The organism is Sphingopyxis sp. (genome assembly GCF_050725615.1).
Taxonomy (GTDB): domain Bacteria; phylum Pseudomonadota; class Alphaproteobacteria; order Sphingomonadales; family Sphingomonadaceae; genus Sphingopyxis.
The window spans coordinates 1-57,671 of the sequence record NZ_JBOHHU010000008.1 but is presented as its reverse complement, the minus strand read 5'-3'; the positions used below and the strand labels follow the sequence as shown (position 1 = coordinate 57,671).

Below are 57,671 nucleotides of genomic sequence, written 5' to 3'. Positions count from 1 at the left end.
CTCGCGGCTGCAATCGAACAGGCGGAACGGTTCGGCGATCCAGCGCGAGCCGCGCATCGCGTCGAGATCGAGATCCTCGCCATAAGCCACGGCTTCGGGATTGCGCGACCCGTGATAATAGGAGGCGCGGACCAGCTCCTCGGCAACCGAGCGCGGCACGCCATGATGTTCGTACATGCGGTTCGCGCGGATCGCGCACACTTGCGCCGGCGCAACGATGCCGGCCGCGAGCATATGATCGTTGAGATGATGCGCCATCACCGCCGCCGACAGCCGCCCGCTCGATCCTTCGACAAGCGCGCGGAAGACGATCACCGCGCTCGCCTGCCCCGACAGGATCGCCGCCGCCGCGAGGCCGAACGCGCCGGCGACACCGCCGCCGCCGCCGCCCCAGATGACGCTCGACCATTTAAGCTCGCGCGTCCCGAGCGCAGGCATCAGCCGCACCGGCTCATTCTTGTCGTCGCCATAGGAGACGAAGCCATCGACCTCGGCGGGGTCGAAACCCGCATCGGCGCAGGCGGCGCGGATCGCCTCGACGAGCACCCCCTGCTCGGGCAGCGGCGAGGCGCCGCGCCGGTATTGCCGCATGCCGATGCCCGCGACGGCGGTGGTTCCGTACAGCGGGTGCATCAGTTGCGGCTCCAGATGATCGTGGGAATGTCGCGGCCTTCGACGCGCGTGGCACCGATCCGGCCGGTGATCGCCTCGCCAATGACGGGATCGACCTGGCCCGGATCGTCGAGACGTCCGAGCAGGCGGATGCCGCAATCGTCGACCGTCGCGACGATCGACACGAAGGGCAGGTCGAGGCTTTCGGTGAAGCCGAAGCGGTGCCAGGTGCGCGTCCAGGAAAAGACCGTCGCCGCCATCGGCCGCTCGACCCATTGCATGTCTTCGCTGCCGCAACCGCCGCAACGGCTGACCGCCGGCCAGGTCCATGCGCCGCAGCCGCCGCAGCGCGGAAGCAGCAGCCGGCCTTCGGCGAGGCCATTCCAATAGGGCGCGTCGGCGCCGTCGTTCGCATCCATGATCAGGGCGCCACCGTCCAGGTGAGCGGCAGCGTTTCGAGCGCCATCACCGTGCCGATGCGGAACGCGTGCTTCTCACCCGGCGTCGCGCGGAAGGCCGGCACGCGCTTCACCCATTCCTCGGTCAGGATGCGCAATTCGGCGCGGCCGAGGACATGGCCGACGCACAGATGCGGCCCCGACGAGAAGGTCAGGTGCGCGCTCTTCTTGCGGTCGAGATCGAAGGCGTTGGGCGCGTCGAACTTCGCGGGATCGCGGCTGCCGAGGCAGAGGATGTTGAGCACCATCTCGCCCGCCCGGAACTGCGCCTCGCCGATCGCCTGGTCCTGCACCACCAGCCGCGGCGTGTTGACGACGCCGTAGAGCCGCACCGCCTCGTCGGTGAAGGCGGGGATCAGCGACGGGTCGGCGGCGAGCCGCGCCTGCACGTCGGGCATCTGCGCGAGCTGCTGAAAGGCGAAGCCGGTGACGTTGGTCACCGTGTCCATGCCGCCGAGGAAGAGGACAAAGCTCATCGCCAGAATCTCGTCGTCGCTCATCGTGCGCCCGCCGATGTCGACGGTGATGAAATGCGACATCAGCTTGTCGTCGGGGGCGGACTTTTTCGCTTCGATCAGCGCCTTCATCTCGCCGAGGATTGCGGCGCTGAGCCGTCCCAGCTCGGCCTCGTCATTCTGCGCCGAGAAAAAAGCCTCGGCGAGCGCGCGGAAATCGTGGAGCCGCGACAGGTCCATGCCCATCAGCTCCATGAACACGCTGACCGGGAACAGTTTGGCGAGGTCGGCCTGGAAATCGCACGCGCCCTTGGCGGCGACGGCATCGACCAGTTCGACCGCCCATTCGCGGATGCGCGGTTCGAGCGCCTTGATCGCGGTCGGCCCGAACATCGGCATCATCGCCTTGCGATAGGGCAGATTCTCGGGCGGATCGAGGCTGAGCGGGATGAAGAAGGGCGGGTTTTCGACGCGCGGGATCTGCATCTCGCGGACCGAGAAATGGTCGGGATCGAGCACGACCTGGCTGATCGCGTCGAAGCTTTTGACGATCCAGTGGCCGCCGTTGCGCCGCGTCCAGAAGATGGCGGGGGCATCGGCGAGCGCGGCGGCATAGCTGCCCTGCACATCCTCGCCGATGCGCGGGTCGGCATAGATGTCGAAATCGAAGACGAGGTGCGCCGGGATATGCGGCGGCACCGGCGCGGCGGCCATTTGGGGGGCGGTCATGTCTTGCTCCTCATCGCACGCGCTCCATCGTCTCATGCGCGCCGGCGTAGAGCGCGCGCACGGCGGGTTTCGATAATTTTCCGGTGGCGAGGCGCGGCAGCGGGTCGGCCGAAAAAGCGACGTAGCGCGGCACCTTGTAGTTCGAGAGATTGTGATTGCAGTGGGCGATCAGCGCCGCGACATCGACCTCGGCGGCGCCGTGATAGACGACGAACGGGGTTTCGCCGAACTTCGCATCGGGCGCGGCGATCGCCAGCGCCTCGACGACGCCGGGAAATTCGCAGACGACACGCTCGACCTCGGCGGCGGAGATGTTGAGGCCGCCCGAGATGATCAGATCCTTCATCCGGTCGACGAAGGTCAGCAGGCCGCGGTCGTCGAGCGTGCCGATGTCGCCCGACCAGAGCCAGCCGTCGCGGATCGCCTTCGCGGTCTCTTGCGCGTTGCGCCAATAGCCCTGCATCATGCCCGGCGAGCGCATGACGATTTCGCCCGCTTCGCCGGGGTCGCAATCGCTGCCGTCGGCGCGCACGACGCGCAGGTCCATGAAGATGCCGCCCCAGCCGCATTTTTCGGGCTCGTCGAGCGCGAGGTGCTCGGGCATCATCGTGGCATTGCCGCCGACCTCGGTCTGGCCGTAAATCTGCCGGATCGTGATGCCCTTCGTCTTCCAGACATCGAGCAATTGCCGGCTGACCCGCGCGCCGCCGGCGGTCGCGAGGCGGATCGACGACAGGTCGGCATCGGCGAAGCCCGGACAGCGGGCGATCGCTTCGAAAAAGGTCGGCACCGCGCCGAAGCAGTTGATCCTCTCATCCTGCAGCAGCTGCAGGATCGCGTCGGGGACGAAGGCGGGCTCCATGAAGATGGTGCAACCCTGCACCGTATAATGCATCAGCTGGACGAAACCCGCCGAGGTGTTGAGCGGGGCGAGGCTGATCACGCGCGCGCCGGGCGCCGAGGAGGTCTCTTCGAGCGACCAGCACGCCGCATAGGCGGTCATCGAGCGGTTGGTGAAGACGACGCCCTTGGGCTTAGCGGTCGAGCCGCTCGTCGCGATGATGACGACCGGCGCATCGGGCTGCGGATCGTGGGCGGGCGACGCGGGTGCGGCATGGCGCAGCGATTCGATCTCCGCCATCGGACGCGGGGTCAGGCCTGCGGCGGCGACATTCGCCGCGAATTCGGGCGCGGCGAAGGCGAAGCGCGGTTCGGTCGTTTCGCACAGCTCGCGGATTTCGCGCGGGGTGAAGCGGAAATTGACCGGATTGACGATGCCGCCGGCGCGGATCACCCCCATCAGCAGCGCGCAATAAGCGAGGCTGTTCGTCGAGCAGATCGCGACGCGGTCGCCCGGCAACAGGCCGTCGGCCTCGAGCATCGCAGCGACGCGATCGGACCAGGCCTTGTAGTCGCCATAGCTCAGCCGGTCGCCGCCCAGCACCACGGCGGGCTGGTCGGGACGCATCCGCGCCCACCAATCCATCGCGCTCGGCAAGGTTTGCGCCATCAATCCCTCTCCGTCCGGTCGGTCGCCAGCTCATCCATCACAGAAGCGCTTCGATCGCTTCATAATAGCGGATGATATTGGTCTCGAGCCCGCAATAGACGGTTTCCTCGGGCACCCCCGCATTCAATCCCTGCTGGCTGATCTCGGCGGCGCGGAAATCCTCGCCGCCGAACACGCCGAGGATGAGCTCGTAGGAGCGCGCGAACACCTCCTCGGCCTTCGGCGTCGAGGCCGCCTCGGGGGTGAGCATGAAATATTCGACCGTCGTGCGGTCGGGGCCGCGCGGCATGAGGAGCATGACGCTGGTATAATATTGGCTCGTCACCACGACGCAGTTGGGGAATGCCGTATAGGCGTGGGTGACCAGCTTGTGGACGTTCGCCGCCGGATCCTCGTCGAGCATGTCGGGGACGTAACCGATCCGCCCGGACACCTGCCGGATGTTCGGCCCGAACATGTCGACGATATTCGGCGCGTCCTGAAAGCGGTCGCCGATCGATGCGGCGTGGAGCCGCTGAACATGATAGCCTTCGAGGAAGGGTTCGAGCACGACCTTCCAGTTCGCGTTGAGGTCGAAACTCTTGCGGCCATAGACATGCGCCGACGGGATGCCGATCGCGGTGAAGTCGTCGGCGACCTGCTGCGACAGGTTGGACCAGTCGGCGGGAATATCGCGATTGAGCTGGACATAGACGATGCCGCCCCATTCGCGGGCTTCGAGTTCGACCAGGCCGCGCTGGCCCTTGTCGAAATCCTGAAAGGCTTCGCTGCGCGATACGCCGATCAGCTTGCCGTCGATGCCATAGGTCCAGGCATGATAGGGACAGGTCACGCGGCCCTGCTTGTGCACGGCGCAATCTTCGAGCAGCTTCGACCCCTTGTGCTGGCACGCGTTGACGAACGCCTTGATCGTGCCGTCGCGGGTGCGCGAGACGAGCATCGGAAAGCCATAGCTGTCGTTGGCGACGATGCTGCCGGCCTCAAGCAGCGCCGACACGGTCACCGGCACCGGATAGCGGCGGAAGATCTTGTCCTGCTCAAGGTCGAAACGGTCCTGCCCGGTGAAGATGGCATTGGGACGCGTCGCGCCGAAGGGTATCACGACCGCATCCTTTTCGGCCGGGATCTTGCGGATCGCGTCGATCTGGCTCGGCGTCAGGTCGGCGAGCGTCGTCAGCTTGCGTTGGGGGCGTGCAACTTCTGCAACATCGCGCATATCGCCAATCCTCTCCTTATCGTTGCCCATAGCCTATTCGACCCTTTACCTAATGACAATAGTTTTTTATGGAGAGGATGAGAGTGCCGCAAAAATGGCCGGATTCGAGGGAAGAGGCATGGTTTTCGACTATATCATCTGCGGTGCCGGCGCGGCGGGATGCGTTCTCGCCTATCGCCTGTCCGAGAATCCCGACCTCAGAGTCGCGCTGATCGAAGCGGGGCCGCGCGACCGCCATCCGTTCATCTCCATGCCCAAGGGTCTGGCCAAGGTCATGCAGGACCCCAAGCATCTGTGGGTCCATATGAGCGAACCCGAGGCTTCGACCGCGGGCCAGTCCGAAGCCTGGGTGCGCGGGCGGGTGCTCGGCGGGTCGTCGTCGGTCAACGGCATGATGTATGTGCGCGGCCAGCCCGCCGATTTCGACGCGATCGCCGAACAGTCGAGCGACGATTGGAGCTGGACGCATATCGGCGCGGCCTATCGCGCCTTCGAGAATCACGAGCTTGGCGCGGGCGAGACGCGCGGCGACATGGGGCCGATGAAAATCTCGATGCCGACGCAGCGCCTGCCGATCAGCGACGCGCAGGTCGCGGCGGGCGAGGCGATGGGTTGGAGCAACAAGGCCGACGTCAACGCGCCCGACGACCAGGTCGCGATCGGCTATGCGCCGCGCACCATCTGGAAGGGCAAGCGCCAGAGCGCCGCGCAGGCGTTCCTGCGCCCGGCCGAGAAGCGCGCGAACCTGACCGTGCTGACCGACCGCACCGTCGACCGCATACTCTTCGACGGTACGCGCGCGGTCGGGGTCGAGGTCATCCACAACGGTCAGCGCGAGACGATCGACGCCGCGCACGAGGTGATTATTTGCGGCGGCGCAATGGCGAGCCCCGCGATCCTCGAACGGTCGGGCATCGGCGATTCGAGCCGCCTCGCCGCGCTCGGCATCCCGCTCGTCCATCACAATCCGGAGGTCGGCGAAGGGCTGATCGAGCATCGCGGCATCATCATGCAGTGGAAGCTGACCAAGGATGCGCTGTCGCAGAACCGCGTCTTCGGCGGCTGGCGGCTGCTGCTCGCGACGCTGCAATATTATCTCACCGGCGACGGGCCGATGTCGGCGGCGGCCTATGAAATCGGCGGCTGGTTCAAGTCGCGCCCCGGGCTCAACCGCCCCGACGCGCAGATGCTGATCGCCCCCTTCAGCTTCGATATGGCGACCCAGCGTACCAAGCTGGAAAAGCATCCCGGCATGAACGCGGTCATCTATCCGCTGCGCCCGACCTCGCGCGGCAGCATCCATATCGCGACGCGCGATCCCGATGCCGCAGCGAGCTTCCAGCCCAATTATCGCGCGACCGACGAGGATCGCGCGGCGATGGTCGGTGCGGTGCGCGTGATGCGCGACTATGCGCGGCAAGCGCCGCTCGCAGGCATGATCGCCGAAGAGACGCTGCCGGGCCGGGCGTTCGATACCGACGCCGAAATCATGGATGCTTACGACCGCTTCGGCACCTGCGGCTATCATGCGGTCGGCAGCTGCCGGATGGGCAGGGACGACGCGTCGGTCGTCGATCCGACGCTCCGCGTGCGCGGCGTAGAGGGGCTTCGCGTCATCGACACGTCGATCATGCCGGCGATCCCGTCGGGCAACACCAACGGCCCGACGATGGCGATGGCCTGGCGCGGGGCCGACATCATCCTGCGCGACGCGCCGCAAACAAAGGCCGGCTGAGATGGAATTGCACGATGCCCTCGCCGCGCGGTTCGACCGGCTCAAGCCCGGCGACGACGGCTGGCGGGCGCTCGCCGATGCGGGGGTGCTCGGGCTGCCCTTTGCCGAGGGACATGGCGGGCTCGGCCTGCCGCCGCGTGAGGGTTTTGCGGTCCTCGAAGTGCTCGGGCCGCGCGCTTGTCCCCTGCCCTATCTCGAATGCGTGTTGCTTGCCGGCACGTTGCTCGACCGCGCGGGCGGCGAAGCGGCGGCGTATTGGCTGCCGCGCGTCGCGGCGGGCGACGCGAAGCTCGCCCTGGCCTCGATCGACGACCGCGATCCCGCCCGCGCGGCGACCGACGCCGCGGGATGGCGCCTGTCGGGCGGCAAGCTGTTGTCCATCGGCGCGGCCGAGGCTGATGCGGTGATCGTCACTGCCAGGGCCGACGACGGCCCCGCCGCCTTCCTGATCGAACGCGACGCGCTGGCGATGAAGGCCTATCCGACGATCGACGGCCGCCGCGCCGCCGACCTGTTACTCGACGATGTCGTGGTGCCGCCGGACGCGCGGCTGGAGATCGAAGCCGAGGACATTGCCGACATCCTCGATCTGGGCGCCGCCGCGATTGCCGCCGAAGCGGCGGCGATCATGGCGCAGCTGGTGGCCGATACGCGCGATCATTGCGTCCAGCGCGAGCAGTTCGGAAAAGCCATTTCAGGTTTTCAGGTCGTGCAGCACCGGCTGGTCGACATGCATATCGAGGCGCGGCGCGCGGCTGCGGCGGCAGGCCTCGCGGCCGACGCGCTCGATCTCGATGCGGCCGAACGCGCAAAGGCGATCAGCGCCGCGAAGGTCACGATCTCCGACGCCGGGCGTTTCGTCGGGCAGAATGCGGTGCAGCTCCACGGCGGCATGGGGATGACCGAGGAGTTGCCGGTGTCGGCGCTGTTCAAGCGGCTGACGGTGATCGAGAGCGAATATGGGACGCGCGACGAACATCTGGCGCGCTATATGGCGCTGGCCTGAGGTGTGCGCATGGTCTTTCGAGAGTGATGGCGGGTGGAATATGCAAGTGTCCGCTGGTGACCGATTGCGGACCTCAGGCCATTTGCCTATTCAGTTGAAAATGAGCATTGATCAAAGGCGTAGAAAGCTCGAACGCGCGGTTCTAGCATTGGCGCAGCCTGCCGACATACAGCTTTCGCTATTTCCCGATTTTGTTTGCAAAGCCGACGAATTGGCTCTCGATTTCGAAGAAGCGATCAATGGCTTCGTCGAGCATGACAGTGACTTGGCCGACCATGAACGCCTTGCCATCGACGAATTGGGTCGCCTGATTTTATCGCAAAGCGGAGAAAAGCATCTCGATTTCTGGACAGAAGAGGCTCTTCTGAGTGATCCGATTTGGGAAGACATACGCAATGCTGCGAGATCTGCAGCAGAGACGTGTGGCTGGGAATTGCGGCGGCCGCCCCCTTCAGGAGCGATCTACATCGGCGGAGTATAGGTCCGCTTCCCACCCCATTCCAGTCATTGGCTGCCGATGGGATGCGACGGCCGCCAACGGGCGGTTGGTGCCGTTCCGTTTCTCGTCACCCCGGGCTTGGCCCGGGGCCTGCCTTGTTTTTGATCCGGCGGCGAAGGAAGGAAGGCGGGTCCCGGGCCAAGCCCGGGATGACGACGCAATAGACGTCCGCTTCCCACCCCCTCCTTGAAGTCCGGCGCCAGTTCCTTCGGTCGCCAGCCGAAAGGCCGGGTTCGCGATGACGGGGATCAGAGCCCCAGTTCCGCCTTCGCCAAAATCCCGCGCTGGATCTCGTTCGTTCCGGCGTAGATGCTGCTCGCGCGCTCGTTGAGATAGTGGAGCGGCGCAATCGCCTGCCATACTTCGCCGCTGCAATAATCGTCGAGCCTATGGCCGGGAATCGGCCCGCCGGGCATCGCAACACCGGGCTGGAACGCCCGCGCCAGCGGTCCCGCCGCGTCGAGCGCGAGTTCGGTCACGCGCTGTTGCAATTCGGTGCCGAGGATCTTCATCATCGACGCATCGGTGCCGGTCGACGCCCCCGCCGACAGCCGCGAGAGGATGTCGCTTTCGAGCCGCGCGAGGATGGCGCAGCGGATGCGCGCTTCGGCGATCCGCACCTCGAGCATGGCGCGGGCCGGTCCGGCGGGCTGCGCCGCGACCTGCCGCGCGAGGTCTTCGAGCGCGACCTCGATCTCGGGCGCATAGGCGCTGCCGCCGCGTTCGAATTCGAGCAGATATTTGGCGACGGTCCAGCCGTCGTCGATCGCGCCCAGCACATTGGCGACCGGCACGCGGACCTGATCGAAGAAGATCTGATTCTGGATATGCTCGCCCGACGCCATGACGATCGGGCGCACGACGATCCCCGGCGATGCCATGTCGATGAGCAGGAAGCTGATCCCCTGCTGCTTGCGCTCACTCTTCGTCGTGCGGACGAGGCAGAAGATCCAGTTGGCGACATGCGCATGGGTGGTCCAGATCTTGGTGCCGGTGCAGATAAAATCGTCGCCGTCGCGCACCGCGTGCATCTGGAGCGCGGCGAGGTCCGATCCGGCGCCGGGTTCGGAATAGCCCTGGCACCAGACATGTTCGCCGCTGAGCATCCGGGGGAGGAAATATTCCTTCTGCGCCTCGGTGCCGAAACCGATGATCGCGGGGCCGCACATCCTGATCCCCATCGGCGACACCGGCGGCGCGCCGGCGCGGACGCGCTCGCTCGCGAAGATATGGTGCTGGACGACGCTCCAGTCGCAACCGCCATATCGGGTCGGCCAGGCGGGCGCGGCCCAGCCCTTCGCGTGCAATTTTTCCTGCCAGGCCATTTGCGATGCATGGTCGGCGTAGACCGAGGTCATCAGCGTGCCCGCGCGGCGCAGTTCGGGGGTCAGTTCGGCCGCGAAGAAGGCGCGAACCTCGTCGCGAAACGCCTCATCCTCCGGACCGGGCGGCATGGATTCAGGCCGCCTTGGGGATGAAGATCGCCTTGGGGCGGGTGAATTCGAGCAGGCCGGGCACGCCATTCTCCTGCCCGAAGCCCGACTGTTTCGCGCCGGCAAGCGGGGTGAAGGGGGTCGATTGGAGATTCTGGTTGATCCAGACGGTGCCGGTGTCGAGCCGGTGCGCGATCGCGGTCGCCGCCGCGACATCGGCGGACCAGACCGCACCCGCGAGGCCATAATCGCTGTCGTTGGCGCGCGCGACGACATCGTCGATATCGGTGAATTTGAGCAAGGGCAGCACCGGGCCGAACGCCTCCTCGACGACGACGCGGCTGTCCTCGGGCGGATTGTCGACGAGCGTCAGCGGGACGAAATAACCCTGCTGTGGCACCGCACCGCCTTCAAGCAAGGTCAGGCCATTGGCGCGCGCATCGTCGAGCAGCGCAAGGACGCGGCGATATTGGGGTTCGTTCTGGATCGGGCCGTAGCGATTGCCCTGCTCCGCCCCGTCGCCAACGGGCAGCTCTTTCGCAAGTTGGTGGAGGCGGTCGCGAAGCCGGTCGTAGATATCCGCGTGGATATAGAGCCGCTTGGTCGCGACGCAGACCTGCGCCGTGTTGTGGAAGGCGCCCTCGAACAACTGCGCCGCGACCGCGTCGACATCGACATCAGGCAGCACGATCGCGGCGTCGTTGCCGCCGAGTTCGAGCGTGATGCGCTTCAGATCCTTCGCCGCCGATTCCATCACGCGGCGTCCGGTTGCGGTCGACCCGGTGAAGCTGATCTTCGCGAAGCCCGGATGCGCCGTCATCAGCGGGCCGAGCGCGTCGCCGCCGCTGATGATGTTGATGACGCCCGCCGGGAAAGCGTCGCGGATCAGTTCGCCGATGCGCAGCGTGCAGAGCGGGGTGAAGGGCGAGGGTTTGAGCACCAGCGTGTTACCCGCCATCAGCGCGGGGCCGATCTTCCACGCGGCGAGCAGCACCGGGAAATTCCACGGCACGATCCCGCACACCACGCCCAGCGGGACATGATGCACCTCGATCCGCCGCGTCTCGCTGTCCTCGGTGACGTCGACCGGGAGGTCGAGCATCGTCGTCGCCCGCATCCACATCGCGGCGCCGAGGATTTCCATTTTCGCGCCGGGGAGCGGGCGCCCCTGTTCCTGGACGAACAGCGCGGCGAGTTCGTCGGCGTGCGCCTCGATCGCGTCGGCGGCCTTGCCAAGCGCGGCCTTGCGCGCGGCCAGCGGCGTATCGCGCCAGGCGGGAAAGGCGCGCGTCGCGGCGGTCACCGCCGCGTCGAGATCGGCGGCGGAGGCATCGGGCGCGGCCGCGAAGACCTCCCCCGTCGCCGGGTTGCGGACATCGATCGTCGCCGTCGCATCGACCGCGCGTCCGTCGATCGTCATCGCAAATTGCTCGCTCATTCGCCTCTCCACCGCTAGCGACCCGTTAAAACCGGACCGATTGTCTGTTGCCGACTCCATAAACTAATGTCATTAGATAAAAGCGCAATACAAAAGAAGCGGGAGAGTGTGATGAGCGAGATCGAGGGCGGGTGTAATTGCGGCGCGGTGCGCTACCGGCTGAGCGGCGAGCCGATCACCGTCGCGGTGTGCCACTGCGCCAACTGCCGCCGCCAGTCGGGCAGCGCCTTTTCGGTGAACATCGTCGTCGCGGGCGAGGCGATGCAGTTGTCGGGCGACCTCACCACCTATGAAGACCATGACACCGAAAGCGGCCAACCGGTGCTGCGGCAATTCTGCGCCACCTGCGGCTCGCCGATCCGCTCGATCACCGCCGCCTCGCCGCAGATGGCGATCGTCAAGGCGGGGACGACCGACGATCCGGGGCGGTTCACGCCCGCGATCCATGTCTGGACCGCAACCGCGCTGCCGTGGGTCGAGATTCCCGCGAACCTGCCGCAATTCCCGCGCAATCCGCGATGAGCGTCGACCGTCCGCTCACCGGACTGCGCGTCGTCGACCTGGTCGAGGGTCCGCTCGCGCCGATCACACGCCCGCTCGCCGAGCTGGGTGCGCGCGTCGACCGCTATGTCGCCGCGACGGGCGATGCCGCCGATATCGCCGCCAATGCGGGCAAGATCCTCCACGCCGGACCGGCCGATGACGCCGCGCTCGCGGCGGCCGACATCGTCGTCGCGCCGCCCGCCATGCTCGATTATGACGCGCTGTCGGCCGCCACCCCCGCACTCGTGCTGATGGAGGTCAGCCCGTTCGGCAGCGGCAACAGCCTCAGCGACTGGCGGGCGAGCGACGCGATACTGCACGCGCTGTCGGGCAGTCTGTCGCGCTCGGGCATTCGCGGCCGCGCGCCGCTGCTGCCGCCCGGCGAACTCGCCTGGCAATGCGCCGCCGCGCAGGGCGCCTATGTCGTGCTCGCCGCCTGTTACAAGGCGCTGCGCTCGGGTGTCGGCGACCGGATCGATTTTTCGGCGCTCGACGGCGCGATGCAGGCGCTCGATCCGGGCTATGGCATCAACGGCAGCGCGGCGATGGGGCGCCCGCTCCACCTGCTGTCGCGCGACCGGCCCGCGAAGGGCACCCAATATCCGATCTTTCCCTGCGCCGATGGACAGGTGCGCATCTGCCTGCTCGCGCCGCGCCAGTGGCAGGGCATGTTCCGCTGGATGGGCGAGCCCGATGCCTTCGCCGGGCCCGAGTTCGCCAAGATCAGCACCCGCCAGCAGTCCGAAGATTTGCAGGCGGCGCTCGCGGCCTTCTTTGCGCCACGCCAGCGCGCCGCGCTGGAAGCCGAGGGGCAGGCGCATGGCGTGCCGATCGCGGGCCTGCTGAGCTTCGACGAATTTGCGGCGAGCGAACAGGTCGAGGCGCGGCAGGCGCTGACCCAAGTCGCGCTGGCGGACGGACGACAGGTCACGCTGCCAAACGGCGTGCTGACGATCGACGGCGCGCGCATGGGCCCGGCGGGCGAAACGACCACAACGTCGATGCTCGCGCGCGGCGACGCGAGCCTCGATCGGCCGTTCGAGGGGCTGAAGGTCCTCGACCTCGGCGTCATCGTCGTCGGCGCCGAGGCCGGACGCCTGTTCGCCGACGGCGGCGCCGACGTCGTCAAGGTCGAAAGTGCGGCCTTTCCCGATGGTTCGCGGCAATCCTACCTGCCCTATGGCCTCTCGGCGAGTTTTGCGGCGGGGCACCGGAACAAGCGCAGCCTGGGGCTCGACCTGCGGCACGAGGGCGGCCGCGCGCTGTTCCTCGACCTTGTCCGCAAGGCCGATGTGCTGCTGTCCAACTTCAAGCCGGGCACACTGGATTCGCTCGGCCTCGGCGCCGATGTGCTCACCGCCGCGAATCCGCGCCTCGTCATGGCCGACAGCTCGGCCTTCGGCCCGACGGGGCCGTGGGCGAAGCGGCTCGGTTACGGTCCGCTCGTGCGCGCGGCGACCGGCCTCAGCGGGATGTGGCGCTATGCCGACGATCCCGACAGCTACAGCGATGCGGTCACCGTCTATCCCGATCATGTCGCGGGCCGGATCAGCGCGCTGGGCGCGGTGGCGCTGCTGATCCGCCGCCTGCGCAGCGGACGCGGCGGCAGCGCCAGCGTGTCGCAGGCCGAGGTGATGCTCGCGCAGTTCGCCGATCGGCTGGAACCGGACAGCGGATCGGTCGCGCGGCCGGTGTCGATGGTGCTGCCCGCGCGCGGCGACGACGAATGGTGTGCGCTGACCATCGACGACGACGACGCGACGCTGGAGGCGCTGCTGCAAGGCATGTCGCTCGGCGCATGGGTCGGCGACCGGTCACCGATGGAGGCGGCGACCCGATTGCAGGCCGCCGGGATCGCGGCGGCGCCGATGCTGCGCGTCGCCGACCTGCCCGCTTTCGCCTATTGCACCGAGCGGCGGAGTTTCCGGGTCGACCATCACCCGCACCTCGCCGAGCCGGTGATTTCGGAACGTGCGGCGGCACACCACCGCGTGGCGAGCGAACCGCGCGCGGACGCAGCGCCGCTGATGGGCGAGCAGAGCGAAGAGCTGGTCCGCGACTGGCTGGGTCTTGGCGACGCCGCAATCGCCGAGCTTGAAAGGTCAGGCATTCTTCAGCCCACCGATCAGGCGACATGGGATCAGATCGCGGCGGTCCAGGCCCAGTGACAGGGCGGGCAAAGCGGCGTCAGATCGCCGGCTTGTTCGGATAGGCGATGATGAGGATAAGCGGTGCGTCGCCCGTCTGGCGAATACCCACGCTGGCGCCGCTGGACAGCCAGGCGGCCATGCCCGGTCCCAATGGCCGTTCTTCGCCATCCGAATGGACCGTGCCGGTGCCCGACAGCACATAATAGATTTCATCATGGTCGATCGGGTGAATCCCGATCGCCGCGCCGACGTGCAGCGCGCGCTTGCGAAATTCAAAGCTGCGCGGCGCGGGCACCGCGTCGCTGATCCGCCAGGCGGTCGACTGGCCGATCTTGCCATGCGGCGCCGGCCCTTCCTGAACCGTGTCGGCCTCGTCGATGACGACCATCGGCGCGGCTTGTCCGCCCGCTAGAAGCAACGCCAAGACCATGCTCATACCGCGTCCTTCCGCAAAACAGGGTGAGGCCCGGCCGTCCGGGGTGTCCGCCTAGGCATCGGGCCGCGCCGCGACGGCGGGCGCCCGCCATTCGCCGTCGATGCGCCGCGACAGGCCCCAGGGATTGGCGTCGCGAAGCGCCGGCGGCAGCATCGCCTCCGGAAGATTCTGGAAACACACCGGGCGCAGGAAGCGCGCGATCGCCAGCGACCCGACCGAGGTCGACCGGCTGTCGGACGTTGCCGGATACGGCCCGCCATGGACCATCGCATGGGTGACTTCGACCCCCGTCGGCCAGCCGTTGACCAGCAGCCGCCCCGCCTTGTCGGCAAGCAGCGGCGACAGCGCCCGGGCGGCCTCCAAATCGCCGTCGTCCATGTGGATCGTCGCGGTCAGCTGGCCCTCCATGCCCGCCACGACGGCGGCCAGCTGTGCCAGGTCGCGGCAGCGCACGACCACCGCCGCGCTCCCGAATATCTCGTCGCCGATCGACGCGTCGCGGGCATAGGCCTCCGCCGTCGTGTCGAACAAGGCCGGGGCACAGCGGTTGTGACCGGCGGCACCCGCCGCCGACGCGCGCGCGACCGCCGAATTGCCGTCGAGCGCGGCGACGCCTTCGGCATAGGCTGCCGCGATGCCCGCGCTGAGCATCGTGGCGGGCTCCACGCCGGCCAGCGCATCGGCGGCGGCGGCGACAAAGCGGTCGAGCGCCGGACCGTCGACCGCAAGGATCGTCCCGGGATTGGTACAAAATTGGCCGGCGCCGAGTGTAAGGGAGGAAGAAAAGGCGCCGGCCAGTTCAATACCGCGATCAGCGAGCGCACCCGGCAGGATGATGACGGGATTCACGCTGCTCATCTCGGCATAGACAGGGATGGGATTTTCGCGCTGGCGCGCGATATCGACAAGATGGAGTCCGCCGCCGCGCGAGCCGGTAAAGCCGACCGCCCTGATCCGGGGATCGGCGACGAGCGCCGCGCCCAGTTCGTGCGATTTGCCGGGCAGATAGGAAAAGACACCTTCGGGCAGGCCGCAGGCGGCGACAGCGGCCTGCACCGCCCGCGCGACCAGTTCGCCGGTTCCGGGGTGCGCGCTGTGCCCCTTGACCACCACGGGACAGCCGGCGGCCAGCGCCGACGCGGTGTCGCCGCCCGCCACCGAAAAGGCGAGCGGGAAATTGGAGGCGCCGAACACCGCCACCGGACCGAGCGGCAGGTTCATCCGCCGCAGCGCGGGGCGCGGCGGAACGCGATCGGGCATCGCGCGGTCGAGCGTCGCGTCGAGCCAGTCGCCCCGCCGGACGACCGATGCGAAGAGTTGCAACTGTCCGGTCGTGCGCCCGCGCTCGCCCTCCAGCCGGGCGCGCGGCAGGCCGGTTTCGGCCATCGCGGTTTCGATCAGGATATCGCCAATGGCGACGATCGCCTGGGCCACCGCTTCGAGAAAATCGGCGCGGACGGCGGGCGCCAGCGACCCGAAGGCCCCCGCAGCATCGGCGGCAAGCGCACAGGCGTCGGCGACGTCCTGCGCGCCCGCGATGCTGAACGCGGGACCGACGACGGCGCCGGTCGCCGGGTCATGGGCGCGGAAGCTTGCGTCGCTCCGCCGCGCGCCCTGCCCGATCAGGATGCTGCCGTCGATCACCGAGCGTCTCCGATTACAGGCTGTAACGCAGGCCGAAGTTGAACTGGCGACCGCTGTGGGTGAGCACGTTCAGGCGGTTCGTCTCGTCCACGAACTGGTCATTCTTCTCGTCGGTCAGGTTGATCATCTCGAGGCTGAGCTTCAGCCGGTCGTTGACGTTGTAGGACAGCTGCGCATCGAAATTGAGCGTGCTGTTGGTGCCGTTCCACGCATTGCCCTCGGTCCCCGGCACGGCGGTCAGATATTTCGACCGATAGGAGGCCGAGCCGCGGATCGAGAATTTCTTGTCTTCATAATAGAGCGTCGCGTTCGCCGCCTGTTTCGACAGGCCGACCAGCGGCGCGCGGACCGAGCTGCTGCCGTTCGCCGCCGTCAGATATTCGATGTTCGAGCTGACATAGGTATAGTTGGCGAGCACGCCGAAGTTCGACAGGAAGCCGTCGAAGAAGTTGAACGGCTGCTGGATGTTGATTTCGAAGCCCTTGAGCTTGCCGCCGCTCGAATTGACCGGCTGGTTGACGATGAAGATGTCGGTCGGCGACGCGGTCGTGCCGTTCAGCAGCGATGCGGGCAGGCCGAGGTCGGCAAAGGGCACCGAGGTGCTGAGCGACTGGACGAAGGTCCCGATATCCTTGTGGAAGCCCGAGACGGCATAGATGGCGCCGGGGGTCGGATACCATTCGATGCTTGCGTCGAAATTCGTCGATTCGGTCGGTTTCAGGTCGGGGTTGCCCGAGCTGAAGCTGCGGTTGCCGCCCGACACATTGAGGTTGCCGCCCGGCGTGATCGACGCGATGCCGGCGCGCGCCATCGTTTTGGCGGCGGCGAGGCGGACGAGCAGATTGTCGGCGACGTCGAAGACCAGGTTCGCCGAGGGCAGCCAGCGGCCATAGGAGCGGTTCGCCTCGACGAGGTTGATCGTCGCCCCCTGGCTCGCATAGCCGGTCGAGATCTGCTTGGTATCGACATAGCGGACACCCACATCGCCGCGCAGCGGCAGGCCCGCGCTCTCGAGATTGAATTCGGCCATCCCCCAGGCGCCGAGATCCTTTTCCTCGACGGTGATGAACGAACCGCGCGCGGTGGCATTCTCGATACCGCCGGTCGCGTAGAGGGGATTGTTCGCGGCATCGATCGCCCCGAGGAAGGCCGACAGGTTGGGAACGACCCAGCCGGTGATCGCCCCGTCGGGCAGGTTCAGCCCGCGGCCGAAGCCCGAATAGAGGGTGGTGAGCGGCGCGAGTTGCGCGGCGGTCAGCGTCGTGACGACGGTTTCGCCCAGCAGCCGGCGACGCTCGGTCGAATCATAGGTGAAGCGGCGCCAGTCGAGACCGGCCTTCAGCGTCACAGCGTCATTCGCCTCCCACGCCAGCGATCCCTTCGCGGTCGCAAAGCTGTTGTCGACGGTCTGCGGGCGAATGCGGACCTCCGACGTGCCGCTGGTGAAGGCGAAGCTCGCGGCGTTGGTGACGTCGACGCCCGGGCGGATCGTCGGGAAGCGCGTCGAGAAGTCGTAGAAGAAGCCGTTGGTGTTTGCGGCGTCGATCGTGACCGTGGTCTGCACCGGATTGTTGAAGGCCGATTTGGAATAGCCGACGAGGCCGGTGAATTTCAGCCGCTCGCCAAATTCCTGCTCGAGGTTGCCGGTCAGCTGGTAGAAGTCGGTCTTCAGCACGTCGTAGCGCGACTGGGTGCGCAGATCGACATTGTCGAAGGTGCCGCTGATGATGTTGTTGTTTTCGTCGACCACGCCCGAACGGATGATCGTCTGCGGCTTGCCGGCGCCCGAGCGGCTGAAGCTGATCGCCTGAAACTGGCTTTCGGCGCGGGTGCCGTCGAGGCGCGAATAGAGGCCGTCGATCGAGACCAATGTGCTGTCCGAGGGGCGGAACTGCACCGACACCGCAGCGCCGAGACGCTTCTGGCTGATGTCATAGCTGACGAGGCCGGGGATGCGCGGGTGGAACAGCGCGGTGTCGAGATTGCTGCCATTGTTGATCTGCGCGATCGTATAGCCGTCGAGCGTCGAGGCCGGGTTGAACCCGCCGTTGAAGCCGCCATAGGTCCAGCGCGTGATGTTCGCGCCCTCTTCGCGCAGGCGGCGCTCTTCATAGGCCAGCGAGACGAGCACGCCGAAGGTTTCGTCGGGGTTCGACACCGTGACCAGGCCCGAGACGCGCGGCGTCAGCTTGCGCGCGAGATCGTTATAGCTGCCCTGCACCGAGAGCACGGCGGTCGATTTCTTGAAGTCGAAAGGGCGCGCGACCTGCAGGTCGACCGTTGCGCCGAGCGAGCCTTCCTCGACGTCGGCGCTCGCGGTCTTGCGGACCGCGAGGCTGTTGAACAGGTCGGACGAGAAGATGTTGAAGTCGAACCCGCGACCCCGGTTGACGCCGCCCGAATTGTCGGTGCCGCCGCTGGTCCCGATCGCTTCCATGCCGTTGATGCGGACGCGCGTATATTCGGGGCCGAGGCCGCGAACCGAGATGTTGCGGCCTTCGCCGTTGACGCGGCTGATCGCGACGCCGGGAATGCGCTGCAGCGATTCGGCGAGGTTGAGGTCGGGAAATTCGGCGATGTCTTCGGCCTTGATCGCGTCGATCGAGGCGGTTTCGTTGCGCTTCATGTTCAGCGCACTGGTCAGGCTCTGACGAAAACCCGATACGACGATTTCCTCGTCGGCGGCGGTGTCGGCGGCGGCATCGGAGGCCTCCTGCGCCGCCGCGTCGCCGGCGGGGTCCGCCTGCGCATAAGCCGCGCCGGGCGACAGGATCGCCAACGCCGCCGAGCCTGCAAAAAGGCCGGCCTTGATCGTGCACATTGCGGAAGTCGCCATCGGTAATCCCCTCTCCCTGCTTGCCCGTCATCCGGCAAGTCTGCGGTTAGAATGGCCAAAGGCTAGCGCCAGAGACGGGGACAAGGCCAACCTCAATCCGGCATGGATCAATGCCGATCGCGCACCGATTTCAAAAAATGGCGCTTCCCCGTCGCGATCCAGCCATGGATTGGCTGGATTGTTCCAACTTTCGCCTTGGACCGCACCCGATGCAGTCGCTAGCGTCCCGGCGACCGCAAAAGCCGCGAGCGCTTCGGGTCGACAGGAGAGGTCATGGTCGATAACGCCGAAAAACCGACACGAACGCGCTATGCGATCATCGCGCTAATCTTTGTCATCACGACGATCAACTATGCCGATCGCGCAACATTCTCGATCGCCGGCGAAGAGGCGTCGCGCGAACTGGCGCTGAGCCCGATCGAGACCGGCTATATCCTTTCGGCCTTTGCCTGGGCCTATGCGCTGGCGCAGATTCCGGGCGGCGCGCTGCTCGACCGCTTCGGCACCAAGAAAGTCTATGCGTCGGCGATCCTGATCTGGTCGATCTTCACGGCGGCGCAGGGCTTCGTCGGCTTTGTGCCCGGGCTGACCGCCGTCACCACCTTGTTCCTGCTGCGCTTCCTGGTCGGACTGGCCGAAGCGCCGTCCTTTCCCGGCAATGCGCGGCTGGTCGCCGCCTGGTTCCCCAGCGCCGAGCGCGGGACCGCGTCGGCGATCTTCAACAGTGCGCAATATTTCGCGCTCGTCGCCTTTGCCCCGCTGATGGGCTGGCTGGTTCACGAACATGGCTGGCGTTCGGTGTTCTGGACGATGGGCGCGCTGGGCATCGCCGCGACCTTGCTGTTCGTCAGCCAGATCCACGGGCCCGACCGGCATCCGCGCGTGAACAAGGCCGAACTCGACCATATCCGCGACGGCGGCGGCCAGATCGAAATGGAAGACCGCAGCAAGGCCGCGCCGGCCTTTTCCTGGCCCAATTTCCGGCTGCTGTTGTCGAACCGGATGATGCTCGGCATCTATCTGGGGCAATATTGCATCAATGTGCTGACCTATTTCTTTGTGACCTGGTTCCCGATCTATCTGGTCAAGGAACGCGGCCTCAACATCATGGAGGCCGGCTTCGCGGCAGCCTTGCCCGCCGCCTTCGGCTTTGTCGGCGGCCTCGCCGGCGGCGTCATTTCCGACCATATCCTGAAACGGAGCGGCAGCCTCGACAAGGCGCGCAAGACCCCGCTGGTCATCGGCATGCTGCTGGCGACGACGATCCTCGCCTGCGTGTGGGCCGAGGAGGAATGGCTGGTCATCGCGCTGATGGCGGTCGCCTTTTTCGGCAAGGGCGTCGCCTCGCTCGGCTGGGCGGTGATGGCCGACGTCGCGCCCAAACAGCTCGCGGGCCTGTCGGGCGGCGTGTTCAACATGTTCGGCAATATCGCCGGCATCGTGACCCCGATCGTCGTCGGCTATATCGTCGCGGCGACCGGGTCGTTCGATCTCGCGCTCGCCTTTGTCGCGGTCCACTGCCTGCTGACGATCGTCGCCTATGTCTGGATCGTCGGCCCGATCCGCCGCCTCGAGCTGGTCGCATGACGCTTTCGCGCCGCACGTTCCTGGCGGCGAGCAGCGCCCTTCTGGCCGCGCCGGCCGCCTTTGCCAGGCCGCCGGCGCGGCCGATCCGCATCACCAGCCCGATGGCGACCCCGGCCTGGGCGCGATTGCAGCGCCGCCTGCTCGCGGCGAACATGGCGGCGTGCGAGGCCTTTTACGCCAAATATGTCGATGCGAACGACGCGCTGAAGATCTTTGTCCGCTGGGGCGCCAACGATGGACCCGACGATGCCGCCGAGGCGACCAACGACTGGGTGACGCTCCACGCGCTCGGCGCGCCCGACCGGCTACTGACGCTGGCGCAGCGTTTCTGGGACGGCCATATCCGCCAATATAGCGCCGCGAAGACGGTCGATGTCGCGATCGCCCGCCAGGGCATGTATCATCGCGAGTTCCCGGTCCGCATGGACTGGCAGCATAATGCCGAGGGGCTGACGACGTTCAACGTCCTGGGGATGAGCGCCCCGCGCGACCGCAAGCTGCTCGCGCGCACCCGGCGTTTCGCCGATTTCTATACCGGCCGCGATCCCGACGCCGCCAATTACGACGTGCGCCATCGGGTGATGCGCAGCCTGATGAACGGCAGCCGCGGCCCGGCGCTGCAACCGGTGACCGCGCTCGACTGGGCCGGCGACCCGTTCGACGCCGCGCCCTTCCACCTCGAACATGGCGAAGACGACTACAGCCAGTTCCTCGCCCACTATGCCGAATATGGCGATGTCGTCGGCGACAATCCGCTGAACCTGCAGGCGACGACGCTGGGCCTCAACGCCTATGCGCTCGGCGCCGGGGAGCGGTTCCGGGGCTGGGCGCTCGACTATCTGACCGCATGGGCCGAGCGCGCGCGCGCCAACAACGGCATCCTGCCGAGCCGCGTCGCCGCCGATGGACGGGTCGGCGCCGACTGGTGGCAGGGCGTCTATGGCTGGGGCTTCTCCCCCATCGTGCCGCAGACCGGCGAACGCGAGAATCGCAACCGCGTGCCGCGATCGATCACGACCTTTTACAACGCGCTGGTGCTGTCGGGCGACCGCGACTATCTGCGTCTGTGGCGCGACATGAATGTCCGCATCAACGAGCAGAGCAAGCGGATCGACGGCGTCATGGCGGCGCCGACGATGCATGGCGCCGACGGCTGGTACGGCTGGAAGCCCGGCCCCTATCGCACCAACGGCTTTGAAATCTGGTATGCGACGCAGGAGGCCGCCGATCGCGAAGCGGCGGGCAGCCACCCGTGGATCGACTTCCTCGAAGGGAAGAATCCGGACTATCCCGAACGCGCGCTGCAAGCCGATCTCGACCATGTCGCCAAGCGGGTGGGCATCGCCGAAGCCGACATGACGCGGCCCGACGAGCGGCTCGCCGACTGGACGCTCGGCATCAATCCCGCCGCCGCCCGGGCGCTGATCCAGACGATGACCGGCGGCCTGCACATCGCGCGGCCGCCCTGGTCGCCGACCACCGCGCCGCAGGGCGGGGTGCCGCTCCATTGCCGGCTGCGCTATTTCGACGCCGACCGCCGCCGCGCCGGGGTGCCCGACGACGTCGCGGCGCTCGTCCACAGCCTGGGCGACACCAAGACCGAGGTGACTTTGGTCAACACCGGCACCGAACCGCGCACGCTGATCGTCCAGGGCGGCACCTATGCCGAACACCGGATCGACGCGGTCGCATGGGACCGCGGCAAGGCATTCCTCCGGGGGCGCGACTTGACGGTGCGGCTCGAGCCCGGCTGCGGAACGCGGCTGCGGCTGACGATGGCGCGCTACGCCAATCGGCCAACGCTGGCCTTTCCCTGGGACCGCTGATCAGCCGCCCGGCTTGATATAGGGCGCGACCGACAGCCATTCGCGCTCGGCGCGGCGGGGGTCGTTTTCGATGCGACTGTCGCGGTCGAAGATCATCGTCGGGCGCGTATCAAGGTCATAGTGCGGCCAGGCGGGCAACGACCCGCCATTGGGATCGCCGCTCCGCGCCAGCCGGATGAAGGCGTCGGCCATCTGCCCCGCCAGCGCGCGCGCCTCGGACGTGTTGCCGGTGCGCGCGGCGGGAAGCTGCACATTGTCGAACACCAGCCCGATATCGAGCGTATGAAAGGCCCCCAACACGCCGCCCGCCTCGGGCGAGGGGAAATCGAGCTGGTACATCCAGGTCGGCGCGCCGATCCGCGCGCGTTCCTCGGCCTGAATCAGATGGCCGGGCCAGGAGCGCGCGGCGGTCGAGGCGGCGAGCAAAATCTGTCCCGGCGTGCGGTCGGGGTAGAGCGCGCGATAGCGTTCGATCAGCCACACGGGGTCGACGTCTTTGACGATCTCGCGCTCCAGCCGCGCGGGCAGATTGTCCCAGTCGGTATCGCCGCGCTTCAGCGTCGCGGCGATCCACAGCCCGGTCTCGTCATGCGTGTTGCCGACGATCAAGGGGATCGATGCGGCCTCGCGCGGCGCGCCGGGGTAGAAGGGATGGCGTTTCAGCACCTGATGATCGAGCGTCGAGGTGAAGCTGATTTCGCCCTTTCCTTCGAGCGGGTCGGTCATCGCCATCGCCTCGACGAGTCGTTCGACGGGCAAGCCGCGCAGTTCCTCGAAGGACGCGGCGCCGGCTTTCGCCATCCACGCCCGCGCGCGTTCGGTCGCGTGATTGGGGCCGGCGGCGGTCACATGCTGGCCGCTCATCGTCGCGGCGCTGTGGAACAGCGCGCGCGCCTGCTCCATCGCCATCAGCGTGACGACCTTCGCGCCGCCGCCCGACTGGCCGAAGATCATCACGCGGCCCGGATCGCCGCCGAACGCCGCAATATTGTCGCGGACCCACTGCAGCGCGAGGATGATGTCGAGGTTGCCGGCATTGCCCGACTCCGCCGGACCGCCGAGCCGCGCGAGATAGGCGTAGCCGAGCGCCGCGAGCCGGTGGTTGAGCGTCACCACGACGACATCGCCGCGCCGCACCAGATTGCCGCCGTCGTAGAGCGGGTCCGACCCCGACCCGTGCGCATGGGCGCCGCCGTGCAGATAGACCATCACCGGCCGCCGCGCGCCATCGAGCGCCGGGGTCCAGATGTTGAGAAACAGGCAGTCCTCGCTCGTCGGCTCGGGGGCCTTGGTCTGCGGCGCAGCGGCGCCATAAGCGGTCGCATCGGCGATGCCGCGCCAGAGCGTCGGCGCGAGCGCCGCCTGGAAGCGACGCGGCGCGGTGTCAGCGCCATAGCGGATGCCGCGAAAGACCAGCACGCCTTGCTCGGAAAGCCCCCGAACGCGGCCGTAGCGTGTCGTCGCGATCGGATCGCCCCCGCCGCGCGCCAATCCCTGGACCGGCAGCAGCATCGCCGCGCCCGCCCCTGCCATCAGCTGGCGGCGCAGGATCACGCCGCCATCACCTCCATGCACAGGCGGCGCATCGGTTCGGTCGCCGGATTGGCGTTGTCGCGGCGCCAGGCCATATAGAGTTCGACCGGCTGTTCGGGCGTCGTGGTCAGTTCGCGAAACTGCACATCGTCGGGGTGCAGGCCCATCGCCGACCGCGGCACCACCGCAGCCGCGAGCCCGGCGCGCACCAGCCCCAGCATCGAATGAATCTGGGTCACATGTTGGATATAATGGGGGGACACGCCCGCTTCGTCGAATATCCGCGCGAGCAGGTCGTGAAAATAGCCCGCGCCTTGCCGCGAATACATGATGAGCGGCAGGTCATCGAGATCGGCGGGTTCGAGCACCGACTTCGCCTGACGCGGGTCGCCGAGCGGCAGCGCGACGACGAGCGGTTCGCTGAGCGCCAGCGCGCTGTTGAATTCACCGCGCTCGACGGGCGGCCGGACGAAGCCGATGTCGATCAGCCCGGTCAGCAAGGCATCGGTCTGTTCGCCGGTCACCATCTCACGCAGTTCGAGTTCGATATTGGGCAGCGTCGCGCGCGCCTGCGTCACGATGCGCGGGACGAGCGTGTAGCCGGACACGGCGGTGAAGCCGATGCCGACCTTTCCCGCATCGCCCTTGGCGACCCGCCGGGCCGACAGCGACGCGCTTTCGGCGAGGCGGACGATGCGCCGCGCCTCGATCAGGAAGACCCGGCCGGCCGGGGTCAGCGACACATTGCGGCTCGTCCGCTCGAGCAGGGTGACGTCGAGGATGCGTTCGAGCAGCTGGATCTGCCGGCTGAGCGGCGACTGGGTCATGTTGAGCCGCTGCGCGGCGCGGCCGAAGTGAAGTTCCTCGGCGGCGGCGACGAAACAGCGAAGTTGGCTGAGTTCGAACATGGCCCAGCCTATCCCGGTCAGGCCGCAGCCGAAAGAGCCTTTGGCGCGGCGCGCTCGATCAACGCGCGCAATTCCTGTTCCTCCGCCGCGCTGAGATCGGTGAGCGGCGAGCGCACCGGCCCGGCGTCGCGACCGATCAGGCGGCAGCCCGACTTCACGATCGACACGGCATAGCCACGGCCGCGGTTGCGCAGCGCGATATAGGGCAGCACGAACTGGCGCAGCTGGTGCATCACCTCGACCTGATCGCCCGCGCGCACCGCCTTGTAAAAGGCGAGCGCCCATTCGGGCATGAAGTTGAAGATCGCCGACGAATAGGTTGTCACGCCCATGGTGAGATAGGGCGTGGCATAGGTTTCGGCGGTCGGCAGCCCGCCGATATAGGTCAGGCGGTCGCCCATGCGGGCATAGATGCGCGTCATCAGTTCGATATCGCCGACGCCGTCCTTGAAACCGACGAGATTGGGATTGCGGTCGCACAGTCCCGCCAGCGTCTCGTCGTCGACGATCGCATTGTCGCGGTTATAGACGATCACGCCGAGCCCGGTCGCACGGCACACCGCCTCGATATGCGCCGCGAGCCCCTCCTGCTTCGATCCGACCAGATAGGGCGGCAGCAGCAAGAGACCGTCGGCGCCCGCCCGTTCGGCGCCCCGCGCGATATCGACCGCGATCGCGGTGCCATAGCCGCAGCCCGAGATCACCGGAACCTTGCCATGCCCTTCGGCCACGGCGGCGCGCACGACATCGACGACTTCACCCGGCGTCAGCGAGAAAAATTCCCCCGTCCCGCCCGCAGCGAACAGGCCGGTGAGTTCATGTTCGAGCATCCAGGCGCAATGATCGCGATAGGGCGCCTCGTCAAAAGCTCCGTCGGCGTCGAAATGCGTGACCGGGAAGGAAAGCAAGCCCCCGCCCAACTGCTGCGCCATGGCCACCGGATCCATCAACCTCTCCTTGCGATTTACGCGAAGCGCCGCCTGTTTGCGGCCTTGTTGAGGCATTTCTAAAAGAAGCGGCGCGGGGGGTCCAAACCAAAGCCGCGATGGATCGATGCGCGGATTAGCTTGGTCGCTGGCGCCGGCCGGCCGTCGTCGCGCGGCTGCCGGTCTTGCGCCTGTTGCCGCCGCGCCGCGCGGCGGAGGGCATCGCGGGGCGCGAGTAGCGCATCGTCCTTCCGTCTTTGAGAGCGCCGGCCAGCGCCCATCGACTATGTCAGTAGCGCCCCGACAACAACGCGCCGGCCCCCGGAACCTCGGTCGGCAACCCGAGGCGCGTGAGCATCTGGTGCGCGGTGCAGATCGCCGCCGAGACCACCGGCAAGCCGATCGCATCCTCGATCTTCTGCACCGAGGGCAGCGACGGCATCTGCACGCACGCCGAGAGGACGAGCGCATCGATGCCGGTCAGGTCGAGCCTTTTATAATGTTCGAGCAGATTGGCGGGATCCTGCGCCGCGACCTCGAGATTGTCGGGGATTTCGAGCGCGAGCCAGTCGGCGACAGCGACGCCCTCGCTCTCGATATATCCGACGACCATCTGCGTCAGCGGCTTCATATAGGGCGCCACCAGCGCGATGCGTTTCGCTCCGAGGACATTCAATCCCTCGATCAGCGCCCCCGCGCTCGTCACGACGGGCGCGGCGCGGCCATTCTCGACGGTGCGCTGGTGCAGCCGCGCCTCCGACACGCGGTGATAGCCCTCACCCATACTCATAATCGCGACGAGGCAGGCGTAGCCGAGCACATCGACCGCGGCGTCGGACAGTTCGAGCGCGCAGCGGTCGGAGTCCGCGTCCATCGCCGCGAGTTCCTCCTTCGTCACCTTCTTCATCCGCATCCGCGACGAGTGGAAGGTGAAGCGTTCGGGCGCGACGGTTTCGCGCGCGCGGAGCAGCGCCGGAATCTCGGTTTCCATCGTGACGTTCGAGCTGGGCACGATCTGCCCGATGCGGATGGGGCGGGTCATCCGGCGCGCCTCAGACCGCGACGATCGGATTGCGCAGCGTGCCGATGCCCTCGACGGTGCATTCGACGACGTCGCCCGGCCACATGAACTCCTGCGGATCGCGGCCCGCGCCGACCCCTGCGGGGGTGCCGGTGGCGATGATGTCGCCGGGTTCGAGGGTCATCACGCTGGAAATATCGGCGATCAGCTGCGGAACGTTGAACAGCATGAAGCGGGTGTTGCTGTTCTGCTTCTCAACTCCGTTCACACGGGTCAGGATATTGAGGGTGTGCGGGTCGCCGATTTCGTCGGCGGTGACGATGCACGGACCCATCGGCGCGAAGCTGTCCTGCCCCTTCGAGACGATCCACTGGCCGGCGCGGCGGCAATCGCGCGCCGACACATCGTTGATGACGGTGTAGCCGAACACATGGCTCAGCGCGTCCCCCTCGGCGACGTGGCGCGCGGTGCTGCCGATCACCACCGCGAGCTCGGTTTCCCAGTCGAGCTGCTGCGTCACCTTCGCATTGTGGCGGATCGGGTCGTTCCATGCGACGACCGCAGTCGGCGGCTTCGAGAAAATCACCGGCTGTTTCGGCAAGGCGTCCGAGGTGTCGAGCGCGCGCGCCGATTCGGCGACATGCTCGGTATAGTTGAGCCCGATGCCGAAGATATTCTTGCGCGGGCGCGGGATCGGCGCGAGCAAAATGACGTTGCCCTCGGGCAGCGAGGTGCCGACCAGATCGGCGCTCGTCGCTCCGGCGACAGCTTCCTTGAGGAAGCGGAGGCCGATCGGCCCCAGATCGATGAAATCGAGCATCGTCGAAGGCAGGTCCTGCCCGATCGCATCGCCGAAATATTCGACGTCGATGACGAGGCCGTCGTGGAGAAGGCCGAGCCGGGGTTCGGTCTCGACCGTGCGATAGGTGACGAAGCGCATAATCTGTCCTGTCTGCTGCAAATCAGGCGGGCTGGTGGCCGCCGTTTTCGGAATAGGCTTCCTCGATCCGGACGCCGAGCGCCTCCATCACGGGGAAATCGTTGAACGAGAAGAGGAAGGTCTCGGAGGCGTCGAGATTGACATGTTCGTGCCAGGTCCAGGCCGGCACGCAGAAGATGTCGTGGGTTTCCCAGTCGAAGCGCTCGCCGCCGATGATCGAATAGCCGCGCCCGCCCGCGACGTTGTAGACGACATTGCCGGTGTGGCGGTGCGCCTTGCCGCGAAAGCCGGGCTTCAGCATCTGCATATGCGCGCCCATCGTTTGCAGCGCCCAGCCGCCGGTCAGCGGGTTCGAATAGCGCAGCATAGGCCCGTCGAACGGGGTGCCGTCGGATACCTTGGCGAGGTTCCACAGCGCGTCGCGCGTCGCTTCCCAGCGATAGACCATCACGGGCGAATAGGGCTTCTCCCACGCGGCCAGACCTTCGGGCCGCAGCCCCGCGCCGCCATAGCTCAGCGGCAAATCGTCGGCGGGGAACGCCGCCGTCTGCGCGGGCTGGTCGTAGACCGCGTAGAAATTGGTCTCGAGGCTGTTCATCAGCGGGATGTCGAGCCCGTCCTGCCAGATCGACACCTGGCCCCCGGCGACGACGCCATGGTCGTGCCAGGCGCCGTTCGGGGTCAGCACATAATCATTGGCGCCGAGCGTGATGTGGTGGCCGTCGACGACGGTATAGGCGCCCTGCCCCTCCATGATGAAGCGGTGCGCCGAGGCGGTGTGCTTGTGCGCGGGGGTGATCTCGCCGGGGCGCATCGCCTGCATGCCGCTGAACAGCCAGCCGCACACCGCGACATTCTCACGCCCCGCATCGCTGTCGTTGAGCAGCGTCACGACGCGGCGCCCGGCCTCTTCGGGCTTCACCAGATCGAGCGCGCGCAGACACATGGCGCGCATGTCGGCGTAGCGCCAGAGGGTCGGGCGATAGCGCGTTGCGGGCTCCCACGGCTCGATCGCATTGGCGCGCTTCCAGAAGGCGCCGGCATTGCGTCCGGCGAGCTCCTCGTAGAAGGCCTCCAGCTCTGGCGTGTCGGTGACGCGCGCACGTCCGAGCACATCGTCTCGGGGGTCGATGATCGTGCTGTTGCTTGCCATCAGGACGTCTCCTCATCGGGATCGACGGGCTGCGGCGCGTCGACGAACAGGGCCGACGCGCGGGGGGTCCGGTCGACGGTCAGGTTGAAGATGTCGAAGCGGTTATAGCCGCCGATGATGTCGTGCATCAGCTTGGGCCGGATGCATTCGCCGAGGTCGATGTCGGCATAGACGATGCCCTCGTCGTCGATCAGCGGCTCGCCCACCAGATTGCCGTGCGGGTCGATGACGCCCGAAAAGGCGCTGTTCGGGCGCGACAGCAGGTCGCGGTTCTGCGGGCGGTCGGCAGACATTGCGGCGATGATTTCCTCGCTCACCGCCGAGCAGGCGACGATCGTGAAGACCTTGCCCTCGAAGCTGTGCGCGGTGGCGCGGATCTTGATCGCCTCGGCCATATTATAGGACGCGGGCGCGACCGGCAGCGCGATATAGTTGGCGACATGGACGAGCTCGCCCTGCGACAGCAAGGCGAAGCGTGCGAGCGTGTTGGTATTCTCGCCGCAGGCGAGCGTACCGAGCGGCCCGACCGGCGTGTCGTAGACGCGGATCGAGCTGCCGTCGCCGCCCGCCCAGGTCAGCTTCTCCGCCCAGGTCGGCACCAGCTTGCGATGCCGCCCGAGCAGACTGCCGTCGGCGCCGATGATCAGGTTCGTATTGTAGAGCGTGCCGACGCTGACGGGATCGCGTTCGTTGATGCCGATGACGATGGTGCAGCCATGGTCGCGTGCGGCGGCGCACAGCGCGGCAACCTCGGGGCCGTCGACGCGCACCGACGCGCGGTAGAGGCGCTCATGCCACGCGGCGCCCTCGATCGGCGTCATCAGCCAGTTCCAATAGGGATAGGCCGACACGAACACTTCGGGGAAGGCGACAAGCGCAGCGCCATTGCCCGCCGCCTCGGCGATCAGCGCGCACGCCTTGTCGATGGTGCGCGCGGTGTCGAGGAAGACCGGCGCGGCCTGCACCGCCGCGATGCGCGATCTGGGCAGGAAAGGGGCGGACACCTCGCTCATGTCACCGCCGCCCGCTGGTGATAGTGCGGCTTGTCCCACGCACGCGTCGCGCAGACCTTTTCGAGCCGCCGGGCGGTGTCGACGATATCCTGATAACGCAGGTACAATGGGGTCAGCCCGAAGCGCAAGATGTCGGGGGCGCGGAAATCGGCGATCACGTCGAATTCCTTGAGCGCCTGGACGATCTGATAGCCCTGCGGATGCGCATAGGCGACCTGGCTGCCGCGCTCGGCATGGCCCTGCGTGCTGACCAGTTCAAAGCCATAGGCGTCGCAGAGCGGCCGCATCTGTTCGATGAACAGGTCGCCGAGCGCGAGCGACTTGCGGCGGATTTCGGCCATATCGGCTTCGAGCATCAGATCGACGCCGACCTCGAGCGCCGACAGGCCGAGCACCGGCGGGGTGCCGCACTGGAAGCGTTCGATCCCGGCGGCGGGATCATAATCCTCCTCAAATTCGAAGGGCCGCGCATGGCCGAACCAGCCCGACAGCACCGGCGTCGCCGCATGATGCCGCGCGGCGGCGAACAGATAGGCGGGCGCGCCGGGGCCGCCGTTGAGGAATTTATAGCCGCAGCCGATCGCAAAATCGGCGTTCGCGCCATTGAGGTCGACCGGGATCGCGCCCGCACTGTGGCTGAGATCCCAGACGACGAGCGCGCCGACTTCGTGCGCGCGCTTGGTGATCGCCGCCATGTCGCGGACGCGGCCCGACTTGTAATGCACCTGCGTCAGCAGCAGCACCGCGACGTCCTCGTTCAGCGCGTCGACGATCGCGTCGGGCGCGACCGTGACCGCCTTCACGCGTCCACCCGAAAAAGCTTCGATGCCCTGCATCATATAGACGTCGGTCGGGAAGTTCGTCGCTTCCGACAGGATCACCGACCGCTCGCGCCGCAACGAAAGGGCAGCGGTCAGCGCCTTGAAGATATTCACCGAGGTGGAATCGGTTGCGACGATCTCGCCGGGATTCGCGCCGAGCAGCCGGCCGATCTTGTCGCCGATGCGCCGCGGCGCGGTGGACCATTCGGCGCCGAGCCAGGAGGTGATCAACCCTTCGCCCCATTCGCTGCCGATCACGCCGGCAAGCCGCTCGCCGGTCGCCTTCGGCAGCGCGCCGAGCGAATTGCCGTCGAGATAGATCAGGCCTTCGCGGAGGTGAAAGCGGTCGCGAAACGGCGCGAGCGGATCGGCGGCGTCGAGCGCCGACACATCGGTGGCAAGGATCGTGTCGGTCATGCGATGTCCCTCAAGATGGCGCGTAGCGGGCTGGCATCGGCGCCGACGATACGGAGCGGCAAGGCGATCAGTTCGTAGCGGCCGGCCGGCACGTCATCGAGCACCAACCCCTCCAATATCCGCATGTCGGCCGCCTTCACCGCCTGATGCGCGTCGAGCGTCTTCGACTGTTCGGGGTCGAGCGAGGCGGCGTCCGTGCCGATCAGGCGCACGCCCATGCTGCCTAGCCGCGCGATCACATCGCTGGCTATCGCGGTGAAATCGCTGTCCCATTGCTCGTGCGGAAATTGCTCATAGGTGCGCAGCAAGACGCGCTCGGCGCCCTCGGTCGCGGTCCAGTCGATATCGGCGATCTCGACCCGCCCGCGCGCATGGCGCACGTCGAGCAGCACGCACGGCCCGATATAGGCGCCCAGGTCGCAATCGGCCGAGGCGGCGCCATCATGGGCATAGTGGAGTGGCGCATCGCCATGGGTGCCCGCGTGCAAAGGCGTGAACATGGCGCCGACATTGACCGGGCAGCCACCCCCGATCACCGCGTGGCTGTGCAGCGCGAAGGCGGGCTCGCCGGGCCACACCGGGACGGCGGCGTGCAGCGGCTGCGAAATGTCCCAGATCCGGCTCATGCGCGCGCTCCCTCGGCATAGTCGCCGCCGCTATAATCACCACCCTCGCGCGGCGCGGTCATTTCGGTGCGCATCGACCAGAGTTCGGGAAAGAAGCTGAGGCTGAGCGCCTTGACGAGATAATTGACCCCCGACGAGCCGCCGGTCCCCGGCTTGTGCCCGATCACGCGGGCGACGGTCTTCATGTGCTTGAAGCGCCATTCCTGGAAATAATATTCGAGCGCGGTGATCTTCTCGGCGAGCGTGTAGAGGTCCCAATGATGCTCGGGATCGGTGTAGATCGCGAGCCAGGCCTGCTCGACCGCCTCCGACGCCTCATAGGGTTTCGTCCAGTCGCGCTCCAGATGATCGGCGGGAATGGCAAAACCGCGCCGCGCGAGCAGCCGCAGCAGTTCGTCGTAGAGCGACGGCGCCTCGAACGCCGCGCGCAGCCGCGCGGTCGCCTGCGGGTCGTCCTTGTGGACGATCATCATATCCTCGCGCTTGTTGCCGAGCAGATATTCGAGCTCGCGATATTGTTGCGACTGGAAGCCCGAGGCGCGGCGCAGGAACCCGCGAAAGGTCAGGAAATCATGCGGGGTCAGCGTCGCGAGCACCTCCCAGCTGTGGATCATGTGGCGCTGGATCGTCGCGATCCGGTCGAGCCCCTTGCCCGCGACCGCGAGCCGGTCGGCCTTGATCGCGTCATGGACCAGCCGCCCCTCATGCAGGACGAGCTTGAGCCACAGCTCCATCGTCTGGTGCATGATGATGAACAGCATCTCATCGGGCTTGTCCGACACCGGCACCTGCGCCGAGAGCAGCTGCGCGGTCTGCAGGTGGCGCGCATAGGTGAGGCCATTGTCCCACTGGATCGTCTCACCGTCGATCTCGGTCTCGAAGATGTCGGTGCCGCCGTCGCTCGTCTGCCTGATCATCGTGCCGCCACTCCCTTTGCCGGTCCCGCTCCAACGGGCGACAGGCGCCCGTCATAGGCGATGTCGCCAGGCCAGGCATCTCCGGGTTCGAGCGCCGGGTCGTTCGCGATCTTGCGATAGACGCCCGCGAAGTCGGTGTCTTCGGTCGCGCGCAGCAGGGCCTCGAAGCTCTCGACCACAAAATAGATGCGCTGGAACTCGTCGAAATGATAATCGGTTCGCATCACCCGTTCGATGTCGAGCCAGATGCGACGTGGCTCGGCCGAGGTGAGCGCGCGAAGCGTTTCGGCGGGGCTCGAAAGAAGGCCGCCGCCAAAGGCCCGCAACGCGCCATCCTCGACCACAAGGCCGAATTCGACGGTGTAGAGCCAGAGCCGCCCGAGGAAATCGGAAGCGCCGAGTTTTTCGGCGCGCAGCCCGGCTTCGCCATAAGCGACGAGGAAATCGGAAAAGGCCGGATCGGCGAGCATCGGGATATGGCCGAATATGTCGTGAAACATATCGGGTTCTTCGCTGTACGCGATCTGCTCGGGCGGACGGACGAAGTTGGCGGCGGGAAAGCGCCTGTTCGCGAGATGCTCGAAAAAGGGCCGGTTGGGAATCCAGCCGGGCACCGCGACGACCTCCCACCCCGAAGCGGGCTTCAGCAGCGCGTTGAGCTCGGCGAAATCGGGGACCCCCGGCGTGAGCTGGCGGAGGATGTCGAGGCCTTTGAGGAACGACCGGCACGCATAGCCATCGAGCGCCGTCGACTGCCGGTCGAACAGGGTCCGCCAGGTCCGATGCTGCTCGGGGGAGAAGGCCGACCAATTTTGCGGCATCGTCCAATCGGCCGCGACCCCTTCGGGCGGTGCGTTGAAAATATGCGTGGCGGCCACCGGTCTCTCTCCAAACCTTCTGCCGCGATAGTAGCGCGCCAGCCTGCGAACATTGTCCGCATTTTGGCTCCGAATCTGCGTCGGGTCGGTCAATCGTTCTTCATAAGATCCATATTGCGGGATGATGTCCTTCAAACCTTCAACGGAATGGCGTAGAAGGCGGGCGACTGGAGCTCGGAGCGGAACATGGACAAATTGGACTGGAAGATCGTCGCCGAACTCGAACGCGATGCCCGGCAATCCTATGCCGAGCTCGGGCAGAATGTCGGACTTTCCAAATCGCCCTGCTGGTCGCGGGTCAAAGGCCTTGAGGACAGCGGCATCATCGAAAGCTATGCCGCGCGGCTCGACCCCGGCGCCCTCGGGCTGGCGATGCAAAGCTTTGTCGAGGTGCAGATCCGCTTCGACGCCCACACCGAATTCGAAGCCGCCGTACTCGCCCACCCCGCCGTCGTCGAATGCCACACGACCGCCGGCGAAAGCGATTATCTGCTGAAGATCTTTGCCCGCTCGGCGGACCATCTCGACGAACTGCTGCGCCACAGCCTGTCGAAGCTGCCCGGCGTGCAACGCCTGTCGACCCTGGTGTGCCTCAAGACCATCAAGCGGCACGGCAATCTTTCGGAATGGGCGCGCACAACGGAGAATCGGGGCCGCGCGGCCTAGGCGCCCGCCGGCCCCGGCTGCGATCGCAGTTGCCGTCATGGCGACGCGGCCTTATTTCCGACGCCATGACCGAAATCCTCCTGCACGGCTTCTGGCGCTCGAGCGCAGCCTATCGCGTCCGCATCGCGCTCGGGCTCAAAGGCATCGCCTATCGGCAGCAGCCGGTCGATCTTCTCGCCGGCGAACAGCATGACGCCGCCTACACGCAGATCGCACCGCATCATCTGGTCCCGGCGCTCGAACAGGACGGCCGGGTCCTGATTGAAAGCCCAGCCATCCTCGAATGGATCGACGCGAAATGGCCGACCCCGCCGCTGCTTCCCGGCGACATCGACGACGCGGCGATCGTCCGCGCGATGGCGGCGCTCATCGCTTGCGACATTCACCCGCTCAACAACCTGCGCGTCCTGAATGCGATCCGCGGCGACTTCGAGGCGACCAATCCTCAGGTCAAGGCGTGGATCGCACGCTGGATCACCGAGGGCTTTGCCGCGCTCGAAAGCCTCGTCGCGCGGCACGGCGGGCGCTTCGCCTTCGGCGACACACCGACACTCGCCGATTGCTACCTCGTACCGCAGCTCGACAGCGCCGAGCGGTATCGGGTCGACCTGTCGCCCTTCCCCCGCGTGCGCGCGGCCGGCAATGCGGCGCGGGCGCTACGCGAAGTGGCGGCCGCGCACCCGGACCTTCAGCCCGGCGTACCTGCGGGCCCCATCGCGTGACAAGCGAAGGATAGCGGCAACCTCGGGACCATCGCCCCCAACAAGCGCTCGGTTTCACGCGGCGCCCACACCATCACGCGATTGGTCGGCGCGCATCGCCGATAATGGGAGCCGAGAACAGGAAATGCCGTCCCGGTCGCCGAAGCCATGCGGTCTTTGTGCAGCAGACGCCCGCACGGTATCGCCGCGACGATGATCGGTCGCAGTTTTCCTTGGATTTTTAAGATATTGGAGCGGGTGAAGGGAATCGAACCCTCGTCGTAAGCTTGGGAAGCTTCTGCTCTACCATTGAGCTACACCCGCATTTCAATGGCTTGGCTGTCATTTGGCCCGGCACTTTGCAGGGCGTTTACGGCGGTTGCCTTGGCGATGCGGCGGCCGAGTGCCACGATGACGGCGGCGTCGTCAACATATCTTTTGCGATTCTCGATGGCCCGCGTCCCGCTCTACCCCGATGTTTCGGCGATTTCGGCGTCGGTCAGTGGGTCCGGGCATCGTCATCAGCGCCGTGACAAAGGCGCTACGGCTTGCCCTCGGCCGCTTATGCGCCGCTGATGCTGTTCTGCTCGCGCGCCTGGATGACCCGGCTCTCGGGAGGGACGTCATGCGTCAGCCAGACATTGCCGCCGATTTCCGACCGCGCGCCGATCGTCACGCGCCCGAGGATTGTCGCGCCGGCATAGATCACGACATCGTCCTCGACGATCGGGTGGCGCGGGATGTTGCGGACCATCACCCCCGCCTCGTCGGCGGCGAAGCTGCGCGCGCCGAGCGTGACGCCCTGGTAAAGGCGGACATTGCGCCCGAGGATCGCGGTCTCGCCGATGACGACGCCGGTGCCATGGTCGATGAAAAAGCTGTCGCCGATTTCGGCTCCCGGATGAATGTCGATCCCGGTCTTGTCATGCGCCACCTCGGCGATGATGCGCGCGACGAGTTTCGCGCCGTCGACATACAGCCGGTGCGCCAGCCGGTGATGGATGATCGCGAGCATCGAGGGGTAGCAGATCAGCACTTCGTCGACGCTGCGCGCGGCGGGATCGCCGCGCCACGCCGCCTCGACATCGGTATCGAGCCGGCGGCGCAGCGCCGGCAGCTTGGCCGTGAAATTCTGAACGATCGCGTCGGCGCGGGCATCGACGGCGTGGATCGCCTCGTCCGACATCGCGTAGAGGAGTTCGAGCCGGACCTGTCCGTAAAGCCGCGCGAGGGTCGTCTGCAGCGTCTGTTCGACGAAGACATGCTCATTGTGCGGTCGCACGAAATCGGGACCGAGCCGCAGCGGATAGAGCGCGCCGCACAGCGCCCCTACGATCTTCGCCAGGTCGCCGCGCGAAGGAAAACCCTCGCTGCCATATTCGGCGTCATGGCCGCGCGCATCGCGCCACTCGCGGCGTATCTCGGCGAGTTCGGCGGCGATCGCGGCGACGCCGTCGGTCAGTTCGGACGGCGCGGCAGGGACCGCGATCACAGGCCGAGCCGCTGCCAGAATTCCTGTGCGCTGACGCGGGGCCGTGCGGCGGCGGGCGACGACCAGGACGGATGCGGGAGCGGCGGCGCCCCAGTCCGATGGCGTGGGCGGGGCGAGTCCTGACGGCGAATCCTCATATCCGTATCTCCTTATCAGAAGCACGAATCCGACGGTCTGCCCGGTCTTCGTGCGCTTTAGCCGTTGATGACGCGGAGCAAGCTGACAGCTATCAAAAGCCGCGAGATCCGAAGATCTGCAGTTTTTCTACTTATTTGATTGAGATATGTCGCGCGAAGCTTTCTTGGCGTGGCAAAAGCAAAAGTTTCGGTCCGCGCGGCCCCGGCTTCAGGCGCGCCGTTCCGTCCCGAGGGTGTCGCGAAACCGCGCCAACCTTGCGACCGCTTCGTCCAGCGTCGCGGCGTCCTTGGCAAAGCAAAGCCGCAGGATATGCCGCGGCCCGTCGCCCTCGAACAGCGCCGAGACCGGGATCGACGCGACGCCCGCCTCGCGCACCGCGCGTTCGCTGAAGTCCCTGTCGTCGATGGCGATTCCCGATGCGGCCAGATCGATGCCGAGGAACCAGGTCGCCGCGCTCGGCAGCACGACGAAACCCGCGCGCTCCAGATTTTGCGCCAGCCGGTCGCGCGCCGTCGCCCATGTCGCGCGCTGCGGCGCGAACCAGGAATCGGGGCGCGCCAACCCTTCGGCGGTCGCCCACTGCAGCGCGGGCGGCGTCGTGAAGGTCAGGAACTGATGCGCGCGTCCGATCGCCTGCGCGAGATCGGGCGCGGCGCAAAACCATCCCACCTTCCATCCGGTCAGCCCGAAAATCTTGCCCGCCGACCCGATCTTGACCGCGCGCTCCGCCATGCCGGGCATCGCCAGCAGCGAGCGATGCGGGACGGCATCGAACCGCACATCCTCCCACACATCATCGCAGATCGCGATCAGGTCATGCCGCCGACAGACGTCCGCGAGCATCGCGAGTTCGGCTTCGCTCGCGACCTTTCCGGCGGGATTGAGCGGGTCGTTGAGGATCAGCACCCGCGTGCGCGGGGTGATCGCGCGCGCCAGCGCCTCGACGTCATAGCGCCACGCGGGCGGGTCGAGGCGGACCGACACCGGGGTGCCGCCGGCGCGCCGGACCATCGGCGCATAGCTGTCATAGGCCGGCTGGAAGAGAATCGCCTCGTCGCCGGGCCGGACCAGCGCCAGGATGGTCGCCGCGAGGGCTTCGGTCGCTCCCGACGTCACGACGACCTGCTCGCGCGCCAGCATCAGTCCCTGGCGCCTGGCATAAAAGCCGCAGATCGCGTCGCGCAATTCGGGGAGCCCGAAGGACGGCGGATATTGGTGCGACTTTTCGCGCAATGCGCGCCCGGCGGCTTCGATCATGTCGGGCGACGGCGGCTCGTCGGGAAACCCCTGCCCGAGGTTGATCGCTCCATGCGCTGTGGCCAGCCCCGACATATGCTCGAAAATCGTCGGCTCCATCGCCGCGTAAAGGGGGTGCAGGCGGCTCATCATGTGGCTCCGTTCCAGATATCGCATATTTCTTCCCGATCGCGCCCGGCGGGTAAAGTCGGCCATTGCAGGCGTTCTGCGTCTTTGCTCCCTCCGTCAGCGCGCCGATTCCAAGATCGTCTCCATCGCGACGAAGGTCGAGGTGCTCGCGACATGCGGCAGGCTCGAAATCTTCTCGCCCAGCACGATGCGATACCGGCGAATGTCGGGGGTGCGCACCTTGAGCAGATAATCGAAGCTGCTCGCGATCATATGGCATTCCTCGACTTCGGGAATCTGCCGCACCGCGTGGTTGAACTGGCGTAGCGCCTCCTCCCGCGTGTCGGACAATTTGACCTCGGTAAAGGCGACATGGTCGAGGCCGACCTTCGCCGGATCGACGATCGCGCGGAAACCGGTGATCAGCCCGCTGTCGACCAGCCGTTTGACGCGCGCCTGGCAGGGCGTCTTCGACAGCCCGACCCGCGTCGCGAGATCGGTATAGGTGATCCGCCCGTCGCGCCCGAGGATGGTCAGGATCTTGCGGTCGAACTCGTCCAGATCGACCAAGAAGGAGGAATTTTTCATATATTCAGACTAAGAAACCTTCCAAAATTGGTCAAAACATAAATCGATGGCCAACAATGAAGTCGGATCGACTTCGTGCGATCTGCTATGGACGGGACATGATCCAGCCCACCGACCGCGCCGCCATCCGCGCCCTCGCCCGCCGTCCCGAAACCGATATCGTCGCCGACCTGCGCGCCGAGCTGGCCCGCTCGCCCGCCACGGTCGAAGCGACCACCGCGCGCGGGCTCGCGCTGATCCGCAAAGCGAAGGCCGAGGGCGAGCGCGAGACGCTCGTCGCGCAATTGATGAACCGCTATCGCCTGTCGACCGAGGAAGGCGTCGTGCTGATGTGCCTCGCCGAGGCGCTGCTCCGCGTGCCCGACAGCGCGACCGCCAACGCGCTGATCCGCGACAAGATCGCCGGGCGCCGCTGGAACGAGGGCGAGGATGAGGACAGCCCGCTGATCGTGGCGCTGTCGGCGCGCGGCCTGTCGCTCGGTTCGGCGACGCTGATGCTCGACTCGCTCGGCAGCAAGGCGAACCCGCTCGCGCTGCTGAAATCGATGATCCGCCGCTCGGGCGAGCCGGTGATCCGCCAAGCCTCGCTTGCGGCGATGAAGATGCTCGGCCAGCAGTTCGTAATGGGCGAGACGATCGACGCTGCGGTGAAGCGCGCCGACAAGGAGAAGAGCGAACTCGCGAGCTTCGACATGCTCGGCGAGGCAGCGCGCACCGCCGAGGACGCGACGCGCTATTATGACAGCTATGCGGGTGCCATCACGCGCATCGGCAAAAACGCAAAGGCGGGCGACCCGCACGCCAATCATGGCATCTCGATCAAGCTGTCGGCGCTCCACCCGCGCTACGAATATCTGCAAGGCGCGCGTGTTCGTCAGGAGCTGATCCCGCGCGTGATCGAGCTCGCCCGCGCGGCGCGCGCGGTGAACATCCCGCTGATGATCGATGCCGAGGAAAGCGACCGGCTCGAACCGCATATGGACGTCTATGCCGCGCTGATCGACGCGGGCATCGCCGACGGCTGGACCGGGCTCGGCATCGTGATCCAGGCCTATCAGAAGCGCGCCCCTGAGGTGATCCGCTGGGTCGCCGCCAAGGCGCGCGCGCGCGGCGTCAAGCTGTCGATGCGCCTCGTGAAAGGCGCCTATTGGGATACCGAGATCAAGCGCGCGCAGACCATGGGGCTCGCCGACTTCCCGGTCTTCACCGCGAAGAACCACACCGACCTCAATTACATGCATTGCGCGCAGATCCTCCGCGATGCGCAGGATGCGATCTTCCCCGCCTTTGCCAGCCACAATGCGATGACGCTCGCCTTCATCGCCGAGCTGTTCGCGGGCGCCGATTATGAGTTGCAGCGGCTGCACGGCATGGGCGAGGGCGCGCATGACGCGATCGTCGGGCTGTTCCCGCCGCCGCGCCCGGTGCGCGTCTATGCCCCCGTCGGCACCCATCGCGACCTGCTTGCCTATCTTGTCCGTCGCCTGCTCGAGAATGGCGCGAACAGCAGCTTCGTGCATCAATTCTCCGACCCCGACGTCACCGCCGAGCAACTCGCGGTCGACCCGCGAAGCATCGCCAGCAAGCCCTCGACGATCGCCACCGGCCTGACCCTGCTCGATCCCGAACGCCGCAATTCGCGCGGCTACGATCTCGGCGAACCGGGCGTTCCCGAGGCGTTGATGGCGGCGATGGTCAAGGCGCGACGCGCGAATCCTGTTGCCGCACCAATTGTTTCTGGCCGCGCGCTGTCCGGCGCCGCCGTGCCAGTCCGCAATCCCGCGACGGGCGCGGTCATCGGTTCGGTGATCGAGGCCGATGCCGCCGCCGTCGATACGGCGGTCGCCGCATCGAAATCGGTACAGGAACATTGGAGCCTCGCCGGCGGCGCCTTTCGCGCCGACCGCCTCGAACGCGCCGCCGATCTGCTCGAAGAGCGCGACGCGCTTTTCCTCGGCCTCGCCATCGATGAAGCCGGCAAGACGCTGGTCGACGCGGTCGCCGAGGTGCGCGAGGCGGTCGATTTCCTCCGCTATTATGCGGGTCAGGCGCGCGCGCATTTCACCCATCCGCTGGCGCTCCCCGGCCCAACCGGCGAGCGCAACGAGCTGATGCTCGAGGGCAAGGGCATCTTCGCCTGCATCAGCCCGTGGAACTTCCCGCTTGCGATCTTTCTCGGGCAAGTCGCGGCGGCGCTCGCGGCGGGCAATGCCGTGCTCGCCAAGCCCGCCGAACAGACCCCGCTGATTGCCCACGCCGCAGTCGAGCTGCTCCACGAAGCCGGGGTCCCGGTCGAACTGCTCCATTATCTCCCGGGTCGCGGCGAAATCGTCGGCGCGGCGGTGACGGGCCATGACGATGTCATCGGCGTCGCCTTCACCGGCTCGACCGAGGTCGCGCGGCTGATCAACCGGAGCCTCGCGATGCGCGACGGCCCGATCGCGACGTTGATCGCCGAGACCGGCGGCGCGAACGCGATGATCGTCGATTCGACCGCGCTCCCCGAACAGGTCGCGCGCGACGCCGTCGCCTCGGCCTTCCAGTCGGCGGGCCAGCGCTGTTCGGCGCTGCGGCTGCTCTGCGTGCAGGAGGATGTCGCCGATACGATGATCGATATGGTGGCGGGCGCGATGGCCGAACTCGCGGTCGACAATCCCGCGCTGCTCGCGACCGACGTCGGACCCATTATCGACGAGGAGGCGCAGGCGAATATCGCGACTTACGTGGCCGACGCCCGCGCGGCGGGCCGCGTGATCGCCGAAGCGGGCGGCGCGCTGTCCGCCGGCGGCCATTTCGTCCGTCCCGCGCTGATTCGCCTCGACCATGTCACCGATCTGAAGCGCGAAATCTTCGGCCCCGTGCTGCATGTCGCGACCTGGAAGGGCGGCGAACTCGACGCGCTGATCGATGCGATCAACGCGTCGGGTTACGGGCTGACCTTGGGCGTCCACACGCGCATCGACGGCGTCGCGGCGCATGTCGCGGCGCGCGCGGCGGTCGGCAATGTCTATGTGAACCGCAACCAGATCGGCGCGATCGTCGGCTCGCAACCCTTCGGCGGACGCGGCCTGTCGGGCACCGGTCCCAAGGCCGGCGGCCCGCATTATCTGTTCCGCTTCGCCGAGGAAAAATCGATCTCGACCGATATTACGGCGGCAGGTGGCAATGCGGCGCTGATGGCCGGGTAGAATTGGCTCGCACAAAGCCACGAAGCCACAAAGAAGGGCACTAAATTCCGTTCGTGCTGAGCTCGTCGAAGCACCGTTCTTCCTTCCGCATCCAAAGGAAGAACGGCCCTTCGACAAGCTCAGGGCAAACGGGGATTGGGAAGCCCTCTTTGTGGCTTTGTGCGAGTCCCAGTTACGCCCCCGGCACGCCCAGCAGCTGCGCCTGCGCCTTCAATCGCGCGGCCGCGCCCGGATTGGCCGCGATGCCGTCCTTCAGCGCCTGCGCCGCCTTGGCGCTTTCGCCCAGCGTCATGCGGCTGCGCATCAGCATGATCCAGCGGTCGACGTCGGCCGGATTGGCCTTCAGCTTCGTCTCCAGCCCGTCGACCATGCCCTGGATCATCACGTCCTGCTGGCCCTTGGGGAGCTGCGATGCCGCTTCCATGTCCGACCGGCTCGGTCCCGGAATCGCCCGCGCGGCGACCGGGATCTCGTCGGCGGTCAACGGGCGCGGCCGGGTGCCGGCGAGCCGCGCGGCGACCTCGATCTTGTGGATCGCGCCGACCTGCTCGATCGTGCGGCGCAGGTCGGCCTCCCACGGCGCGCCCTGCGGCGTGTCTTCGAGCAGCGCGAACCAGTCGGCGATCGCGCCCTTATGGTCGCCGCCGACATCCTTCTTCACCGCGAGGAAATAGCGCGCGCGGGGATCCTTGGGCGACAGCGCGATCGCCTTGTCGAACGCTTCGAGCGCTTTCGCCGGCATCGGGTCGCTGTCGCTCGCCATCACCCGCGCTTCGCCGAGCGCCGACCACAGCCCCGCCGAATCCGGCGACAGCGCCACCGCTTTTTCATACGCCGTTGCTGCGCCGCCAAAATCGCCAAGGTCGAATCGTGCCGCGCCCAGCTGCATCCACGCATCGGGACTGTTCGGTTCCTTCCTGGTCCGCGCCTCCAGCGCGGCGAGCTGGTCCGACGGCGCGGCGACCGCTTCGGGCGCCGCGCTGGCGCTGTCCCCCGCGGAATCCCGCCAGATCGCATAACCGATCGCCGCCGCCAGCAGCACGAAGGCGGCGATCAGGATCGCGCGATTGATGCCCGTCATGCCGCCGGCCATCTTGTTGCTCTCGCTCATTTTTGCCCCTTTGTTCGCATCTGCGAAAAAAACCATGCGACACTTGCTGGTGTCTTGCCTTTGCCGGACGATGGTGTAGCCTTTGAAGGGCAAGGTCGGTCAACGACAAAATCGTCAACGGGTCGCACCGATTTTCCCAATTCAACAGGGGAGGGGTGCATGGCAGTATCGGATCATGTCGATTTTTCGACATTCATGGAGGGCGTGAAAAAGCGCAATCCGGGGCAGACGGAGTTTGTCCAGGCGGTTCAGGAAGTCTCCGAAGACATTTTCGACTTCATCAAGGACAAGGAAGAATATCACGCGCAGCAGATCCTGCGGCGCATCGCCGAACCCGACCGGGTCGTGTCCTTCCGCGTCTGCTGGGAAGACGATAATGGCAACGTCCGCGTCCAGCGCGGCTGGCGCGTCCAGAACAACAACGCCATCGGCCCGTATAAGGGCGGCATCCGCTTCCACCCCTCGGTCACCGAATCGGTGCTCAAATTCCTCGCCTTCGAACAGACGTTCAAAAATGCGCTGACCGGGCTGCCGATGGGCGGCGGCAAGGGCGGGTCGAATTTCAATCCCAAGGGCAAGAGCGTGCGCGAGATCATGCGCTTCTGCCAAAGCTTTATGACCGAGCTCTATCGCCACATCGGCGCCGACATCGACGTGCCGGCGGGCGACATCGGGGTCGGCGGCCGCGAGATCGGCTTCATGTTCGGCCAGTATAAGCGCATCACCAACGAATTCACCGGGGTGCTCACCGGCAAGGGCCTCGAATGGGGCGGCTCGCTGATCCGGACCGAGGCGACCGGCTATGGCGCGGTCTATTTCCTCGCCAACATGCTCGCCGCCAAGGGCCAGGACCTGGTCGGCAAGACCGCCGTCATCTCGGGCTCGGGCAATGTCGCGACCCACGCCGCCGAAAAGATCGTCCAGCTCGGCGGCAAGGTGCTGACCCTCTCCGATTCGGGCGGCTTCATCCACGATCCCGATGGCATCACCCAGGAAAAAATCGACTGGGTGAAGGTGCACAAGACGCACCGCCGCGGCCGGATCGAGGAATATTGCGACGAGTTCAAGAATGCGTCCTTCACCGCCGGCAAGACGCCATGGGGTGTCCAGTGCGACGTCGCGCTGCCGTGCGCGACGCAGAACGAGCTGCTTGGCGACGATGCCAAGATGCTGGTCAAGAACGGTTGCATCGCGGTCAGCGAAGGCGCCAACATGCCGACCAACCTCGAGGGCGTGCATGTCTTCAAGGATGCGAAGATCATGTTCGCGCCGGGCAAGGCCGCCAACGCCGGCGGCGTTGCGGTCTCGGGGCTCGAGATGAGCCAGAACAGCGAACGCCGCAGCTGGAAGGAAAGCGAGCTGCAGCAGATGCTCAAGGACATCATGGACGGCATCCACAACAGCTGTATCACCTATGGCGATCAGGGCGGTGGTTATATCGACTATGTGAAGGGCGCCAATATCGCCGGCTTCAAGAAGGTGGCCGATGCCATGCTGGCGTTCGGGGTGGTGTAGGTTTCGGGCCGAGGCGCAAAAAGCGCCCGGTCCGGGTTAACAAGGGGTTCTGCGATGACGACGCACGCTGGAAGGGAGCGCCGCGATCGGCCTTGGGTGGCTTTTGCCGCCCTTGTGCTGATGTTGGCGACGCTTGTCGTGGCCGCCGTCATCGCCGCTCCGCCCGCCCGCTCGCAGGGTGAAAACGGCGCGCGCTTCGTCGGCGTCGCGTCCTGTGCCGGATCGACCTGTCACGGCCGGATGGAAGGCGACGGCCAATATGTTCGCCAGGACGAGCTGATGAAATGGCAGGAGCCGTCGACCCCCGGCGGCGCGCACAGCCGCGCCTGGGCGGTGCTGGGCAACAGCCGAAGCCAGGTCATCGCCCGCAATCTGGGGCTCACGGATGCGGCGACGGCGCCGATGTGTCTCGGCTGCCACAGCGATGTCGCGAAGGCCGGGGCGTCGGCGGTGCTCGCCGACGGGGTCAGCTGTGAATCCTGCCACGGCCCCGCCGGTGGATGGCTGGCCAGCCATTATGCGGGGGTCGGCACCACCGCCGATCCCGACCGCGAAAGCCGCGAAAAGCATCTCGCCAATATCCGGGCGGGCCTGGCGGAGCTCGAGAATCCCGTCGAGCGCGCCGAGGTTTGCGTCGATTGCCACTTCGGCAAGGCGCGTGACGGCCAGTTTGTGACCCATCGGATCATGGCGGCGGGGCATCCGCGCATCAGCTTCGAACTCGACCTCTTCTCGTCGCTCCAGGCGCATCACCAGGAGGATGAGGATTATGGCTGGCGCAAGTTCGGTGTGAAGAACGCGCGGACCGACCATGTCCAGATGTGGGCGGTCGGCCAGGCGGTGGCGCTCGAACGCAGCCTCCAGCTTTTCCAGTCGAAGCGCGGGACTGAGGGCATGTTCCCCGAATTCTACTTCCTCGACTGCCACAGCTGCCATCGCCGCATCTATGATCAGGCGAAGCCGGTGAAGACGAGCATGGACAATCCCGGTCGCGCGCTCGGCAACGGCCTTGGCTGGCCCGAAGGCATGCCGCCCTATAATGACGAGAATCTGATCATGCTGTCGGCCGCCGCGCGCATTGCCGCCCCCGGACTGGCCGACCAGCTTGCGGCGCGCACCGCCGCCTTCCACCGGGCGATGACGGTCGACCGCGCCAGCGCCGCCGCCGCCGCCGCGCAGCTCGGACAGACCGTCGCGGCGCTCAAGACCGCCTTCGCCGCGCGCAGTTTCTCGGGCGCCGATGCCTTCGCGCTCGTCGATGCGATTTCGGCCAAGGCGCTGGGTGACCGGCTGACCGATTATTCGGGATCGCAGCAGGCGGTGATGGGAGTCGACACCCTGCTCAACTCGATGGTCTCGTCGGGGCGGATCACCGTGGGCGCCGCCGCCGGCATCCGCGGCGACATCGACCGCGCCTATGCGGCGGTGAAGGACCCCAATGCCTATAAACCCGCCGAATTCCAGGCCTCGCTCGGCAGCGCGGTGCGCGCCATCCGGGCGCTGCGCTGATCGTCATGCAGAACCATAGCCGCCTCTTCCGCTCGACCGCCCTTGCCGCGATCGCCGCGCTGTTCCTGTCCTCCTGTGGAGGGGGCGGTGGCGGCGGCAATCCCCCCCCGACCCCGACACCCACGCCGACCCCGACACCCACCCCGACCGGCAGCGTCTTCACCCAGCCGGGCAGTGAATCGCTGAGCGTCGCCGACGTCCAGGCGGTGATGGCGGGCGCGATCGCCGAGGCGCAGGCGCAGGGCCTGCCGTCGGTCATCGCGGTCACCGACCGCGTCGGCAATGTTCTCGGCATCTTCCGCATGAATGGCGCGCGCGCCACTGCGACGACCGCCGCCGCGCCCAATGGCGTCAACATGGACGCGCAGAATGTCACGGTTCCGGCCGAGGCCGGAGCGATCGCGAAAGCCGTGACCGGGGCCTATCTGTCCAGCGCGGGCAACGCCTTTTCGTCGCGCACCGCGAGCCAGATCGTCCAGGAACATTTCCCGCCCGCGCCGACGACGGTCGGGCTCGAAAGCGGTCCGCTGTTCGGTGTCCAGTTCAGCCAGCTGCCGTGCAGCGACCTCAGCGCGCGCTTCGGTGCCCCCGGCGGCGCGGCGCTGATCGGACCGAAACGCTCGCCGCTCGGTCTCTCGGCGGACCCCGGCGGATTGCCGCTTTATAAGAATGGCAAGCTCGTCGGCGGCATCGGGGTGATGGGCGACGGTGTTTATGGCAGCGACCCGAATATCCTCGACGTCGACAATGACGCCGAGGAATTCATCGCGCTCGCCGGCACGCGCGGGTTCGAGGCGCCGACGAGCATCACCGCCGACAAGATCACCGTCGACGGCACGACCTTGCGCTTTTCCGATGCGACCTATGGCGGCTTGAAGTCATCGACCGGCGCGAGCTTCGCAAGCTTCAACGGCAGTGCGGGCAATCTGGTCGCGGTGATCGGCTATAATAATGCCGCGATCATCGCGGGCACCGTCTATGGCACCGAGGCGTCGGGCATGCGCCCCTCGACCGCCGCCGAATTCAGCAACCCCGACGCCTATGTCCTCACCGATGGCAGCGGGACGAACCGCTATCCGGTTCGCGCCGCGACCGACGCCGCGAGCAACAGCGCCCCGCTCACCCAGGCCGAAGTGCGCGCGGTGATGGAGGAGGCCTTCACGATCATCAGCCGCGCGCGCGGCCAGATCCGCCGTCCGCTCGACAGCCGCGCGCAGGTGTCGGTCAGCGTCGTCGACACCCATGGCGCGGTCCTCGGTATCGTCCGGTCGCCCGACGCGCCGATTTTCGGCACCGACGTCAGCCTGCAGAAGGCGCGCACCGCGACCTTCTTCTCGAACAGCATCGCCGGCGCCAACCTCAGCGCCAATACCAGCGCCGACGTCCGCCAGTTCGTCACCGCGACCCGGACCTTCCTGGGGGATCCCGCCGCACTCACCGGCACCCATGCTTTCTCCGACCGTGCGAACGGCAATCTGTCGCGACCCTATTTCCCCGATGGCGAGGTCGGGCGTCCAAACGGACCGCTGTCGCGCCCGATCGCGCAGTTCAACCCCTTCTCGACCGGGCTGCAATCGGCGCTCGTCATCGGCAATATCGGGCAGCATCTGGGCTTCGTCACCGGGGCCAGCCCGACCGATACGCCGCAGCGCTGCACGACGCTTCCCGACACGCCGTCGGGCACCAACCGGCTGCAGAACGGCATCCAGATCTTCCCGGGGTCGGTCCCCATCTATCGCGGCAACCAGCTGGTCGGCGGCATCGGCGTATCGGGCGATGGTATCGACCAGGACGATATGATCAGCTTCCTCGGCGCGCATAATGGCGGCGCGCGCGTCGGCGGCATCGGCAATGCACCGCCCGCGATCCGTTCGGACCGCATCATCGTCAACCTCGCCGGCGGCGCCTCGGTGCGGCTGCGCTATATCGGCTGTCCCTTCGCCCCCTTCCTCGATACGGCGCAGCAAAATGTCTGCGACGGGCTCTAGACGATGAGCCTCGCGGGAAGCAGCCTTTGGCCGATCATCGCCAGCCTGGCGGCACAGGGTGCCCCGGGCGAGGCGGCCGAGCCTGCGCCGACCGCGGCGGAAGAAGCGCCCGCTGCCGATCCGTCGCTCGACGACCTGACCCCGCCGCCGCCGCCGATCAACTGGCAGGAGATGATGAGCGAGGACCTCGTCACCCAGATCATCGAGGGCCGCCGCCGCCCGGGCTATCGCCCCGACCTGCCCGACCAGCTGACCCAGGACAATGTCGGCGCGCTGCGCCCGCCGCCGCCCGAGGCCTTTCCGGGGATGAAGGACCAGCTTCCGGTTCCCGATCGCTGGCGGCTGATCGAAAGCCTTAACGTCGTCAAGGAACACTGGTTCGATCCCTATCATCAGAACACCTACAAGGGTGACCGCCCGATCTGCATCCCGACCGAGGAGGAGCAGGCGCTGCGCGCGCGGACCGGTGAAGTGCGCTGCAAGACGCCCAAATTCCTGGGGCTCAAGGGCGAAGACTGGTTTTTTGTCGTCAACGCCATTTCGGACACGGTGTTCGAACCGCGCACCTTCCCGATCCCGGTCGGCGTCCAGACGACGTCGCGCCCCGGCAGCCTCGACGTGTTTGGCAAGAACCGCAGCTTCGTGGCGGCGCAGACCTTCATTGTCGGCGCCGCGCTGATCAAGGGGTCGACCGCGTTCAAGCCGCCCGACGTCGAATATCGCCTGACCCTCGCTTACCAGGCCAACTATGTCGACGTGCCCGAACGGCGCGTGCTCGATGTGCGTCCGTCGAAGAAGAGCAACCGTTTCGACCATTTCATCGGCGTGCAGGAATTGTTCGTCGACAAGCATCTCGACAATGACAGCGACCGTTTCGATTTCCACTCGATCCGGGTGGGCATCCAGCCGTTCCAGAGCGATTTCCGCGGCTTCCTGTTCCAGGATTCGCAGCTCGGCATCCGCTTGTTCGGCAACCGCGACAACAACCGCTTCCAATATAATCTCGCCGCCTTCTGGCGGCTGGAAAAGGACACCAACTCCGGGCTCAACGACATCACCCAGACGCCGCGCGACGATTTCATCTTCACCGGCAATCTCTATCGCCAGGATTTCCCGTTCGTCGGGCTGACCAGCCAGGTCAGCGTGACCTATAATATGAACCGCGAAAAGAACGACATCCAGATCGACCATAATGGTTTCCCGGTGCGCCCCGCGCTGCTCGGCGACCTTAAGGGCCGCGAATATGATGTCGTCTATCTGGGCTATAGCGCCGACGGGCGGATCGGCCGGATCAATGTGACCGCGAGCTTCTATGCGGCGCTGGGCGAGGATCGGAACAGCTTCTTCACCAGCAAGCCCGCCAAGATTCGCGCTGGCTTCGGCGCGGTCGAACTCAGCTACGACCATGACTGGATGCGCTTCCGCCTGTCGGGCCTCTACGCGACCGGCGACCGCGACCCCTATAACAATACCGAGGGCGGCTTCGACGCGATCTTCGAAAATCCGATCTTCGGCGGCGCCGACACCAGCTACTGGATTCGCCAGACGATTCCCTTCGCCGGCGGCGGGCGCGTCATCGCGATCTCGGGCCGCAACGGCATATTGAACTCGCTGCGCTCGTCGAAGGAAGAGGGGCAGTCGAACTTCAACAATCCCGGTACCGTCTTCGTCGGCGTCGGCGGCGATTTCGACCTGTCGCCCGAAGTGCGCGTCAGCACCAATTTCAACCATCTCTGGTTCGCCGACACCTCAAGCCTGCAGGTGCTGCGCAGCGAAGGCTCGATCCCCAAGGATATCGGTTTCGACCTGTCGCTCGCCGGCATCTGGCGGCCCAAGGCGACCCAGAATATCGTCGGCCGCCTCAGCGCCGCAGTGCTGCTGCCGGGCAAGGGGTTCAAGGATCTGTTCGACAATAAAGAGGGCGACCGGGCCTATCTCTCGATCCTCGCCAATGTGATTGTGAGTTTTTAGATGATGGCCCGCAAGCTCCTTGCCCTGCTCGCGTTCGTCCTGATGGGCGTCAGCCTTGTCGCCACCATCGGGCGCGCGTCCGAGGGTGAAAAGCCGGTCAAGGTCGAATATCGCTTCAGCCCGCCCGCGCCGCGCGAACAGCCGGGCACGACCTTCGAGGAACGCGAAGCGGCGGTGCTCGCGAAATCGAAGGGCTGCTACAGCTGCCATACCCAGACCGATGCGCCGTCGATGCATGCGACCCCGGCGGTGCAACTCGGCTGCGTCGACTGTCATGGCGGCGACGCCGAATCGCCCGCCGCCTTCGGCAACGCCAAGCTGGGCTATGACAATCCCTATAATCTCGCGGCGATGAAGGTCGCGCATCCGCAACCGACGCTGCCCGACAGCTGGGGCCACAGCTCGGCGAATCCGAAACGCAGCTACACCTTGCTCAACAAGGAAGCGCCCGAGTTCATCCGCTTCATCAACCCCAGCGACTATCGCGTCGCGCGAGAGGCGTGCGGGGCGTGCCACCTCGAGGTGATCGAGGCGACCGAACGCTCGATGATGTCGACCGGGGCGATGCTGTGGGGCGGCGCGGCGTATAACAACGGCATCGTTCCCTATAAAAATTACATCTTTGGCGAGGCTTATACCCGTACGGGCGAGGCCGCGTGCATCCTGTCACCCACCACGTCGATGACGCCGGAAGAATATAAGAATGCATGCAGCCCCAAGGTCCCCTTCGCCAAGATCCTGACCGACAAGGAGCGCGCGCGCGGCGCGCTCGGCAAGATGTACCCGCTGCCGCGCTGGAGCGTACTACCGCCCGGTGACGTCTTTCGCGTTTTCGAGCGCGGCGGGCGCAACATCAACACCCAATTCCCCGAAATCGGCCTGCCCAATCCGACCGGCAGCATCCAGCGCCTCGAGGAGCCGGGTCGCCCCGACCTCAAGCAATCGAACCGGGGTCCCGGCACCGGGCTGCGCGTGTCGATCCCCGTCCTCAACATCCACAAGACGCGTCTCAACGATCCCTTGATGTGGTTCATGGGCACCAACGACCAGCCCGGCGATTATCGCCATTCGGGCTGCTCGGGCTGCCATGTGATCTACGCCAATGATCGCGAACCGCGCCACAGCCTGACCTATTCGAAATATGGCCGCGACGGCGAGACCGCGACGATCGACCCGACGATCCGCGACCGCAAGTGGAAGCCCGAGAGTGACGGCCATGGCGGCAAGGCGCAGGGCGGCGGCGGGTCGGACCATGGCGACCCCGCCAAACACGCCCCCGACGAAGAAAAACATGGCGGGCTGATCGACCCGGCCGACGCGGCTGCCGGGCCGCAGGTCTTCGCCAAAAAGGAACGGCTGGAGGCGGGCCACCCGATCAAGCACAGCTTCACGCGCTCGATCCCGACCTCACAGTGCATGTCCTGCCACATGCACCAGCCGAACATCTTCCTGAACTCCTACCTCGGCTACACGATGTGGGACTATGAATCGGATGCGCCGCAAATGTGGCCCGGCCCGGACAACACCGCGCCGCGCCCGCCCGGGATGGACGAAAAGGACTATCTGAAGAAATATAAGCAGCAGCATTATCCGACCGCTGCCGAGGTCCACAAGGTGCTCGAACGCAACCCCGAGGCGGCGGCGGCGCGCGGGCTGTGGGCCGATGTCGAATTCCTGCGCGACGTCTATGACGTCAACGACACCAACCAGAACACCCAGTTCGCCGACTATCACGGCCATGGCTGGAACTTTCGCGGCATCTTCAAGCGCGATCGCGAAGGCAATCTGCTGACCGCCGACGGCAATATGGCGACTTACGGCACCGACCCGAACATCATCGATCCCAAGGATCCGGAGAAATGGCGCAAGAGCTGCAGCCATTATACCGATCCCAAGGAGCGCGACCTCTGCCTGTCGAGCGCCGATCTCGGCCGTCCGGGGGTCGAGGGCAAGTTCGTGCCGCCCGGCATCAACCCCGGCAAGGCGGTCCATATGATGGACATCCACGCCGAAAAGGGCATGCAATGCGCCGACTGCCACTTCGCACAGGACAGCCATGGCAATGGCTATATCCAGGGCGAGGTCGCCAACGCGGTCGAAATCGGATGCAAGGATTGCCACGGCACCGCCGATGCGCTGCCCAACCTCTTGACCTCGAACGTCGCGGCGCGGCCGCAGGGCACCAATCTCGCGCTGCTCCGCAACCCCGACGGGCGGAGGCGCTTCGAATTCCAGTATAATGACAATGGCGACGTCACCGGGCTGATCCAGCGTTCGATCGTCGATCCGAAACTCGAATGGCAGGTCAGCCTCGTCAAGCAGGCGGTGACCCCGGGACCGCATTTCAACGCCAAGGCGGCGCGCGCCAAGCTGATGGCGCGCAGCGGCGGCGACGACGGCAAATATGAATGGGGTCCCGAGATCGCGAAGGAAGACCGGGCGCACGGCGAAGACAAGATGACCTGCTTCACCTGCCACCTCTCCTGGACGACGAGTTGCGGCGGCTGCCATTTGCCGATCGAGGCGAACTGGAAGACCAGCATGCACCATTTCGAGGGGGAAGAGACGCGCAACTTCGCGACCTACAACCCGCAGGTTGCGCGCGACGAGATGTTCCAGCTTGGCCGCCACCAGCTCACCAAGCCCGGGGAGCCGGGTCCGAACGGCGAGGTCCGCGGCATCATCACGCCGGTGCGATCGACCTCGGCGCTGGTCCTGTCGTCGACCAACATCAACCGCGAACGCATCTATGTGCAGCAGCCGCCGATTTCGTCGGCGGGCTTTTCGAGCCAGGCCTTCGCGCCGCATTTCCCGCACACCGTCCGCAAACAGGAAACCAAACAGTGCAGCGACTGCCATGTGTCGGAAAAGGACGACAATAATGCAATCATGGCGCAGCTGAACCTGCTCGGCACCAATTTTGTCAATTTTGTCGGGCTGAACGTCTGGTCGGGTCAGGACGGCAGTTTCCAGGCGACGCGCGTGACCGAATGGGACGAGCCGCAGGCGGTGATCGGCAGCTATCTGCAGAAATATGCCTATCCCGACTATTGGAAGCTGCACGTCGAGCAGAACGGGCGCGAGCTGAAGAATTGGGTGCGCGGCAAGACCTTCGACAAGAAGGTGTCGGGCGAAAAATATGCGCTCGAGGAATTCGCCAACATCGTCCAGGACACCAGCGGCCGGGTGAACTGCCTGCAACAGCGCGGCGAATATATGTTCGTCGCCGAAGGGAAGGGCGGCTTCCGCGTCTATGACGTCGCGTCGATCGGCAACAAGGGCTTCTCCGAGCGCATCATTCGCGCTCCCTTCTCTTCGCTCGGGCACGACACGCATGTGAAGACGACGGACGCGACCTGCATGGCGATCGCGACGACCCAGCCGATCAGCATGAAGCGGAACATCGACATCCGCGAAAAATATCCGGAAAATCACGAACAGGAAATGCACGCCATCTATCGCTATGCGGTGATCACCGATCGCGTCGAAGGCCTCGTCCTCGTCGATATCGACACGATGGCGAACGCGGAATTCCGCGACAACAAACTGTCGCGCGCGTTGACCTGGAACCCGGACGGAATCCTGACGGGGGCGCGGCACGTCACGCTGGCGGGCAGCGATGCGTATATCACGACCGACTTCGGACTGGTGGTGCTCGACCTGCGCAACCCGTTGGCGCCGGCGGTGAAGGCGAAGGTGCCGATGACCGATGCTCGCGCCAGCGCTGTCCAGTTCCGCTATCTGTGGGTCACCGACGCCGAGGGCGTGAAGCTGTTCGACATCACGCACATCGACGACGACAAGACTCCCCGTCTCGAGCCGGTGCCGTCGGGTAGCGTGCGCCTCGCCAATGCCCGCAAAGTCTATCTGGCCCGCACCTATATGTATGTCGCGGCGAAGGAGGAGGGCCTGATCATCGTCGATATCACGCGACCCGCCGCGCCGGTCGTCTGGCCGCGCCTCGCGATCGAGGGGGCGCCGACCGACGCCGAGGATGTCATCGTCGCCTCGACCAACGCCTCGCTCTTCGCCTATGTCGCCGACGGTCGCAACGGCATCAAGGTGCTGCAACTGACCAGCCCCGACAACGCCGGCCTCTATGGCTTTTCGCCAAAGCCGACGCCGCAGATGATCGCCTGGGCCAAGACACCGTCGCCGGCGCTGGCGCTGTCGAAGGGGCTCGACCGCGACCGGGCCGTCGACGAAACCGGCGGTCAGATCGCGGTGTTCGGCCGCCTCGGCTCGCGCCCCTTCACCCGGCCCGAGATGGAGAAATTGTTCCTGAACGGCCGGGGCAATGTCTACAAGGTGCGCGACAGCGATCCGAAGGACCCCGAGCAAGCGGCGGCGTGGCGCGGCCCCGACAAGTTCGGCGGCTAGCCAATCGCGCCGACCTGTGCGAGAGCATCGCGTCGGCGGACCGTCCCGCCGCGCCGTTGATATGAGACGATAAGATGCGCCCGGTCGTGATTCCCCATCCCAGTCCCGGCGACAAATTGCGCCGCGCGCTGTGGAATGCCGCCTGGCTCCTGCTCTACCGCCCCAGCCCGATCCCGCTCCATGGCTGGCGCCGCTGGCTGCTTCGGCTGTTCGGCGCCAGAATCGGCCCGCAGGCGCGGCCCTATCCCAGCGCGCGCATCTGGGCGCCATGGAATTTCGCCATGGGAGAGGGCAGCACGCTTGGCCCGCGCAGCGAAATCTATTCGGTGGCGCAGGTGACGCTCGGCCCCTGGTCGGTGGTCAGCCAGCGCGCCTATCTCTGCACCGCCAGCCACGATATCCACGCCCCCGGCTTCGCGCTCACCGCCGCGCCGATCGTCGTCGGCCGCAACGCCTGGGTCGCCGCCGACGCCTTTGTCGGCCCCGGCGTGACGCTCGCCGATGGCGCGGTCGCGGCGGCGCGCGCGGTGGTGATCAAGGATGTCGCGCACAACGTCATCGTCGGCGGCAATCCCGCCGCGCCGATCGGCGAAGGTCGCCTCGCCGATTTCGCCGATGGATCGGTGAAGCCCGGGGGTTAGAGCCGCTCGGCCTGCACCACCGTGTCGGATGCGCGCAGCGCCGACAGAATGCGCATCAGGTGATGGACGTCGCGCACCTCGACGACGACGTCATAGGTGTGAAAGCCGCCTTCGCGGTTCGACAGGCGCAAATTGGTGATGTTCGCCGAATTGGCGGCAAGGATGCCCGACATTTCGGCGAGCGTGCCGGGTTCGTTGAGGATCACGATGCACAGCCGCGCATTGCCGCCCTCGCTGTCTTCCTGCCAGCGCAGGTCTATCCAGTCCGCATCGACCCCGTCGGCGAGACTGGGACAGTCGATGACATGCACCTCGATCCCCTCGCCCGGCCGCGCCAGCCCGACGATGCGGTCGCCGGGCACCGGGTGGCAGCAGTCGGCGAGCTGATAGGCGACCCCGGGAGTCAGTCCCTCGATCGACACCGCCGCGCCCTGCGCCAGCTTGCCGGGTTTCGATTTCATCTCGGCGGTGATGCCGGGGACGAGCGCTTCGAGCACCGCGTCGTCGGACAGGCGCCTTTTGCCGATCGCGACGTAGAGCGCGGTGTCGTCTTCGAGCTTGAGGCGGGTCAGCGCCGCCGCGCGCGCCTTGTCGCCGATCCGGCCGGGCAGCCGCGCGACGATCTCGTCATACATCTTGCGCCCGAGCGCGGCGAGCTCGACCTTTTCCTTCGATCGCACATGGCGGCGGATCGCGGCGCGTGCCTTGCCGGTGACCGCAAAACCCAGCCAGGCGGGTTGCGGCGTCTGTTTGTCCGACGACAGAATCTCGACCGTATCGCCGTTCGCGAGCTGGGTGCGCAGCGGCACCAGCCGCCCGTTGACCTTCGCCCCGACGGTGCGGTCGCCGAGCCCCGTGTGGACCGCATAGGCGAAATCGACCGGAGTCGCGCCCTTGGGCAATTGGTGCAGGCTCCCCTTCGGCGTGAAGGCGAAGATGCGATCCTGATACATGGCGATGCGCGTGTTCTCGAGGAACTCGTCGGGATCGTGCGTTTGCTCGAGAATTTCGAGCAGGTCGCGGATCCACCCCGCCTGGCCGTCGGGGACCGCGCCGCCCTGCTTATAGGCCCAATGCGCGGCGAAGCCGAATTCGGACTGCTGGTGCATGCCCAGGCTGCGGATCTGGATCTCGATGCGCATATTCTGCTGGTGCATGATCGTCGTGTGCAGCGACTTGTAACCGTTGCGCTTGGGGGTCGAAATATAGTCCTTGAAGCGGCCGGGGACCATTTTCCATTTGCGGTGGATCAGGCCCAGCGCGGCATAGCAGTCGGCATCGGTCGGGGTGATGATGCGGAACGCGATGATGTCGGTCACCTGCTCGAAACTGACATGGCGTTCCTGCATCTTGCGCCAGATCGAATAGGGGTGCTTTTCGCGCCCCGAAACATCGGCCTCGATGCCGTTCTTTGCGAGCAATTCCTTGAAGTCGCGGCTGACCGCCGCGACCTTGTCCTTGCCGCCGGCGGTCAGCTTGGCGAGACGCCCGGTGATCGTGGCATAGGCCTCGGGCTCGAGCTCGCGAAACGCCAGCATCTGCATCTCGCGCATATATTCATACATGCCGATCCGCTCGGCGAGCGGGGCATAGATATCCATCGTTTCCTTGGCGATGCGCCGCCGCTTGTCGGGATTCTGGATGAAATGCAGCGTGCGCATATTGTGCAGCCGGTCCGCCAGCTTGACCAGCAGCACGCGGATGTCGTCGGACATGGCGAGCAGGAATTTGCGCAGATTCTCCGCCGCGCGCTCATTCTCGGTCTGCGCCTCGATCTTGCTGAGCTTGGTGACGCCGTCGACGAGCCGCCCGACGTCGGCGCCGAACAGCCGCTCGATCTCCTCTGGCGTGGTCAGCGTATCCTCGAGCGTGTCGTGGAGCAGCGCGGTGACGATCGTCTCGCTGTCAAGGTGGAGGTCGGTCAAAATGCCCGCGACCTCGACCGGATGGCTGAAATAGGGGTCGCCCGAGGCGCGTTTCTGGCTGCCGTGCTTCTGGACGGTGAAGACATAGGCGCGATTGAGCAACGCCTCGTCGACGTCGGGATCATAAGCGCGCACGCGCTCGACAAGTTCATACTGGCGCAGCATCCTGTCCCAATGTCGTGCATGCGGGGACAAATGCAATGCGAAACTTAACTGCGCGATGCCGCCATGGGCCCGCAATTTTGGTGAACGGCTTTGGAAGCATCGTGCGTCGGGGTTATGGCGAGAGGCAATGACAGGGACCAAGGCTCTCGATTCGACCGCGGCGCGCCCGCGGGTGTCGATGGTGATGCCCGTGCACAATGGTGCGCGCTGGCTCGATGCGGCCATCGCATCGGTTCTCGATCAGGATTTCGCCGATTTCGAGCTGATCCTCGTCGACGACGCGTCGCGCGACGACAGCCTCGCTATCATGGCGGCTGCGGCGGCGCGCGATGCGCGGGTCCGTCATTTCCGCCTCGACACCAACGTCGGGCTTCCCGCCGCGCTCAACCATGGCTTCGCCCAGGCGCGCGGTGACCTGCACAGCTGGACCTCGGACGACAATCTCCTCCGTCCGCAGATGCTCGACCGGCTGGTCGCGACGCTCGACGCCAATCCCGACGCCGGGGTGGCGTATGCCGACTTTTCCCTGATCGACGATGAAGGCAAGGACCTTGGCCGATCGCGCGTCGGCCCGGTCGAACGGCTGCTTCACGGTAACAATATCGGCGCCGCCTTTCTGTATCGCCGCGCCGTGACCGAGGCGCTCGACGGCTATGACGTCGGCCTGTTCGGGGTCGAGGACTATGACTTCTGGCTCCGCGCCGCGCAGCGCTTCGCCTTCGTCGAATTGCATGAGGATCTCTATCGCTACCGCAAGCACGGGGGCAGCCTGACCAGCCAGCGCGCCGACCAGATCCAGGCGTTGACCGCCGTGATCGTCGAGCGCGCGATGCCCGACCAGCTCCCGCCGCGCAGCCGCAGCGAAATCCTGCTCGGCCTTGCGCTCAAAAGCCGCACCCGCTGGCGCGTCGACCTCGTCCGCCGCGCCCTGCGCGCGCATCCCTCGACGGTGCTCGCGCGCTTGCCCGCGCTCGTGCGCTGGACGCTCGTCGTCGCGCGCAACCGCCTCGCGGCCTGAGCTCCGACACAGAAAAGCCGCCGCGCCTCCCCGGGGGTGCGGGA

At 66.4% G+C, this 57,671-nt stretch carries 43 protein-coding genes and 1 tRNA gene (1 of these 44 running past the window's edge); 17 read left to right on the top strand and 27 right to left on the bottom strand.

Annotation, left to right across the window (positions count from 1 at the left end; translation table 11 throughout):
* The 5 genes in view from ACREB7_RS03325 to ACREB7_RS03305 are tightly spaced (at most 37 nt apart) and all read right to left on the bottom strand, a layout consistent with a single transcriptional unit that may run on beyond the window.
* Positions 1–633: the 5' portion of a thiolase C-terminal domain-containing protein gene (locus tag ACREB7_RS03325; RefSeq protein WP_431590866.1), read on the bottom strand. The gene continues 534 nt to the left of window position 1, outside the view; 633 of the gene's 1,167 nt are visible here — the first part of the coding sequence; the start codon lies at positions 631–633; the stop codon falls past the left edge of the window.
* Entirely contained in the window at positions 633–1,031 is a 399-nt protein-coding gene (locus ACREB7_RS03320; RefSeq protein ID WP_431590865.1) for a Zn-ribbon domain-containing OB-fold protein, read from the bottom strand. Before ACREB7_RS03320 ends, ACREB7_RS03325 begins: the two co-directional genes overlap by 1 nt.
* Positions 1,032–1,033: 2 nt before the next feature.
* Entirely contained in the window at positions 1,034–2,254 is a 1,221-nt protein-coding gene (locus tag ACREB7_RS03315; protein WP_431590864.1) for a cytochrome P450, read from the bottom strand.
* 10 nt (positions 2,255–2,264) lie between these two features.
* On the bottom strand, positions 2,265–3,764 hold the full coding sequence (locus ACREB7_RS03310; protein ID WP_431590863.1) for a class I adenylate-forming enzyme family protein: 1,500 nt from the start codon (positions 3,762–3,764) through the stop codon (positions 2,265–2,267).
* Positions 3,765–3,801: 37 nt separating this feature from the next.
* Positions 3,802–4,980: an aromatic ring-hydroxylating oxygenase subunit alpha gene (locus ACREB7_RS03305; protein WP_431590862.1), complete on the bottom strand. Its 1,179-nt coding sequence runs from the start codon at positions 4,978–4,980 to the stop codon at positions 3,802–3,804.
* A gap of 118 nt (positions 4,981–5,098) precedes the next feature.
* Here ACREB7_RS03305 and ACREB7_RS03300 point away from each other — a divergent pair, with 118 nt between their 5' ends.
* From ACREB7_RS03300 to ACREB7_RS03290, 3 genes are read left to right on the top strand one after another with little or no spacing between them, the layout of a single operon-like run.
* Positions 5,099–6,715, top strand: a complete 1,617-nt coding sequence (locus ACREB7_RS03300) for a GMC family oxidoreductase (RefSeq protein ID WP_431590861.1) — start codon at positions 5,099–5,101, stop codon at positions 6,713–6,715.
* Between the two features lies 1 nt (position 6,716).
* On the top strand, positions 6,717–7,721 hold the full coding sequence (locus ACREB7_RS03295) for an acyl-CoA dehydrogenase family protein (protein WP_431590860.1): 1,005 nt from the start codon (positions 6,717–6,719) through the stop codon (positions 7,719–7,721).
* Positions 7,722–7,761: 40 nt separating this feature from the next.
* Positions 7,762–8,202, top strand: coding sequence for a hypothetical protein (locus ACREB7_RS03290; protein WP_431590859.1), 441 nt, complete (start codon positions 7,762–7,764; stop codon positions 8,200–8,202).
* A gap of 266 nt (positions 8,203–8,468) precedes the next feature.
* Here the strand turns inward: ACREB7_RS03290 and ACREB7_RS03285 are convergent, their stop codons facing one another.
* Complete coding sequence (locus ACREB7_RS03285; protein WP_431590858.1) at positions 8,469–9,674, bottom strand: acyl-CoA dehydrogenase family protein; 1,206 nt, start codon at positions 9,672–9,674, stop codon at positions 8,469–8,471.
* A gap of 4 nt (positions 9,675–9,678) precedes the next feature.
* A complete protein-coding gene (locus ACREB7_RS03280) occupies positions 9,679–11,091 on the bottom strand; it encodes an aldehyde dehydrogenase family protein (RefSeq protein WP_431590857.1) in 1,413 nt (470 codons plus the stop codon).
* A gap of 111 nt (positions 11,092–11,202) precedes the next feature.
* On the opposite strand from ACREB7_RS03280, the gene ACREB7_RS03275 reads away from it, so the two are divergent.
* Together ACREB7_RS03275 and ACREB7_RS03270 are read left to right on the top strand one after the other, a co-directional pair.
* The gene (locus ACREB7_RS03275) at positions 11,203–11,613 is read left to right on the top strand and encodes a GFA family protein (RefSeq protein ID WP_431590856.1); all 411 of its coding nucleotides are present in this window, start codon (positions 11,203–11,205) and stop codon (positions 11,611–11,613) included.
* A complete protein-coding gene (locus tag ACREB7_RS03270) occupies positions 11,610–13,802 on the top strand; it encodes a CoA transferase (protein ID WP_431590855.1) in 2,193 nt (730 codons plus the stop codon). Before ACREB7_RS03275 ends, ACREB7_RS03270 begins: the two co-directional genes overlap by 4 nt.
* Before the next feature lie 19 nt (positions 13,803–13,821).
* On the opposite strand, the gene ACREB7_RS03265 is transcribed toward ACREB7_RS03270, so the two are convergent.
* The 3 genes from ACREB7_RS03265 to ACREB7_RS03255 are packed head-to-tail and all read right to left on the bottom strand — an operon-like array spanning position 13,822 to position 18,700.
* The gene (locus ACREB7_RS03265; protein ID WP_431590883.1) at positions 13,822–14,214 is read right to left on the bottom strand and encodes a cupin domain-containing protein; all 393 of its coding nucleotides are present in this window, start codon (positions 14,212–14,214) and stop codon (positions 13,822–13,824) included.
* 57 nt (positions 14,215–14,271) lie between these two features.
* Positions 14,272–15,864, bottom strand: coding sequence for an aldehyde dehydrogenase (NADP(+)) (locus ACREB7_RS03260; protein WP_431590854.1), 1,593 nt, complete (start codon positions 15,862–15,864; stop codon positions 14,272–14,274).
* A gap of 13 nt (positions 15,865–15,877) precedes the next feature.
* Positions 15,878–18,700, bottom strand: a complete 2,823-nt coding sequence (locus ACREB7_RS03255) for a TonB-dependent receptor (RefSeq protein ID WP_431590853.1) — start codon at positions 18,698–18,700, stop codon at positions 15,878–15,880.
* 273 nt (positions 18,701–18,973) lie between these two features.
* On the opposite strand from ACREB7_RS03255, the gene ACREB7_RS03250 reads away from it, so the two are divergent.
* Positions 18,974–20,287, top strand: a complete 1,314-nt coding sequence (locus tag ACREB7_RS03250; protein WP_431590852.1) for an MFS transporter — start codon at positions 18,974–18,976, stop codon at positions 20,285–20,287.
* Complete coding sequence (locus ACREB7_RS03245; RefSeq protein WP_431590851.1) at positions 20,284–22,113, top strand: hypothetical protein; 1,830 nt, start codon at positions 20,284–20,286, stop codon at positions 22,111–22,113. Before ACREB7_RS03250 ends, ACREB7_RS03245 begins: the two co-directional genes overlap by 4 nt.
* Here the strand turns inward: ACREB7_RS03245 and ACREB7_RS03240 are convergent, their stop codons facing one another.
* The 11 genes from ACREB7_RS03240 to phhA form a co-directional block, all read right to left on the bottom strand.
* Entirely contained in the window at positions 22,114–23,667 is a 1,554-nt protein-coding gene (locus tag ACREB7_RS03240; RefSeq protein WP_431590850.1) for a carboxylesterase/lipase family protein, read from the bottom strand.
* Complete coding sequence (locus ACREB7_RS03235; RefSeq protein ID WP_431590849.1) at positions 23,664–24,554, bottom strand: LysR family transcriptional regulator; 891 nt, start codon at positions 24,552–24,554, stop codon at positions 23,664–23,666. Before ACREB7_RS03235 ends, ACREB7_RS03240 begins: the two co-directional genes overlap by 4 nt.
* A 17-nt stretch (positions 24,555–24,571) precedes the next feature.
* Complete coding sequence (gene kdgD, locus ACREB7_RS03230) at positions 24,572–25,501, bottom strand: 5-dehydro-4-deoxyglucarate dehydratase (protein ID WP_431590848.1); 930 nt, start codon at positions 25,499–25,501, stop codon at positions 24,572–24,574.
* Between the two features lie 268 nt (positions 25,502–25,769).
* The gene (locus ACREB7_RS03225; protein WP_431590847.1) at positions 25,770–26,522 is read right to left on the bottom strand and encodes a maleate cis-trans isomerase family protein; all 753 of its coding nucleotides are present in this window, start codon (positions 26,520–26,522) and stop codon (positions 25,770–25,772) included.
* Positions 26,523–26,532: 10 nt separating this feature from the next.
* On the bottom strand, positions 26,533–27,441 hold the full coding sequence (locus ACREB7_RS03220; RefSeq protein WP_431590846.1) for a fumarylacetoacetate hydrolase family protein: 909 nt from the start codon (positions 27,439–27,441) through the stop codon (positions 26,533–26,535).
* 22 nt (positions 27,442–27,463) lie between these two features.
* The gene (locus ACREB7_RS03215; protein WP_431590845.1) at positions 27,464–28,594 is read right to left on the bottom strand and encodes a cupin domain-containing protein; all 1,131 of its coding nucleotides are present in this window, start codon (positions 28,592–28,594) and stop codon (positions 27,464–27,466) included.
* Positions 28,594–29,607, bottom strand: coding sequence for a carbon-nitrogen hydrolase family protein (locus ACREB7_RS03210; RefSeq protein ID WP_431590844.1), 1,014 nt, complete (start codon positions 29,605–29,607; stop codon positions 28,594–28,596). The genes ACREB7_RS03215 and ACREB7_RS03210 overlap by 1 nt, the downstream gene beginning before the upstream one ends.
* Positions 29,604–30,845 (bottom strand): kynureninase, encoded by a 1,242-nt coding sequence (gene kynU, locus ACREB7_RS03205; protein ID WP_431590843.1) that lies wholly within the window; start codon positions 30,843–30,845, stop codon positions 29,604–29,606. Before kynU ends, ACREB7_RS03210 begins: the two co-directional genes overlap by 4 nt.
* Positions 30,842–31,471, bottom strand: coding sequence for an arylformamidase (gene kynB, locus ACREB7_RS03200; RefSeq protein ID WP_431590842.1), 630 nt, complete (start codon positions 31,469–31,471; stop codon positions 30,842–30,844). Before kynB ends, kynU begins: the two co-directional genes overlap by 4 nt.
* Positions 31,468–32,388, bottom strand: a complete 921-nt coding sequence (locus ACREB7_RS03195; RefSeq protein ID WP_431590841.1) for a tryptophan 2,3-dioxygenase — start codon at positions 32,386–32,388, stop codon at positions 31,468–31,470. The genes kynB and ACREB7_RS03195 overlap by 4 nt, the downstream gene beginning before the upstream one ends.
* Entirely contained in the window at positions 32,385–33,266 is an 882-nt protein-coding gene (gene phhA / locus ACREB7_RS03190) for a phenylalanine 4-monooxygenase (RefSeq protein WP_431590840.1), read from the bottom strand. The genes ACREB7_RS03195 and phhA overlap by 4 nt, the downstream gene beginning before the upstream one ends.
* Positions 33,267–33,452: 186 nt before the next feature.
* Here phhA and ACREB7_RS03185 point away from each other — a divergent pair, with 186 nt between their 5' ends.
* Together ACREB7_RS03185 and maiA are read left to right on the top strand one after the other, a co-directional pair.
* Positions 33,453–33,932 carry an Lrp/AsnC family transcriptional regulator gene (locus ACREB7_RS03185; protein ID WP_431590839.1) on the top strand — a complete coding sequence of 160 codons (480 nt, stop codon included), beginning with the start codon at positions 33,453–33,455 and terminating at the stop codon, positions 33,930–33,932.
* 65 nt (positions 33,933–33,997) lie between these two features.
* Positions 33,998–34,654, top strand: a complete 657-nt coding sequence (gene maiA, locus ACREB7_RS03180) for a maleylacetoacetate isomerase (protein WP_431590838.1) — start codon at positions 33,998–34,000, stop codon at positions 34,652–34,654.
* Positions 34,655–34,883: 229 nt separating this feature from the next.
* On the opposite strand, the gene ACREB7_RS03175 is transcribed toward maiA, so the two are convergent.
* From ACREB7_RS03175 to ACREB7_RS03160, 4 genes are all read right to left on the bottom strand, one after another.
* Positions 34,884–34,957, bottom strand: a tRNA-Gly gene (locus ACREB7_RS03175).
* A gap of 238 nt (positions 34,958–35,195) precedes the next feature.
* A complete protein-coding gene (gene epsC, locus ACREB7_RS03170; RefSeq protein ID WP_431590837.1) occupies positions 35,196–36,125 on the bottom strand; it encodes a serine O-acetyltransferase EpsC in 930 nt (309 codons plus the stop codon).
* Positions 36,126–36,470: 345 nt separating this feature from the next.
* Complete coding sequence (locus ACREB7_RS03165) at positions 36,471–37,649, bottom strand: aminotransferase (RefSeq protein WP_431590836.1); 1,179 nt, start codon at positions 37,647–37,649, stop codon at positions 36,471–36,473.
* 96 nt (positions 37,650–37,745) lie between these two features.
* On the bottom strand, positions 37,746–38,216 hold the full coding sequence (locus tag ACREB7_RS03160) for an Lrp/AsnC family transcriptional regulator (protein ID WP_431590835.1): 471 nt from the start codon (positions 38,214–38,216) through the stop codon (positions 37,746–37,748).
* Between the two features lie 98 nt (positions 38,217–38,314).
* On the opposite strand from ACREB7_RS03160, the gene putA reads away from it, so the two are divergent.
* Positions 38,315–41,404 carry a bifunctional proline dehydrogenase/L-glutamate gamma-semialdehyde dehydrogenase PutA gene (gene putA, locus ACREB7_RS03155; protein ID WP_431590834.1) on the top strand — a complete coding sequence of 1,030 codons (3,090 nt, stop codon included), beginning with the start codon at positions 38,315–38,317 and terminating at the stop codon, positions 41,402–41,404.
* A 172-nt stretch (positions 41,405–41,576) separates the two neighbouring features.
* On the opposite strand, the gene ACREB7_RS03150 is transcribed toward putA, so the two are convergent.
* Entirely contained in the window at positions 41,577–42,515 is a 939-nt protein-coding gene (locus ACREB7_RS03150; RefSeq protein WP_431590833.1) for a TPR domain-containing protein, read from the bottom strand.
* 159 nt (positions 42,516–42,674) lie between these two features.
* Between ACREB7_RS03150 and gdhA the strand changes: the two genes are divergently transcribed.
* The 6 genes from gdhA (at position 42,675) to ACREB7_RS03120 (ending at position 54,519) form a co-directional block, all read left to right on the top strand.
* Positions 42,675–44,030: an NADP-specific glutamate dehydrogenase gene (gene gdhA / locus ACREB7_RS03145; RefSeq protein WP_431590832.1), complete on the top strand. Its 1,356-nt coding sequence runs from the start codon at positions 42,675–42,677 to the stop codon at positions 44,028–44,030.
* 54 nt (positions 44,031–44,084) lie between these two features.
* Positions 44,085–45,539, top strand: coding sequence for a multiheme c-type cytochrome (locus ACREB7_RS03140; RefSeq protein WP_431590831.1), 1,455 nt, complete (start codon positions 44,085–44,087; stop codon positions 45,537–45,539).
* A gap of 5 nt (positions 45,540–45,544) precedes the next feature.
* On the top strand, positions 45,545–47,527 hold the full coding sequence (locus ACREB7_RS03135) for a heme-binding protein (protein WP_431590830.1): 1,983 nt from the start codon (positions 45,545–45,547) through the stop codon (positions 47,525–47,527).
* A 3-nt stretch (positions 47,528–47,530) separates the two neighbouring features.
* Complete coding sequence (locus ACREB7_RS03130) at positions 47,531–49,498, top strand: hypothetical protein (RefSeq protein WP_431590829.1); 1,968 nt, start codon at positions 47,531–47,533, stop codon at positions 49,496–49,498.
* Between the two features lie 3 nt (positions 49,499–49,501).
* Positions 49,502–53,878 (top strand): hypothetical protein, encoded by a 4,377-nt coding sequence (locus tag ACREB7_RS03125; RefSeq protein WP_431590828.1) that lies wholly within the window; start codon positions 49,502–49,504, stop codon positions 53,876–53,878.
* A 74-nt stretch (positions 53,879–53,952) separates the two neighbouring features.
* Positions 53,953–54,519, top strand: a complete 567-nt coding sequence (locus tag ACREB7_RS03120) for a putative colanic acid biosynthesis acetyltransferase (RefSeq protein WP_431590827.1) — start codon at positions 53,953–53,955, stop codon at positions 54,517–54,519.
* Here ACREB7_RS03120 and ACREB7_RS03115 read toward each other — a convergent pair.
* Positions 54,516–56,609 carry a RelA/SpoT family protein gene (locus tag ACREB7_RS03115; RefSeq protein ID WP_431590826.1) on the bottom strand — a complete coding sequence of 698 codons (2,094 nt, stop codon included), beginning with the start codon at positions 56,607–56,609 and terminating at the stop codon, positions 54,516–54,518. The two genes, ACREB7_RS03120 and ACREB7_RS03115, sit on opposite strands and share 4 nt — an antisense overlap.
* Before the next feature lie 127 nt (positions 56,610–56,736).
* On the opposite strand from ACREB7_RS03115, the gene ACREB7_RS03110 reads away from it, so the two are divergent.
* Positions 56,737–57,627 carry a glycosyltransferase family 2 protein gene (locus tag ACREB7_RS03110; RefSeq protein WP_431590825.1) on the top strand — a complete coding sequence of 297 codons (891 nt, stop codon included), beginning with the start codon at positions 56,737–56,739 and terminating at the stop codon, positions 57,625–57,627.
* Positions 57,628–57,671: the final 44 nt, after the last annotated feature.

Excerpts from the sequence above, each read along its gene's own strand:
- ACREB7_RS03320 (WP_431590865.1), bottom strand. The coding sequence starts at position 1,031 with ATGGATGCGAACGACGGCGCCGACGCGCCCTATTGGAATGGCCTCGCC.
- ACREB7_RS03315 (WP_431590864.1), bottom strand. The coding sequence starts at position 2,254 with ATGACCGCCCCCCAAATGGCCGCCGCGCCGGTGCCGCCGCATATCCCG.
- ACREB7_RS03310 (WP_431590863.1), bottom strand. The coding sequence starts at position 3,764 with ATGGCGCAAACCTTGCCGAGCGCGATGGATTGGTGGGCGCGGATGCGT.
- ACREB7_RS03305 (WP_431590862.1), bottom strand. The coding sequence starts at position 4,980 with ATGCGCGATGTTGCAGAAGTTGCACGCCCCCAACGCAAGCTGACGACG.
- ACREB7_RS03300 (WP_431590861.1), top strand. The coding sequence starts at position 5,099 with ATGGTTTTCGACTATATCATCTGCGGTGCCGGCGCGGCGGGATGCGTT.
- ACREB7_RS03295 (WP_431590860.1), top strand. The coding sequence starts at position 6,717 with ATGGAATTGCACGATGCCCTCGCCGCGCGGTTCGACCGGCTCAAGCCC.
- ACREB7_RS03290 (WP_431590859.1), top strand. The coding sequence starts at position 7,762 with ATGCAAGTGTCCGCTGGTGACCGATTGCGGACCTCAGGCCATTTGCCT.
- ACREB7_RS03285 (WP_431590858.1), bottom strand. The coding sequence starts at position 9,674 with ATGCCGCCCGGTCCGGAGGATGAGGCGTTTCGCGACGAGGTTCGCGCC.
- ACREB7_RS03280 (WP_431590857.1), bottom strand. The coding sequence starts at position 11,091 with ATGAGCGAGCAATTTGCGATGACGATCGACGGACGCGCGGTCGATGCG.
- ACREB7_RS03275 (WP_431590856.1), top strand. The coding sequence starts at position 11,203 with ATGAGCGAGATCGAGGGCGGGTGTAATTGCGGCGCGGTGCGCTACCGG.
- ACREB7_RS03270 (WP_431590855.1), top strand. The coding sequence starts at position 11,610 with ATGAGCGTCGACCGTCCGCTCACCGGACTGCGCGTCGTCGACCTGGTC.
- ACREB7_RS03265 (WP_431590883.1), bottom strand. The coding sequence starts at position 14,214 with ATGGTCTTGGCGTTGCTTCTAGCGGGCGGACAAGCCGCGCCGATGGTC.
- ACREB7_RS03255 (WP_431590853.1), bottom strand. The coding sequence starts at position 18,700 with ATGGCGACTTCCGCAATGTGCACGATCAAGGCCGGCCTTTTTGCAGGC.
- ACREB7_RS03250 (WP_431590852.1), top strand. The coding sequence starts at position 18,974 with ATGGTCGATAACGCCGAAAAACCGACACGAACGCGCTATGCGATCATC.
- ACREB7_RS03245 (WP_431590851.1), top strand. The coding sequence starts at position 20,284 with ATGACGCTTTCGCGCCGCACGTTCCTGGCGGCGAGCAGCGCCCTTCTG.
- ACREB7_RS03235 (WP_431590849.1), bottom strand. The coding sequence starts at position 24,554 with ATGTTCGAACTCAGCCAACTTCGCTGTTTCGTCGCCGCCGCCGAGGAA.
- kdgD (WP_431590848.1), bottom strand. The coding sequence starts at position 25,501 with ATGGATCCGGTGGCCATGGCGCAGCAGTTGGGCGGGGGCTTGCTTTCC.
- ACREB7_RS03225 (WP_431590847.1), bottom strand. The coding sequence starts at position 26,522 with ATGACCCGCCCCATCCGCATCGGGCAGATCGTGCCCAGCTCGAACGTC.
- ACREB7_RS03220 (WP_431590846.1), bottom strand. The coding sequence starts at position 27,441 with ATGCGCTTCGTCACCTATCGCACGGTCGAGACCGAACCCCGGCTCGGC.
- ACREB7_RS03215 (WP_431590845.1), bottom strand. The coding sequence starts at position 28,594 with ATGGCAAGCAACAGCACGATCATCGACCCCCGAGACGATGTGCTCGGA.
- ACREB7_RS03210 (WP_431590844.1), bottom strand. The coding sequence starts at position 29,607 with ATGAGCGAGGTGTCCGCCCCTTTCCTGCCCAGATCGCGCATCGCGGCG.
- kynU (WP_431590843.1), bottom strand. The coding sequence starts at position 30,845 with ATGACCGACACGATCCTTGCCACCGATGTGTCGGCGCTCGACGCCGCC.
- kynB (WP_431590842.1), bottom strand. The coding sequence starts at position 31,471 with ATGAGCCGGATCTGGGACATTTCGCAGCCGCTGCACGCCGCCGTCCCG.
- ACREB7_RS03195 (WP_431590841.1), bottom strand. The coding sequence starts at position 32,388 with ATGATCAGGCAGACGAGCGACGGCGGCACCGACATCTTCGAGACCGAG.
- ACREB7_RS03185 (WP_431590839.1), top strand. The coding sequence starts at position 33,453 with ATGGACAAATTGGACTGGAAGATCGTCGCCGAACTCGAACGCGATGCC.
- maiA (WP_431590838.1), top strand. The coding sequence starts at position 33,998 with ATGACCGAAATCCTCCTGCACGGCTTCTGGCGCTCGAGCGCAGCCTAT.
- ACREB7_RS03165 (WP_431590836.1), bottom strand. The coding sequence starts at position 37,649 with ATGAGCCGCCTGCACCCCCTTTACGCGGCGATGGAGCCGACGATTTTC.
- ACREB7_RS03160 (WP_431590835.1), bottom strand. The coding sequence starts at position 38,216 with ATGAAAAATTCCTCCTTCTTGGTCGATCTGGACGAGTTCGACCGCAAG.
- putA (WP_431590834.1), top strand. The coding sequence starts at position 38,315 with ATGATCCAGCCCACCGACCGCGCCGCCATCCGCGCCCTCGCCCGCCGT.
- ACREB7_RS03150 (WP_431590833.1), bottom strand. The coding sequence starts at position 42,515 with ATGAGCGAGAGCAACAAGATGGCCGGCGGCATGACGGGCATCAATCGC.
- gdhA (WP_431590832.1), top strand. The coding sequence starts at position 42,675 with ATGGCAGTATCGGATCATGTCGATTTTTCGACATTCATGGAGGGCGTG.
- ACREB7_RS03140 (WP_431590831.1), top strand. The coding sequence starts at position 44,085 with ATGACGACGCACGCTGGAAGGGAGCGCCGCGATCGGCCTTGGGTGGCT.
- ACREB7_RS03135 (WP_431590830.1), top strand. The coding sequence starts at position 45,545 with ATGCAGAACCATAGCCGCCTCTTCCGCTCGACCGCCCTTGCCGCGATC.
- ACREB7_RS03130 (WP_431590829.1), top strand. The coding sequence starts at position 47,531 with ATGAGCCTCGCGGGAAGCAGCCTTTGGCCGATCATCGCCAGCCTGGCG.
- ACREB7_RS03125 (WP_431590828.1), top strand. The coding sequence starts at position 49,502 with ATGGCCCGCAAGCTCCTTGCCCTGCTCGCGTTCGTCCTGATGGGCGTC.
- ACREB7_RS03120 (WP_431590827.1), top strand. The coding sequence starts at position 53,953 with ATGCGCCCGGTCGTGATTCCCCATCCCAGTCCCGGCGACAAATTGCGC.
- ACREB7_RS03115 (WP_431590826.1), bottom strand. The coding sequence starts at position 56,609 with ATGCTGCGCCAGTATGAACTTGTCGAGCGCGTGCGCGCTTATGATCCC.
- ACREB7_RS03110 (WP_431590825.1), top strand. The coding sequence starts at position 56,737 with ATGACAGGGACCAAGGCTCTCGATTCGACCGCGGCGCGCCCGCGGGTG.